Source organism: Pseudomonas sp. HMSC067G02 (genome assembly GCF_001813485.1).
Taxonomy (GTDB): Bacteria; Pseudomonadota; Gammaproteobacteria; order Pseudomonadales; family Pseudomonadaceae; genus Pseudomonas; species Pseudomonas aeruginosa.
In genome coordinates this window covers 22,986-77,414 of sequence record NZ_KV812720.1, presented here as the reverse complement: position 1 = coordinate 77,414, position 54,429 = coordinate 22,986, and the positions used below count along the sequence as shown (strand labels likewise).

Annotated in this window: 57 protein-coding genes and 5 pseudogenes (1 of these 62 cut by a window edge); 43 read left to right on the top strand and 19 right to left on the bottom strand. The window is 65.1% G+C overall.

The annotated features are described in order from the left end of the window. The 23 genes and pseudogenes from HMPREF2914_RS25970 to HMPREF2914_RS25860 form a co-directional block, all read left to right on the top strand. Positions 1-123: the 3' end of a hypothetical protein gene (locus HMPREF2914_RS25970; RefSeq protein WP_003098949.1), read on the top strand. It extends 270 nt beyond the left edge of the window; the window shows 123 of its 393 coding nt (coding positions 271-393); the start codon falls outside the window, past its left edge; its stop codon occupies positions 121-123. Positions 124-336: 213 nt separating this feature from the next. Continuing rightward, the gene (locus HMPREF2914_RS25965) at positions 337-1,074 is read left to right on the top strand and encodes a DUF5983 family protein (protein ID WP_003098947.1); all 738 of its coding nucleotides are present in this window, start codon (positions 337-339) and stop codon (positions 1,072-1,074) included. A gap of 96 nt (positions 1,075-1,170) precedes the next feature. Further along, the gene (locus HMPREF2914_RS25960; RefSeq protein WP_003108989.1) at positions 1,171-1,449 is read left to right on the top strand and encodes a hypothetical protein; all 279 of its coding nucleotides are present in this window, start codon (positions 1,171-1,173) and stop codon (positions 1,447-1,449) included. 287 nt (positions 1,450-1,736) lie between these two features. Further along, complete coding sequence (locus HMPREF2914_RS25955) at positions 1,737-2,549, top strand: hypothetical protein (RefSeq protein WP_006226009.1); 813 nt, start codon at positions 1,737-1,739, stop codon at positions 2,547-2,549. Positions 2,550-2,690: 141 nt separating this feature from the next. Then, positions 2,691-3,044, top strand: coding sequence for a DUF3085 domain-containing protein (locus HMPREF2914_RS25950; protein ID WP_006226010.1), 354 nt, complete (start codon positions 2,691-2,693; stop codon positions 3,042-3,044). 366 nt (positions 3,045-3,410) lie between these two features. Beyond that, complete coding sequence (locus tag HMPREF2914_RS25945; protein WP_006226011.1) at positions 3,411-4,340, top strand: DUF3577 domain-containing protein; 930 nt, start codon at positions 3,411-3,413, stop codon at positions 4,338-4,340. Positions 4,341-4,398: 58 nt separating this feature from the next. After that, positions 4,399-5,088: a DUF3275 family protein gene (locus tag HMPREF2914_RS25940; RefSeq protein WP_006226012.1), complete on the top strand. Its 690-nt coding sequence runs from the start codon at positions 4,399-4,401 to the stop codon at positions 5,086-5,088. Between the two features lie 94 nt (positions 5,089-5,182). Beyond that, complete coding sequence (locus tag HMPREF2914_RS25935) at positions 5,183-5,509, top strand: hypothetical protein (protein ID WP_006226013.1); 327 nt, start codon at positions 5,183-5,185, stop codon at positions 5,507-5,509. A 102-nt stretch (positions 5,510-5,611) separates the two neighbouring features. Then, positions 5,612-5,953, top strand: a complete 342-nt coding sequence (locus HMPREF2914_RS25930) for a hypothetical protein (protein ID WP_006226014.1) — start codon at positions 5,612-5,614, stop codon at positions 5,951-5,953. Positions 5,954-6,057: 104 nt separating this feature from the next. Then, positions 6,058-6,708 carry a hypothetical protein gene (locus tag HMPREF2914_RS25925; RefSeq protein ID WP_008266552.1) on the top strand — a complete coding sequence of 217 codons (651 nt, stop codon included), beginning with the start codon at positions 6,058-6,060 and terminating at the stop codon, positions 6,706-6,708. Positions 6,709-6,748: 40 nt separating this feature from the next. Beyond that, positions 6,749-7,882: a DUF6094 domain-containing protein gene (locus tag HMPREF2914_RS25920; RefSeq protein WP_254916320.1), complete on the top strand. Its 1,134-nt coding sequence runs from the start codon at positions 6,749-6,751 to the stop codon at positions 7,880-7,882. A 50-nt stretch (positions 7,883-7,932) separates the two neighbouring features. Continuing rightward, entirely contained in the window at positions 7,933-8,253 is a 321-nt protein-coding gene (locus HMPREF2914_RS25915; protein WP_003098896.1) for a hypothetical protein, read from the top strand. A gap of 89 nt (positions 8,254-8,342) precedes the next feature. Continuing rightward, complete coding sequence (locus HMPREF2914_RS25910) at positions 8,343-8,648, top strand: hypothetical protein (protein ID WP_003098895.1); 306 nt, start codon at positions 8,343-8,345, stop codon at positions 8,646-8,648. Positions 8,649-8,784: 136 nt separating this feature from the next. Beyond that, positions 8,785-9,684: pseudogene (locus tag HMPREF2914_RS25905) on the top strand (DEAD/DEAH box helicase family protein); the annotation flags it as partial. Positions 9,685-10,304: 620 nt separating this feature from the next. Continuing rightward, positions 10,305-12,002, top strand: a complete 1,698-nt coding sequence (gene ltrA / locus HMPREF2914_RS25900; protein WP_023980180.1) for a group II intron reverse transcriptase/maturase — start codon at positions 10,305-10,307, stop codon at positions 12,000-12,002. A gap of 79 nt (positions 12,003-12,081) precedes the next feature. Then, positions 12,082-13,464, top strand: a pseudogene (locus HMPREF2914_RS25895) (helicase-related protein); the annotation flags it as partial. A 138-nt stretch (positions 13,465-13,602) separates the two neighbouring features. After that, positions 13,603-14,202 (top strand): PFGI-1 class ICE element type IV pilus protein PilL2, encoded by a 600-nt coding sequence (locus HMPREF2914_RS25890; RefSeq protein ID WP_003098890.1) that lies wholly within the window; start codon positions 13,603-13,605, stop codon positions 14,200-14,202. Further along, positions 14,199-14,843 (top strand): hypothetical protein, encoded by a 645-nt coding sequence (locus HMPREF2914_RS25885; protein ID WP_003098888.1) that lies wholly within the window; start codon positions 14,199-14,201, stop codon positions 14,841-14,843. Before HMPREF2914_RS25890 ends, HMPREF2914_RS25885 begins: the two co-directional genes overlap by 4 nt. A 12-nt stretch (positions 14,844-14,855) precedes the next feature. After that, positions 14,856-15,593 (top strand): TIGR03759 family integrating conjugative element protein, encoded by a 738-nt coding sequence (locus HMPREF2914_RS25880; protein WP_003098886.1) that lies wholly within the window; start codon positions 14,856-14,858, stop codon positions 15,591-15,593. After that, positions 15,575-16,165, top strand: a complete 591-nt coding sequence (locus HMPREF2914_RS25875) for a transglycosylase SLT domain-containing protein (protein ID WP_003109780.1) — start codon at positions 15,575-15,577, stop codon at positions 16,163-16,165. Before HMPREF2914_RS25880 ends, HMPREF2914_RS25875 begins: the two co-directional genes overlap by 19 nt. Further along, on the top strand, positions 16,162-16,710 hold the full coding sequence (locus tag HMPREF2914_RS25870; protein WP_003109779.1) for an integrating conjugative element protein: 549 nt from the start codon (positions 16,162-16,164) through the stop codon (positions 16,708-16,710). The genes HMPREF2914_RS25875 and HMPREF2914_RS25870 overlap by 4 nt, the downstream gene beginning before the upstream one ends. Positions 16,711-16,714: 4 nt before the next feature. Beyond that, complete coding sequence (gene traD / locus HMPREF2914_RS25865) at positions 16,715-18,907, top strand: type IV conjugative transfer system coupling protein TraD (protein WP_003116813.1); 2,193 nt, start codon at positions 16,715-16,717, stop codon at positions 18,905-18,907. Beyond that, entirely contained in the window at positions 18,904-19,653 is a 750-nt protein-coding gene (locus tag HMPREF2914_RS25860) for a TIGR03747 family integrating conjugative element membrane protein (protein WP_003109778.1), read from the top strand. Before traD ends, HMPREF2914_RS25860 begins: the two co-directional genes overlap by 4 nt. A 40-nt stretch (positions 19,654-19,693) precedes the next feature. On the opposite strand, the gene HMPREF2914_RS25855 is transcribed toward HMPREF2914_RS25860, so the two are convergent. From HMPREF2914_RS25855 to HMPREF2914_RS25820, 8 genes are read right to left on the bottom strand one after another with little or no spacing between them, the layout of a single operon-like run. Further along, positions 19,694-22,318, bottom strand: coding sequence for an AAA family ATPase (locus HMPREF2914_RS25855; RefSeq protein ID WP_003116812.1), 2,625 nt, complete (start codon positions 22,316-22,318; stop codon positions 19,694-19,696). 9 nt (positions 22,319-22,327) lie between these two features. Next, a complete protein-coding gene (gene nucC / locus HMPREF2914_RS25850) occupies positions 22,328-23,053 on the bottom strand; it encodes a CBASS effector endonuclease NucC (protein WP_003050273.1) in 726 nt (241 codons plus the stop codon). Positions 23,054-23,091: 38 nt separating this feature from the next. Then, positions 23,092-23,994, bottom strand: a complete 903-nt coding sequence (locus HMPREF2914_RS25845; RefSeq protein WP_003105624.1) for a CBASS oligonucleotide cyclase — start codon at positions 23,992-23,994, stop codon at positions 23,092-23,094. Continuing rightward, complete coding sequence (gene cap7 / locus HMPREF2914_RS25840; protein ID WP_003090159.1) at positions 23,994-24,494, bottom strand: type III CBASS phage resistance system CD-NTase-associated protein Cap7; 501 nt, start codon at positions 24,492-24,494, stop codon at positions 23,994-23,996. The genes HMPREF2914_RS25845 and cap7 overlap by 1 nt, the downstream gene beginning before the upstream one ends. After that, entirely contained in the window at positions 24,491-24,961 is a 471-nt protein-coding gene (gene cap8, locus HMPREF2914_RS25835) for a type III CBASS phage resistance system CD-NTase-associated protein Cap8 (protein WP_003105626.1), read from the bottom strand. The genes cap7 and cap8 overlap by 4 nt, the downstream gene beginning before the upstream one ends. Next, a complete protein-coding gene (locus tag HMPREF2914_RS25830; RefSeq protein WP_003105629.1) occupies positions 24,958-25,872 on the bottom strand; it encodes a CBASS system CD-NTase-associated protein Cap6 in 915 nt (304 codons plus the stop codon). The genes cap8 and HMPREF2914_RS25830 overlap by 4 nt, the downstream gene beginning before the upstream one ends. Positions 25,873-25,889: 17 nt before the next feature. Further along, positions 25,890-26,465, bottom strand: coding sequence for a PIN domain-containing protein (locus HMPREF2914_RS25825; RefSeq protein ID WP_003109777.1), 576 nt, complete (start codon positions 26,463-26,465; stop codon positions 25,890-25,892). Beyond that, complete coding sequence (locus HMPREF2914_RS25820; protein ID WP_003050245.1) at positions 26,462-26,932, bottom strand: helix-turn-helix domain-containing protein; 471 nt, start codon at positions 26,930-26,932, stop codon at positions 26,462-26,464. The genes HMPREF2914_RS25825 and HMPREF2914_RS25820 overlap by 4 nt, the downstream gene beginning before the upstream one ends. A 203-nt stretch (positions 26,933-27,135) precedes the next feature. Between HMPREF2914_RS25820 and HMPREF2914_RS25815 the strand changes: the two genes are divergently transcribed. The 16 genes from HMPREF2914_RS25815 to HMPREF2914_RS25740 all read left to right on the top strand — a co-directional run bounded on the left by HMPREF2914_RS25815 (position 27,136) and on the right by HMPREF2914_RS25740 (position 41,175). Next, a complete protein-coding gene (locus HMPREF2914_RS25815) occupies positions 27,136-27,519 on the top strand; it encodes an integrative conjugative element protein, RAQPRD family (RefSeq protein ID WP_003105635.1) in 384 nt (127 codons plus the stop codon). Beyond that, positions 27,516-27,749, top strand: a complete 234-nt coding sequence (locus HMPREF2914_RS25810) for a TIGR03758 family integrating conjugative element protein (protein WP_003050225.1) — start codon at positions 27,516-27,518, stop codon at positions 27,747-27,749. Before HMPREF2914_RS25815 ends, HMPREF2914_RS25810 begins: the two co-directional genes overlap by 4 nt. A gap of 16 nt (positions 27,750-27,765) precedes the next feature. Further along, positions 27,766-28,125, top strand: a complete 360-nt coding sequence (locus HMPREF2914_RS25805) for a TIGR03745 family integrating conjugative element membrane protein (RefSeq protein ID WP_023980178.1) — start codon at positions 27,766-27,768, stop codon at positions 28,123-28,125. 11 nt (positions 28,126-28,136) lie between these two features. Further along, entirely contained in the window at positions 28,137-28,535 is a 399-nt protein-coding gene (locus tag HMPREF2914_RS25800; protein ID WP_003105639.1) for a TIGR03750 family conjugal transfer protein, read from the top strand. Then, complete coding sequence (locus HMPREF2914_RS25795; RefSeq protein ID WP_003105641.1) at positions 28,532-29,224, top strand: PFL_4703 family integrating conjugative element protein; 693 nt, start codon at positions 28,532-28,534, stop codon at positions 29,222-29,224. Before HMPREF2914_RS25800 ends, HMPREF2914_RS25795 begins: the two co-directional genes overlap by 4 nt. After that, positions 29,221-30,132 (top strand): TIGR03749 family integrating conjugative element protein, encoded by a 912-nt coding sequence (locus tag HMPREF2914_RS25790; protein ID WP_003105643.1) that lies wholly within the window; start codon positions 29,221-29,223, stop codon positions 30,130-30,132. The genes HMPREF2914_RS25795 and HMPREF2914_RS25790 overlap by 4 nt, the downstream gene beginning before the upstream one ends. Continuing rightward, the gene (locus HMPREF2914_RS25785; protein WP_031691871.1) at positions 30,122-31,540 is read left to right on the top strand and encodes a TIGR03752 family integrating conjugative element protein; all 1,419 of its coding nucleotides are present in this window, start codon (positions 30,122-30,124) and stop codon (positions 31,538-31,540) included. The genes HMPREF2914_RS25790 and HMPREF2914_RS25785 overlap by 11 nt, the downstream gene beginning before the upstream one ends. Then, positions 31,521-31,970 (top strand): TIGR03751 family conjugal transfer lipoprotein, encoded by a 450-nt coding sequence (locus HMPREF2914_RS25780; protein WP_003109775.1) that lies wholly within the window; start codon positions 31,521-31,523, stop codon positions 31,968-31,970. Before HMPREF2914_RS25785 ends, HMPREF2914_RS25780 begins: the two co-directional genes overlap by 20 nt. After that, positions 31,970-34,861 carry a conjugative transfer ATPase gene (locus HMPREF2914_RS25775; RefSeq protein WP_003105079.1) on the top strand — a complete coding sequence of 964 codons (2,892 nt, stop codon included), beginning with the start codon at positions 31,970-31,972 and terminating at the stop codon, positions 34,859-34,861. The genes HMPREF2914_RS25780 and HMPREF2914_RS25775 overlap by 1 nt, the downstream gene beginning before the upstream one ends. Before the next feature lie 24 nt (positions 34,862-34,885). After that, positions 34,886-35,653, top strand: a complete 768-nt coding sequence (locus HMPREF2914_RS25770; RefSeq protein ID WP_003090202.1) for a DsbA family protein — start codon at positions 34,886-34,888, stop codon at positions 35,651-35,653. Positions 35,654-35,828: 175 nt separating this feature from the next. Beyond that, positions 35,829-36,323 (top strand): JAB domain-containing protein, encoded by a 495-nt coding sequence (locus tag HMPREF2914_RS25765; RefSeq protein WP_003090203.1) that lies wholly within the window; start codon positions 35,829-35,831, stop codon positions 36,321-36,323. A gap of 164 nt (positions 36,324-36,487) precedes the next feature. After that, a complete protein-coding gene (locus HMPREF2914_RS25760) occupies positions 36,488-36,934 on the top strand; it encodes a TIGR03757 family integrating conjugative element protein (RefSeq protein WP_003109772.1) in 447 nt (148 codons plus the stop codon). After that, entirely contained in the window at positions 36,931-37,881 is a 951-nt protein-coding gene (locus HMPREF2914_RS25755; protein ID WP_003090208.1) for a TIGR03756 family integrating conjugative element protein, read from the top strand. The genes HMPREF2914_RS25760 and HMPREF2914_RS25755 overlap by 4 nt, the downstream gene beginning before the upstream one ends. 9 nt (positions 37,882-37,890) lie before the next feature. Continuing rightward, positions 37,891-39,285: an integrating conjugative element protein gene (locus tag HMPREF2914_RS25750; RefSeq protein ID WP_003109770.1), complete on the top strand. Its 1,395-nt coding sequence runs from the start codon at positions 37,891-37,893 to the stop codon at positions 39,283-39,285. Further along, entirely contained in the window at positions 39,282-39,641 is a 360-nt protein-coding gene (locus tag HMPREF2914_RS25745) for a hypothetical protein (RefSeq protein WP_003090212.1), read from the top strand. The genes HMPREF2914_RS25750 and HMPREF2914_RS25745 overlap by 4 nt, the downstream gene beginning before the upstream one ends. Before the next feature lie 13 nt (positions 39,642-39,654). Next, positions 39,655-41,175, top strand: a complete 1,521-nt coding sequence (locus HMPREF2914_RS25740) for a conjugal transfer protein TraG N-terminal domain-containing protein (protein WP_023980162.1) — start codon at positions 39,655-39,657, stop codon at positions 41,173-41,175. Positions 41,176-41,186: 11 nt separating this feature from the next. Here the strand turns inward: HMPREF2914_RS25740 and HMPREF2914_RS25735 are convergent, their stop codons facing one another. The 3 genes from HMPREF2914_RS25735 to HMPREF2914_RS25725 form a co-directional block, all read right to left on the bottom strand. After that, a complete protein-coding gene (locus tag HMPREF2914_RS25735; protein WP_003090216.1) occupies positions 41,187-41,552 on the bottom strand; it encodes a DUF3742 family protein in 366 nt (121 codons plus the stop codon). A gap of 84 nt (positions 41,553-41,636) precedes the next feature. Beyond that, entirely contained in the window at positions 41,637-42,269 is a 633-nt protein-coding gene (locus tag HMPREF2914_RS25730) for an RES family NAD+ phosphorylase (protein WP_003090219.1), read from the bottom strand. A 12-nt stretch (positions 42,270-42,281) separates the two neighbouring features. Then, on the bottom strand, positions 42,282-42,908 hold the full coding sequence (locus HMPREF2914_RS25725) for a hypothetical protein (protein ID WP_003109769.1): 627 nt from the start codon (positions 42,906-42,908) through the stop codon (positions 42,282-42,284). A 315-nt stretch (positions 42,909-43,223) separates the two neighbouring features. Here HMPREF2914_RS25725 and mobH point away from each other — a divergent pair, with 315 nt between their 5' ends. The 4 genes and pseudogenes from mobH to HMPREF2914_RS25705 all read left to right on the top strand — a co-directional run. Continuing rightward, the gene (gene mobH, locus HMPREF2914_RS25720; protein WP_070702872.1) at positions 43,224-45,071 is read left to right on the top strand and encodes a MobH family relaxase; all 1,848 of its coding nucleotides are present in this window, start codon (positions 43,224-43,226) and stop codon (positions 45,069-45,071) included. Between the two features lie 293 nt (positions 45,072-45,364). After that, positions 45,365-46,561 (top strand): annotated as a pseudogene (locus HMPREF2914_RS25715) (efflux RND transporter periplasmic adaptor subunit). Between the two features lie 92 nt (positions 46,562-46,653). Next, a pseudogene (locus tag HMPREF2914_RS25710) lies at positions 46,654-47,135 on the top strand (efflux RND transporter permease subunit); the annotation flags it as partial. Positions 47,136-47,378: 243 nt separating this feature from the next. Beyond that, positions 47,379-48,845, top strand: a pseudogene (locus tag HMPREF2914_RS25705) (chromosome partitioning protein ParB); the annotation flags it as partial. Positions 48,846-49,052: 207 nt separating this feature from the next. Here the strand turns inward: HMPREF2914_RS25705 and HMPREF2914_RS25700 are convergent. The 8 genes from HMPREF2914_RS25700 to HMPREF2914_RS25665 form a co-directional block, all read right to left on the bottom strand. After that, complete coding sequence (locus tag HMPREF2914_RS25700; protein WP_003107230.1) at positions 49,053-49,583, bottom strand: GNAT family N-acetyltransferase; 531 nt, start codon at positions 49,581-49,583, stop codon at positions 49,053-49,055. 5 nt (positions 49,584-49,588) lie between these two features. Then, complete coding sequence (chrA, locus tag HMPREF2914_RS25695; RefSeq protein ID WP_003107233.1) at positions 49,589-50,818, bottom strand: chromate efflux transporter; 1,230 nt, start codon at positions 50,816-50,818, stop codon at positions 49,589-49,591. After that, positions 50,815-51,117: a PadR family transcriptional regulator gene (locus HMPREF2914_RS25690; protein ID WP_003107234.1), complete on the bottom strand. Its 303-nt coding sequence runs from the start codon at positions 51,115-51,117 to the stop codon at positions 50,815-50,817. The genes chrA and HMPREF2914_RS25690 overlap by 4 nt, the downstream gene beginning before the upstream one ends. Before the next feature lie 98 nt (positions 51,118-51,215). Further along, positions 51,216-51,638, bottom strand: a complete 423-nt coding sequence (gene arsC / locus HMPREF2914_RS25685; RefSeq protein WP_003107236.1) for an arsenate reductase (glutaredoxin) — start codon at positions 51,636-51,638, stop codon at positions 51,216-51,218. Positions 51,639-51,652: 14 nt separating this feature from the next. Next, positions 51,653-52,738 (bottom strand): ACR3 family arsenite efflux transporter, encoded by a 1,086-nt coding sequence (arsB, locus tag HMPREF2914_RS25680; protein WP_003109696.1) that lies wholly within the window; start codon positions 52,736-52,738, stop codon positions 51,653-51,655. 10 nt (positions 52,739-52,748) lie between these two features. Further along, positions 52,749-53,246: an arsenate reductase ArsC gene (locus tag HMPREF2914_RS25675; protein ID WP_003107241.1), complete on the bottom strand. Its 498-nt coding sequence runs from the start codon at positions 53,244-53,246 to the stop codon at positions 52,749-52,751. A 12-nt stretch (positions 53,247-53,258) separates the two neighbouring features. Beyond that, the gene (locus HMPREF2914_RS25670) at positions 53,259-53,729 is read right to left on the bottom strand and encodes an ArsI/CadI family heavy metal resistance metalloenzyme (RefSeq protein ID WP_003107243.1); all 471 of its coding nucleotides are present in this window, start codon (positions 53,727-53,729) and stop codon (positions 53,259-53,261) included. Between the two features lie 13 nt (positions 53,730-53,742). Next, positions 53,743-54,072, bottom strand: a complete 330-nt coding sequence (locus HMPREF2914_RS25665; protein ID WP_003116799.1) for an ArsR/SmtB family transcription factor — start codon at positions 54,070-54,072, stop codon at positions 53,743-53,745. Positions 54,073-54,429: the final 357 nt, after the last annotated feature.

Genomic DNA, 54,429 nt, shown 5'->3' with positions numbered 1-54,429 from the left:
GCGCGCGAGGGCGGTGCCATGCTCAAGCGCTGCCACTTCCAAGGACTGTCGGACTTCGATGGTCTCGATCTGCAACGCCGCAAGGTCATCGCCGATCTGTTGGTGAACTACAGCGGTTGGTGAGCCGGTCTGCGGCATACCACCGTCTTTTTGTTCACTGCCCATGAGGGACATGCGTCCACGCGGCCATGTCCCTCGATTTTTCTTCCGTCAGCCTGCGCCGATTGGCCCAAAGCCCTCGATCAGTGCCGCCTGACGCTTTTTCCACTTTCAACCCACCGGGGTTCAATTCCCGGTGGCGGGAATTGGCTCCATTATTCAATCTGGAGAAATTCCATGACCCAGAATCCCAATCCCTTTGTACGCGGCTACTGGAATCTGAGAGTCGTCCGAACGCTGTGCATCTGCTACGGGGACGGAAGCCCGCATGTCTGGCGATCCATCCACACGAGCCAAGCGCATCTTTCCGACAACGACCTGATCTCATCGCCTTGCATCGTCACCAGCGACTTCGCGTTGATCAAAAGCGGCACTGACGCCATCAGCGACGAGCTGATTGCTGAATGTGATGCTGTTGAAGGCATCAACGGCGAAGGCGTGGTGGGCGCCGTGGTCTATGCCATCCATGGCGACGACCTCGACGGCCGCCCGGTCCATGTCGGTGATACCTATTCGGCCGAAGCCGCGCGAGACGTGGTGCAGCGGTTGAGTTTCGAGACCGGCTATTACAGCCGGTGCTGGGAAGTCAGCAGCGCGCACATCTGCCAGGAAACCGGCCAGTACCTCGCCAACCTGGCAGACCTCGCCACGCCGGAGGCTTTTCTGTTCATCGCCTTTCGGGTTCCGTACAGCCCGGCGATTGGCGTCAAGCTGATCTCCACGCCCTGGACAGACAAGAACCTGGAATATGCCGAGGGCATCAGTGCTGAGCAGCTTCGACAGGAGCACCGCGACAAGGGCATGCCTGACGACCTGGCGAACATCCTTGAACTGGCCGGCCAGGCAGATGTGCGCATCCTCATCCTCGATGCCGACGCACCCGCGCTACTGGGCTTGCCACTGGCCGAGACCTAGCAGACACGCGACGCGCAAGCCTTCCCCTTTATCCCCCATATGCCAGCCCGCCTCCCACCAGGAGCCGGGCTGGTTCAATTCCATAGGAGCAATCTCATGTTCCCCGATCTCATCTTGCCCACGCCCGACTTCGAGAATCAGCTTGGAGCCTGCGTCAACGCCATGAGCCAGGACGACGCCATCGGCCAGATCCTGGTGTTCGAGCGCATGAGCGGTACGCTGCACATGCGCCATATCGACAGCGCCGATCTGGTGGACACCGACATTGACGACTACGAAATGGTCGTATTCGACGGTGGCAACACAAGCGGCGACACGTGGAAGCACGTGTTCTTCCCGCGTCAGCGAGAACACTACTTCGTGTACGAAGCCTGACCCCCAAGCCCCTTTCGAGGGGCTTTTTCTCGCCCGCAGCGCTGGAAAGCGGGTGCGATGGGGTGCCGTTTCCTGCAAGCGGGCCGCTTACTCCCGGGCCATTCTTGCCCCATGTTCGTCGGCGTTGCCGACACATGCCCAGGCAGCCAAGACCTTCAAGGCTGCAAGCACGGGAAGCCGTGCTGGTCGATGTTTTCCACGGACGTACCGCGTCCATCCACACCACCCACAAGGGACCTCTCCCTTGCGGGCGGGGAATCCCTTGTTTCTTCCTCAAGGAGATTCCCATGGACCGTTCCCTCATCAAATCCATGATGCCTTCGCTAGTCGCAGGCCACGTGCCCCGCAACGTGCGGTCGTTCAAGTACCGCGTGTTCGACGATCAGCCGCAATCTTCGACATTGGGCTTCGCCGTCGACCCCCAGCCCTTCGACGGGAAGGTAGTCGCCATCACCGACGATGCCATCGTCGTCAAGCTCAAGCCGAGCGAGTTCGCTGTGCTCGATTCCAAGCTGGTGACCACCGTCCCCGACGAAGGCGCCAAGGTGCATGTCCAACCCTACGCACGGCGCCGTTTCGATGGGCTGCGGGCGGACACGCCGGAAGAGCGCACCGAGATGACGTCCGACGGCATTCCCTACACCGTCAAGACGCACATCCTCGGCTCCGCGCCGGCCAAGCTGCCCATTCCCGAGCCGCAGTGCATGGAGCTGGGTCAGCTCATCCAGCAGTTGGAGGAAATGCCGGCGCCCGATGGCTTCCGGCGCATCACCCACATGCTGGTCGATGCGGGTGCCCGGGATTTCACCTGGGTCGATCCGACGCCGTCCAAGATCATCGAGACGCCTCCGGCGATCAGCTTCACGGTCTCGACCGCGAAGTTCGAGGGCCGGGTGACGGTGCTGTACGACCGAGGCGGCGACACCTACGTGGTGGAGCTGCATCGCGACGGCGAATTGGTCGATCGGCATGACGAGGTGTATTTCGACATGCTCGGCGAAGTGCTGGAGCGACTCATCGACGACGGACGTTGGCGCCTGATCGATGTGAGCGTGATCGACGCCAAGGCTACCCGGCAGCGCCAGGCGGTGCCGGCATGACGCCGGAAACTGAATCCTGCCGGTTCTACGGCTGACCCGTGGGTCCCGCCACGAAGTTTCGCCCATGGGCCATGTGCCCACAGGCCCTCCATCCATGCGGATGGAGGGCCTTTTCTCTATTCCACATAGGAGATTTCAACCATGTCACTGCGATTCAAAGGCTCCGACCTGCGCCCCGTGCTGACCGAGGCCATCGCCAGCCAATGCCGCGTCATCCTGGTCAAGGACCAGGGCGTGTACTTCCTCGCCGAGCAGGGAGAGCGCCGCCCGGATGGGCGTGTGAAGCTGCTGGCCTATGCCGTCGGCTGCAACCCGGATACCGACCCGTTCGACGACTGGTGGGAACTGGCGCGCGCCGAACTGGGCGGCGACGACTTCGGGGAGTACTTCGACCCGAAGGACGGCGTATTCACGCGCATCCTGCACACCGAAGACGACCTGATGCTGTCGGCCACCGCCACACATCTGTCGCTGGAGGTGGTGCCTCCCGCATAGCGCGGCAACCGCCACTCGACTCTCGCAGCCCCCCACACCGGGGGCTTTCTTTTGCGCTGAGCCGGGCTGCGTGGACAAAGGGAAACGCGCGGATGCCAATTGATTGCTGTCGCGCGCGCGAGGCCCGGCCATGCTGACCCCATGCCTGCTGACGCTGTCAGCGACATGCCAGGCAACCATCGGTCTTCGAGGTTGCGGCGCAGTTTCCACTGCGTGACCGAGCCAGCTCGCACCGCATCCATCCGCGAGCGGCCACCAGTCCCTGGTGGCGGATGCTTTCGCCTTATCAACCCACCGCGGGGTTACGCACCTTTCCCCGCATGCGTGGGCTCGGTGTGTCTCCGCTTTTCCCTATGGAGATTCACCATGAACACCACTTCCAACGAGAAATCGTATTTCGACCTCCACACCTCGGGCATCGGCTACCTCCAGCGTGTCCGTGAGGTGCCCGTCAGGGGCGGCCGCCGTGCGCAGCCCTTCCTGGCCTGCACCATCGCCGCGCTGGTCGGCCCCGCCAGGGACCCGAGCTACCGCTACTTCGACGTCAAGGTCTCGGGTGCCGAGGCCAAGAAGCTCGTTCAGCGCTACATCGGCGTTGACGATTCCAAGCAGCGACCGCTGGTGCGCTTTCGCCTCGGCGACCTCTGGGGCGATGCCTACATCCGCGACAAGGGCGAACAGAAAGGCCAGGCCGCCGCATCCCTCAAGGCGCGACTGCTCAAGGCCGAGCTGATCGAGCGGGCCGAACTGGCTTCGATCGAGCAGCACGAGTTGATCACCCGTGGCATCGGCTACCTCAACCGTCCGAAGGACGTCACCCCCAAGGATGGTGACCCGTTCCTGTCGTGCTCCATCGCCGCGCTGGCCGGACCTGTCGATGAACCGGAATATCGGTACTTCGACACGATCGTCGCCACCCCTGAAGCCGAGCATCTGGTTCGCCGATGCGTGCAGGCCATCGAAGGGGATCGCAAGGTGCTGATCGCCTTTCGTCTGAACGACATGAAGATCGATCCGTACATCCGCACCAAGGGCGAGCACGCTGGGGAACCGGCCGCAAGCCTGGAATCGACGCTGGTCCACATCGGTCTGATCAAGATCGACGGCACCCAGGTCTATCCGACGAGCCAGGCGCATGCCGAGGCAGCGCCAGCGGAGGACGCACCCGCGTCCGAAGCCGCCAACGCCATCGACACTGCCGCCGACGCCGTTTCCTACCAATCTGCCGAGCCCGCCGAGCGCGAGCCCGAATGTGCAGTCGAGGAGCAGGAGCCGGCATTGGCTGCTTCGTTCTGATCCGGCACGGCCCCTCACGGGGCCTTGCCTTTTTCCTATTCGTCCAAGGAGAACCATCATGGCAGCCACATCGGCACCTACGAGATCAGCCCTACCCATCGTCGTCCCGGGCCAGCTCACGTTGCGGACCATCCGGGGCAAGAACGGCCCGTTCACGGTTGGGCGCCTTTCTACCCCCATCGGCGAGTTCGCGGTTAAAGACGCGGAGTTGGAGCAGTACCCCGAAGGAAAGTACGACGGGGATTTCGTCATTCGCTACATCTTCGCGAAGTCCTATCCGGTCGCGGGCGGCGCGCGGTTTGAAGTGCGCGCAAACCTCGACGGCATGACGCTCAACGGCATCGACAAACTGAGTCGTGATGAGGCCCGCAGCTTCGCCACCCAGGAAGTCGATCCACTCGATGAAGAGCTGGGGACGCAGCCTGCGGAAACGCCGGCCAAGCCCGCCAAGGCCTCCAGACCCGCCAAGCCCGCACCCGTGCAGGCCTCGGCGGACCCGCTGGTCGATACCACGCCCTTCGGTGTGGATGCACCGACGCCCGCTGCGGCGGCTGCCCCTGGCAGCACCGAAGAGGGCGACGTTGCTTTGTTCGGCTTGCTCTGGCCGCTGGGCGATTCCGTGAAATTGGATTCGACCATCGACCGCCGCGCCCTGCGCGCGCAGATCGCCCGCCTGGGCGATCTGGGCTACGCGCTGGACTTCAAAACGCAGGAGTGGAGCCGCCAGGCCGAACTGCAACCTGCGTGATCGCAGACACCGCATGCGCGGTGTTCTTCATCCACCCGCCGGGGCTCTTTCCCTATGCGGGGAGGCCCCCGGCTTTCTTCTGGAGGTCTCCATCATGTCCACCATCGATTGCGATACACCCCGTTCTTCGCTGGGTGAACCCGCGTGGCGAGCTGTTTGCAAGACAGCCGCCGAGCACGCCCAGCGTGGTTGTGGCCTGTCCTGGGACCACTGGGTCACGCTTTTCAGTTCGGAGATCGACGCGCAAGCCAGTCGATTGCCGGAAGAGCAACGCGCACAGGCGCTGCAGATCGCACAGGAATGGGGCTACGCCACACCGGCCGAAAGGCAGGAAACCCAGGACTGGAACGCCGAAAACGGCTACTGCTCGCACGGAATCGAACTGGGTTATTGCCCGTCCGGTTGCGATTCGGACTATTGAGGTCCGGCACACGTCATCGCCGCTTGCGCGGCTTTTCTCCACCCCTTGGGGCAGCACCTGCCTCAGGGGCGGTGCTGTTTCCGATTCACCGAGGACATCACCATGAGTCGGCACTACTTCGACACCGTTCACAAGGGCTTTCCCATCACCGTCGTACTGGGCTGGGACCGGCCGGCAAATTACTTCTTCCTATTCATCGAAAAGCCGGCCGAGCTGATCGACGATACCGCGAAGGTCGAGAGCGACGACTTCTTGTACAGCAACCTGCACGAGAGCGACCCGTTCAACCACTACCTGGACTACTACCGAGTGGTCCTGCGCCATTTCCACATCGACGTGCCCGAAAGCATGTTCACCGAAGTCCAACAGGACTGCGAGGGCAACGTTGGCAACCGTGTAGTCAAGCATCAGGCCGACGGCTCGTTCACCGAACAGACGTTCTGAACGCCCAAGCGGATCGAACACCTTATCCGCATTCCTTCATGCCTAACGGGGCATTCGCTGCCCCTGCGGGCGGTGCTGCCCCTCATTTCATCGAGGACACCACCATGCACGCACACACTTCATCCACCACGCTGTTCCACATCGACGAATGCCCGGACGTTATGGCCGACGCTTGCGTCGGCGATGACCAGGGCAACCTGATCTTCCTGTCCATCTGGGCGCGCGACACCGCCGTCCAGCAGTTCCTTGCACGCCTGACCCTCGGGCGCGACGAGCAGGGACTGGACCAGTTCCACGTCATCACCGACCAGGGCGGCAGCGTCCCGGTATTCATCGGCAACGTCGATCGCCTGGAAAAGCGCATCACGCGCGCCTACCGGCGAACGCTGTTCGGTTCGCTGTCCAACGTGTGGCTGTTCGACCGGCGCTGCGTCAAGCCCGACAAGGCCAACGCCAGCGCATTGGCACTGCTGCCACGTGACAGCGCCCACCGGCTTGACCGCCTGTGGATGCTGGTGCGGGACACCTGCCCGTTGCCGCTGCTCGACCACTGGCGCGAGACCGTGCTGGAACTGCTGCAAAGCCGCGAGATGCTGGCCCGCCTTCCGTCCGCCCTCGGGCCGCTGGAAGGCCATCGGCTCGCCATCGACGTGCCGGCGCTGAGCTTGGCGCTGGGCTCCCTGATCCGCAGTGACGCGCTCACCGCCTATCCCTATCCGGCCAAGATTTGGACGCCGGAAGCGGTGGCGGCTTGACCCACCCTCGGAGGCACGCCTTGGCGTGCTTCCGTCATTCATCCCCGCCAACCAGGAGACTTCCATGGCTCTCATGTTCCCGCGGCTCGCCCGCAATTTCGCCAAAAATGGGTACTACCCGACCGACGAACCCACGCTCGAAAGAGCCCTCAACGCACTGATGCCCAGCGACGGGCCGATGTGCATCCTCGATCCCTGCGCCGGTGAAGGCGTGGCAATCGCCGAAGCCTCTCATGCCCTCGGGCGCGAACAGGCCAAGGCGTTCGCCGTCGAATTCGACGCCGAGCGGGCGCGCCATGCCCGCGGCCTGGTCGATCACTGCCTGCACGCGGACCTGATGGACACGATGATCTCCAAGCAGTCCTTCGGACTACTGTGGCTGAATCCACCGTATGGCGACCTGTCCAAGGACGTCAACGGCAACATCGGCTATCAGGGCCAGGGCCGTGCCCGCCTCGAAAAGCTGTTCTATCAGCGTTCGCTGTCGCTGTTGCAATACAGCGGCGTGCTGGTCTTCATCGTCCCCGGCTACGTGCTCGACGCGGAGCTGGTCGGCTGGTTGACGCGCCACTACACCGATCTGCGTATCTACCGAGCGGTGGAAACGCAGTTCAAGCAGGTGGTGATCTTCGGCCGCCGGGTCCGTCAGCGGGAGCTGGCACCCGATGGCGTCAAGGCCGTGCGCAATCTGCTGCTGCAGGTTGGGCTTGGCGAAGTCGAAGCCGAGGAACTGCCGAGCGAATGGCCGTTCCTGCCGTACATCGTCCCCGCCAGTCCGGCCGAGCCGGAGCATTTCTTCCGCGTGACGATGGAGCCCGAACAGTTCGCCGACGAGGTTGGCCGGCTGCAAGGCCTTTGGCCGTCGCTGGACACGCACTTGGGGACCGCGCAGCAGTCGCTGCGTCCACCGGCGCGGGCCTTGTCCCACTGGCATCTCGCCCTGGCTCTGGCCGCGGGCGCGATCTCCGGCGTCGTGCGCTCCCAGACGGGGCGCGTGCTCGTCGTCAAAGGTGACACCCACAAGGACAAGACGCTCCAGCGGGAATTCACCGAACGCGAAGACGGCTCCATCGCCGAGACACGCATCCTCACCGACAAGTTTGTGCCCGTTATCCGCGCGTGGGACATGACGCCTGGCTCCCCGACAAGGGGCGAGGTGCTGACCATTCGCTGATCCACCGGACGCGCTGCCGTCCTGCTGTACCACATCGAAGGAGAAACACCATGTTCCCCAATCCGTTCAAGCGGCCTGCGCCGCGCAAGCAACCCTTGTTCGCACCGAGTACGTTGAAGTTGAGCGAGAAGGTGCATTGGCTGGCTCGGCGAGGCCTGATCGACCCCTTGGCCTATGTCCAGCGCCATGTGCGCGGGGACTGGGGCGAGATCGATGAGGCCACCCGCCAAGCCAACGACGTCGCAATCCAACAGGACAACCTGATGATCTCCCAGTACCGGATCACGCCGGAACTGGTGTTGCTCGTGAAGACCAGCGAAGACCACCAGACCACGGTGGTCCAGCTTCCCGAAGAGCGCGACCTGATCTGAAGGCGCCGCCTCGTCATCCCATCCACTTGACGGAGCCACTTCACTCCGCCAGGGGTGTCGTGGCTCAATAGCCTTTCAAGGAGGAGCCCATGGCATCGCATCGCATCGAAACCTACTGCCAGAGGCTGGCGTTCCCCATCGGGGCGCTCATCTTCAGCCGAGGCATTGATCGCCTTGTCCGCGCGGGTCGCCTGGACCCGATTCCGTACTTCAGGCGCCACACCCGTGGCGACTGGGGTGACGTCAACGTCTGCCAATGGCACGCCAACGGCGTTGCACTTCAATCGGGCGCGTCGCTGGAATCGCACTATGTGATCCACCCGGGACTCGCCATTCGCATCATCACCGATGCGGGGCGCAGCGTCACTGCCATCGTGCTGCCGTCCGAAGACTGAGCACGGTTCACCCGCAGGCCACTCAGGCCAGCATCTTCAACCACCTTCGGCCGCGCGCCGATTTCCTTCCCACCACGGGGCATGCCATTGCCCCGCTGGGGGTGGTGCATGCCCCATTTTTCATTGGAGCATCACAATGTCCTTCGATCTCGAAACCACTGCCGCTGACGCCGCGCCCGTACAGGGCGAACTGCTCGACGCGGAATCATCCCCTCTGACCCTGAGCCTTCAGGATTTCGTCGGCGAGTTCGGCGACGAACTGCTCGACGCCCTCAACAGCGCCAACCCGCCTGTCTATACCGGCCAACCGCAGGCGCACCGGCAGCTCATCGTCGCCAGCCTCAAACGCAAGCTGTTCCCGGCCCAGGCCGAAGTCGTCCACGCCGCCGCCGAGCTGCTGATCGACCGTGGCGAACGCGCCGCGATCGTCAATGGCGAGATGGGCTGTGGTAAGACGACCGTTGGCATCGCCGCGGCCGCCGTGCTCAACGCCGAAGGCTACCGCCGCACTCTGGTCCTGTCGCCACCGCACTTGGTTTACAAGTGGCGGCGGGAGATCCAGGAGACGGTGGCCGGCGCCAAGGTATGGGTGCTCAATGGGCCGGATACGCTCGTCAAGCTCCTCAAGCTGCGTGAGCAGTTGGGCGTGCAGCCCACGGGCCAGGAGTTCTTCGTCCTGGGGCGCGTCAGGATGCGGATGGGTTTCCACTGGAAGCCCGTCTTCACCCAGCGGCGCACCCGCCACGGCGACGTGGCGGCCTGCCCGGACTGCGGCACGGTCATCACCGACCTCGACGGCGAGCCGGTCAACCCGGTCGCGCTCGAAGCCGAGGAGTACCGCAGGAAGTGCAGCCATTGCGCTGCGCCCCTGTGGACGCTGATCCGCCCGCGCAGCCTGTCCGGCAGCGACCAGTCCTCGGCCGTCCTCAAAGCCCTGAAGCGCATCCCGACCATCGGGGAAGTCACTGCGCAGAAGCTGATGCAGAAGTTCGGTGACGGCTTCCTGGCCTCGATGCTGGGCGACAACATCCACGAGGTGCGACCTGAAGTCGCGTAATTGATTGTCTCAACTACCGCAAGGTAGTCAGGAGACCTGATGTTCCGTCATCAGTAGCCTACCGGCACATGCAGGACTGGCAACAGTCTTGTGTGAAGCTGCCGGGACAATGTACCTGCCCGAAAGGGAAAGTCGGAACGCGAGAACCGACCACGCCTGCGAGCATCAATGCGGGTGCGGGGCTAGGCTGGGTGGTATGACCAACAAATGTGAACCGCTATCTAAACACCGTTATGTTGAACAAGCCAAAGATGCTGACAGGCTTGAGCCAAAAGGCACGCAACTGGACTGCTTCTTTTCGTGTGGAGCAGCACGGACATTCAAGTTGCCGGTGGAAAGGCGGGGGTCTAACCCACTCTTGTCAATTACTCGAAACAGGGTAAGCCCGTATCTCTGCCTCTCGGGGCAGGCGAACCGTAAGGAACGCTGTTAGGGATGCGGGTAAAGGAACGTGGAAAAAGCGAACGCCGGCCTGTAACGGGTCGGATAGGGATTGAGCCGTAAGGCGACATCATCCCGCGCGAAAGCGAGCAGACTTCCACATGGTCTTTCTCTACGAGATTGCTTGATCAACCTTATTTTCTAAGAGGGAATTGCAGATGACTACGCAAGAAATTTGCGCGGGTGCGCCCTCACATGAATCGGTCACATGGCACAGCATCGACTGGGCTCAATGTCATCGTGAAGTGCGAAGGCTCCAAGCGCGTATCGTAAAGGCAACACGGGAAGGTCGCTGGGGCAAGGTGAAAGCCTTGCAATGGCTGCTGACCCACTCGTTTAGCGGCAAAGCTATGGCCGTGAAGCGGGTGACCGAAAATCGTGGAAAGGCAACGCCGGGGGTGGACAAGGTGACTTGGTCAACCCCGGAGGCCAAAGGTAGGGCCGTCGAAACACTTGGCCGGCACGGCTACAAGCCGCAGCCGCTCAGGAGGTTGATGATCCCCAAGGCGAACGGGAAGATGCGCCCGTTGGGAATCCCGACTATGAGGGACCGTGCCATGCAGGCGTTATACCTGCTGGCATTGGAACCGATTAGCGAGACGACCGGCGACCGCAACTCCTATGGCTTTAGGCCTGGACGCGCTACGGCAGATGCCGTCGAGTACTGCTTCAAGGTACTCGCCCGAAAGGATTGCGCGGAATGGGTTCTGGACGCCGATATTTCCGGTTGCTTTGACAACATCGACCACTCTTGGCTCCTTGCATCCATCCCCATGGATCGCAAGGTTCTATCCAAGTGGTTGAAGTCTGGCTTCATCGAAAATGGCAGCTTCTTTCCGACAGAAGCTGGAACGCCGCAAGGCGGCATCATCTCCCCGGTGCTTGCGAACATGGCATTGGATGGTCTTCAACGCGAGTTGGAGAAGGCGTTTCCGCGCTCAACAGTGCAGGGGCGTCGAGCGAAGCTCAATCTGGTTCGATACGCGGACGACTTTGTGATTACCGGAGCCACGCAAGAGTTCTTGCGTGACGAAGTAATGCCGGTAGTCATCGAGTTTCTGGCTAAGCGGGGTCTCTCGCTCTCGCCGGAAAAGACGCGGATCGTCAATATCAGTGAAGGCTTTGACTTCCTCGGCCAAAACATTCGCAAGTACAGCGGAAAGCTGATCATCAAACCCTCAACCAAGAGCGTTGTCACGCTTTTGGCCAAGGTGAAAGAGGCAGTCACCGCTCATCGGGCATCAAAGCAGGCGGATCTGATACGGACACTCAATCCTGTCATCAAGGGTTGGGCGATGTACCACAGGCACGCATGTTCGAGCGAGGTGTTCCAGAAGGTGGACAACCAGATATGGCGTTATCTCTGGCATTGGGCCAAGCGCAGGCATCCGAAGCGGGGCGTAAGGTGGGTGAAGGAGAGATACTTTCACCAATTGAAGTTCCGTAGCTGGGTGTTTGCCGACAGGACGAATGTGCCGACATCAGGCGTAGTACCGACACTGGCATTAGCCAGCAAGGTAAAGATTGCTCGCCACAGCATGATCAAAGGCGATGCCAATCCTTTCGATCCCGAATGGGAAACCTATTTTGAGGCTCGTCTGGGCTTCAAGATGGTAGGTCAACTGAAGGGCCGTCAACGTCTGTTGAGACTATGGTTGGATCAGGAAGGGTTCTGCCCTATCTGTCAAACAAAGATCACGAGTGAGACGGGATGGCATGTCCATCACATCACGCGAAGGGTCGATGGGGGTTCTGACAACCCCTCCAATCTGGTCTTGGTACATCAGAACTGTCACAACCTGATCCATGTCCGCGGTATTGAGGTAGTGAAACCGGTTCCCGCAAGGGGACTTTGAAAGGCTTGAGCCGCATACCGGGAAACTGGTACGTGCGGTTCTTAGGGGGGGATGGGCCAGCAATGGCTTGTCCCTACCCGACTTCATCAACCTCATGGATGGCAACGGCGAGCTGGTGTTTTCCGACCGTCAAGCCACGCGCATGGAACGTGCGATGGCCAACATGGAGTTCGGCTTTGGCGAGGGCGGTTATCAACCCTCGGAGTTCATCAAGAGGTACTTGCCGCAAGGTACGTTCGACCTGCTCATCGCTGATGAAGCGCATGAGTACAAGAACGGGGGCAGTGCCCAGGGCCAGGCCATGGGCGTGCTGGCGGCGAAGGCTCGCAAGACCTTGCTGCTGACTGGCACGCTGATGGGCGGCTACGGTGATGATCTTTTTCACCTGCTGTTCCGAGCCCTTCCGGGGCGGATGATCGAAGACGGCTACCGCCCGACCACGAGCGGCAGCATGACCTCGGCTGCGATGGCGTTCATGCGCGATCACGGGGTGTTGAAGGACATCTACTCCGAGAGCACCGGCACGGCGCACAAGACGGCCAAGGGCACCAAGGTATCGGTGCGCACGGTCAAGGCCCCGGGCTTCGGCCCCAAGGGCGTCTTGCGCTGCATCCTGCCATTCACGATCTTCCTCAAGCTCAAGGACATCGGCGGCAACGTCCTGCCGCCGTATGACGAGGAGTTCCGTGAAGTCGCGATGGACACGGCGCAAGCCGCGGCCTACCGCGATCTGGCGGGTCGGCTGACCGCCGAGCTGAAACAGGCTCTGGCGCGACGCGATACGACCTTGCTGGGTGTGGTCCTCAACGTGCTGCTGGCCTGGCCGGATTGCTGCTTCCGGTCGGAGACCGTGGTGCATCCGCGCACGCGCAACACCTTGGCGTTTGTCCCGGCTCAGTTCAACGAGTTCGAGATCAGCCCCAAGGAGCGTGAGCTGATCGACATCTGCAAAGAGGAGAAGGCGCAGGGCCGCAAGGTCCTGGCCTACACGGTCTATACCGGCACGCGCGACACCACGTCGCGCCTGAAGGTGTTGCTGGAGCAGGAAGGCTTCAAGGTGGCGGTGCTGCGCGCGAGCGTGGATGCCAGCCGCCGCGAAGACTGGATCGCCGAGCAACTGGACCGTGGCATCGACGTGCTCATCACCAACCCCGAGTTGGTCAAGACGGGGCTGGACCTGTTGGAGTTCCCGACGATCGTGTTCATGCAGTCGGGCTACAACGTGTACTCGCTCCAGCAGGCGGCACGCCGCTCCTGGCGCATCGGGCAGAAGCAGCCCGTGCGTGTGATCTACCTCGGCTACGCCGGTTCCTCGCAGATGACCTGCCTGGAGCTGATGGCCAAGAAGATCATGGTCTCGCAGTCCACCTCGGGCGACGTGCCCGAATCCGGGCTCGATGTCCTGAACCAGGACGGTGATTCCGTCGAGGTCGCACTGGCCCGGCAGCTTGTCGCCGCATGACACGTTCCACTTACGGCCCTTCGGGGCCGTTTTTTTTGCCGCTCCCGGTAAATCGGACGCTGCCTGGTTCGCATTGTTTGCTGCCGCTCGCGGCCTGAGCGGCGATGGTGAGGGCTGGATGTTTCAGGACGCCGAGTTATGTGCCCCTCTCCACCGTGGTTTCACTATCCCGAACGCCGCCTTCTGGCGGGATTTCTCGGCCTGCTGTGGTCGGTGCTGGCCGGTGGCTGCGCGACGACGACTGCGCCGGTCGCGCCCGACACCATCGCGGAAGTCTTGGCCGCGCCTGAACCCGAGGCTTCCGAGTACATCCCGGTCGTGCGCTACGCCCGCTACACACTGGTCGAACTGGCACCCATGGCGGCGCAGCGCGACCTGTTGTTGCAGACCATCGACGTGTCCATGCCCGAGGATGCCCGCGCCACGGTCGGGGATGGGCTTCGGCACGTGCTCAAACGCAGCGGCTATGGCCTGTGCCAGACCGCGCATGCCGTGATCGAGCTGTACGCGCTGCCGTTGCCGGCGGTACACCTGCACCTCGGCCCCATGACCTTGCGCGATGCGCTGCTCACGCTGGCTGGCCCGGCCTGGGAACTGCACGCGGATGACCGCGCACGGCAAATCTGCTTCGAGCGGCCCGGCGATCGCGCGGTCGCCGAGTCCCCATCCGAGCCACCCGCCACCGAGGCGGTGCAGACGTTCCCGCTGGCACCCATGGTTTCGGGAGGCCAGCCATGAACGCCCCGCAACCTGCCCAGCGATCGACCGCCGCCGTGGTGGTGCAGAGCCTGATGTGGCTCTGGTTGATCTTCCTCAGCGTCTTGGCGGCCCTGGGCTACCAGGCCCTCAGCGACCAGGCCGACCAGGAGCGGCTGGATTCCCGCCTGCAACGCCTGGAAGCGCAGGCAACTGGCTTGGCCGAGACGATCGAGGCCATCCAGCAGCGCCCGGCCGTCGCGACGGACGCTGACCTCAAAGACACCCGCCAGATTCTGGAAGCACGCGCGGCCCAGGTCGAGAAATCTCTCAGTGGCTACGCAGCGGCCGACGACCTCCAGGCGCTGCGCGCGGAGGTCGAGCAGATCAAGGCGCGCCAAGCCGCCGCGCGTGCCACCGCACCCGCCCAGCGGCGCGCATCGCGCACGTCCGCCGCCTCCAAGACCGAGCTGCCGCCGCTGCCATTCCGCGTCGTCGGCGCCGAACTGCGCGCCGGCCAGCGCAGCGTGTCCGTCGCGCCGAGCATCGGGGACTTCACGCCCGCCCAACTTCAGGTGCTGCTGCCCGGGGATGCGGTCGGCCCGTGGCGCCTGCAGGCGATCGAGGGCAACACCGCAGTGTTCCAGGCCGGCAACCAGACCCGCCGCGTGGCGATTCCCTGACCGGAGCACCCCATGAAGCCGTCGATCCTCCTTTTCGCGGTCCTGGTGGCGTCGTCGCAATGGCCCGCCTGGGCGCAGCAGCCCGCAACGACCTCGGCGCGCAACGCACAGAGCCAGGAGCGCCCGCTGGCCGCCCGCGTGCTGGACGACCGGGTGGCAACCGAATGGGGCTTGCAGCCACAAGAATGGGCACGCTACCGCGAGCTGATGGATGGGCCGCTGGGTATCTACTCGCCCAACCTGGACCCGCTGTCCGCCCTGGGCATCGAAGCTCGCACGGACGAAGAACGGCGCCGCTATGCGGAACTGCAGGTGCAGGTGGAAGCGCGCCGCGTCGAGAAGCTGCTCGCCTACCAGCGCGCCTACGACGAGGCCTGGCAGCGCCTGAATCCGGGGATGCAGCGCGTGAACCTGCCCGACGACAAGCCGGGCGCCGGCCCATCCAGCAGTCCCTTGCGCGGCAGCGGCCGCATGGCGGTGTTCGTCAAGGACGGCTGCGCAGCCTGCGGACAGCTCGTGCAGCGCCTGCAATCCTCGGGCGCGGAGTTCGACCTGTACATGGTGGGCAGCCGCCAGGATGACGCGCGCATCCGCGACTGGGCCAAGCGCGCGCAGATCGACCCGGCGCGCGTGCGCGCCGGCAGCATCACGCTCAACCACGACGGCGGCCGCTGGCTGTCACTGGGCCTGCCCGGCGATCTGCCCGCCGCCGTGCGCGAAGTGAACGGCCAATGGCAGCGCCAGCCGTAGCCATGCCCCTGCGCGCACTGGTGCTCACTGCCGGCCTGTATGCCGTTGCCGCCCTGGCCCAGGAGGTTCCGCCACCGGCTTACCAGCTTGCCGCCCAGCGCGCAGGCATCCCCTCGACCGTGCTCTACGCCGTGGCCTTGCAGGAGAGCGGCATCCGGCGCAACGGGCGCCTGGTGCCGTGGCCGTGGTCCCTCAACGTCGCCGGCCAGTCGCGCCGCTTCGCCACGCGCGCCGACGCCTGCGCTGGCCTGCAGCAGGCGATGCGCGCCACGCCGCACACGCGCATTGATGCGGGCCTGGGCCAGATCAACCTCGGCTACCACAAGCACCGCTTTACCGGCGCGTGCGACCTGCTGGATCCGTATCGCAACCTGGCCGTTGCCGCCGAGATCCTGAAGGAGCAGCACACCCCCGGCGAGGACTGGCTGCTGGCGATCGGCCGCTACCACCGCCCCGCAGGCGGCGAGCCCGCCGCCCGCTATCGGCGCAGCGTGTCGCGCCACCTTGCCCGCGTGCAGGGCACGCGACCAGCCGCCGCGGTCCTCGCGGCGCGCCAGGAGACCTCCCCATGACGAAACCCCATCCCGCCCATCTCGCGTTCACGGGCCTACTCATGCTGCTGTCAGGCCTGCCGCTGGCCTCGCGTGCCGGCGAGCCACTGATCGTTGTCGAGGACCGTGGCGGCACGTCGGCATTGCCGTACTACGAAGCCCTGAATCTCCAGCCGCGCGCCAACGCACCGGCGCGGCCGTCCATCCCGACGCCCCAGGTTCCTGCCACACGGGCGGACGAAGCCGCGATGCTGCCGGTGCGCAGCGCCAAGCTCACGCCCGGCACCGTCGCGCGACGGGTGATCGAAGCGCCCGGCCTGCGGCCGTTCGTGGTCATCGGCGACGACGAGGCTTCCCGGGCCTGGTTGCAGCGCCGCGCCGCCGCTTTGCGCGAACGTGGCGCGGTCGGCCTGGTCGTCAACGTCGAGACCGCGCAGGGCCTGGCGCGGCTGCGCGCCCTGGTGCCGGGCGTGCCGCTCGCGCCCGTGGCCGGCGACGACCTGGCCGATCGCCTGGGCCTGCGGCACTACCCGGCGCTGATCACGGCCACCGGCATCGAGCAATGAAGCCATGTCGGGCAAACAGCCGGTCGAGGTTCTGCTACGCCCAGCGGTGGAGCTATACACCGTCGCGGCGTGTGCAGGCGCCGCGTTTCTGTGCCTGGTGGCCCCATGGTCGCTCGCGCTGAGCCCGGCCATGGGCATCGGCAGCGCCTTGGCGTTCGGCGCCTACGGCGCGATCCGCTACCGCGATGCCCGCATCATCCTGCGCTACCGGCGCAACATCCGCCGTCTGCCGCGTTACGTGATGACCAGCAAGGACGTGCCGGTCAGCCAGCAGCGCCTATTCGTGGGGCGCGGCTTTCTCTGGGAGCAGAAGCACACGCATCGGCTGATGCAGACGTACCGGCCCGAGTTCCGCCGCTACGTCGAGCCGACGCCGGCCTACCGGCTGACCAGGCGCCTGGAGGAACGGCTGGAGTTCGCGCCATTGCCGCTCTCGCGCCTGCCGAAGCTCACCGGCTGGGACGCGCCTTTCAACCCCGTGCGCCCGTTGCCGCCTGTCGGCGGCCTGCCAAGGCTGCACGGCATCGAGCCCGACGAAGTGGACGTCAGCCTGCCGCTGGGCGAGCGCGTCGGGCACTCGCTGGTGCTGGGCACCACGCGGGTGGGCAAGACGCGCCTGGCCGAGTTGTTCGTCACGCAGGACATCCGCCGCAGGAATGCTGCCGGCGAGCATGAGGTCGTCATCGTCATCGACCCCAAGGGGGATGCCGATCTCTTGAAACGGATGTACGTCGAAGCCCAGCGCGCTGGCCGCGAAGGCGAGTTCTACATCTTCCACTTGGGCTGGCCGGAAATCAGCGCCCGCTACAACGCCGTGGGCCGCTTCGGTCGGATCTCGGAAGTGGCGACACGCATCGCGGGGCAGCTCTCCGGCGAAGGCAACAGCGCGGCGTTCCGCGAGTTCGCATGGCGCTTCGTGAACATCATCGCCCGCGCCCTGGTGGAACTGGGGCAGCGCCCGGACTACATGCTGATCCAGCGCCACGTCATCAACATCGACGCGCTGTTCATTGAGTACGCCCAGCACTACTTTGCCAAGACGGAGCCCAAGGCCTGGGAGGTGATCGTCCAGATCGAGGCCAAGCTCAACGAGAAGAACATCCCAAGGAACATGATCGGGCGCGAGAAGCGTGTGGTGGCGCTGGAGCAATACCTCTCCCAGGCGCGCAACTACGACCCTGTGCTCGATGGCCTGCGCTCGGCGGTGCGCTACGACAAGACCTACTTCGACAAGATCGTTGCATCGCTGCTGCCGCTGCTGGAAAAGCTCACGAGCGGCAAGATCGCCCAGCTCCTGGCGCCGAACTACTCCGACCTGGCCGACCCGCGCCCGATCTTCGACTGGATGCAGGTCATCCGAAAGCGGGCCATCGTCTATGTGGGTCTGGATGCGTTGTCTGACGCCGAGGTCGCCGCAGCGGTCGGCAATTCGATGTTCTCTGACCTGGTTTCGGTGGCCGGACACATCTACAAGCACGGAATCGACGATGGCCTGCCCGGCGCAGTGGCTGGCGCTCGCGTGCCGATCAACGTGCACGCGGACGAATTCAATGAACTGATGGGCGATGAATTCATCCCGCTCATCAACAAGGGCGGCGGTGCCGGCCTGCAAGTCACGGCGTACACGCAGACGCTCTCGGACATCGAGGCCCGCATCGGAAATCGCGCGAAGGCCGGCCAAGTGATCGGGAATTTCAACAATTTATTCATGTTGCGCGTGCGCGAGACGGCCACCGCGGAACTGCTGACGAGGCAGTTGCCGAAGGTCGAGGTCTATACAACCACCATCGTCTCGGGCGCGACGGACAGCTCAGACATCCGCGGCGCGACGGATTTCACGTCGAACACCCAGGACCGCATCAGCATGGCCAGCGTGCCGATGATCGAGCCGTCACACGTCGTCGGCCTGCCCAAGGGCCAGTGCTTCGCGCTGCTGCAGGGCGGCCAGCTCTGGAAGGTGCGTATGCCGCTGCCGGCGCCGGACCCGGATGAAGTGATGCCGGCGGACCTGCAGCAACTGGCCGGGTACATGCGCCAGAGCTACAGCGAGGCCACGCAGTGGTGGGAGTTCACCAGCTCGTCGGCCTTGCAGGATGCGGCCTTGCCCGACGACCTGCTGGACGATGCCGCTGCGGCCGAGCCCGGCGCGGTGGCCACCGGCGCCGACGATGGCGCGGGCAACGAGGCCGTGCCATGAAGGATGCCGCCTCGACCGCGCAGCGGGAGCAGAACCATCGCCAAGGCTTGATCGTCGGCACCATCACCTTACCGTTCCGGCTGCTCGGGGTGCTCATTGGCTCGCTGCTGTTCTCGATCGTGGTGGAGTGCGCCGGCATGCACCTGTTCTGGAAGGACCAGGGCTGGCGCCACTCCCAGCAGATGCTGCGGTACGAACTCGGGCACCTGTCCAACCACTTCACGCGCAGCGTGGTGGTACAGGAGCCCGGGCGCACGGCGCACGAGTTGGTGGATACCGGGTACGAGTGGGTGTTCGTGCGCTCGGGGTTGCTGGAGCGCATGAGCCAGACCGCCGAGCGCGTCCGCGCGCCCAGCCACGGGCAGAGCCGCAACTTCCGCTACTACATCAGCCAAGTCTATGTCTGGGCCGAAAGCTACCTGATCGCTGCGGCCTTCACGACGCTCACCTTCCTGGTGCGCCTGCTGGTCCTGGTGCTCACGCTGCCGCTGATCCTCACGGCGGCATTCGTCGGCCTGATTGACGGCCTGGTGCGACGGGATGTGCGCCGGTTCGGCGCGGGCCGCGAATCCGGCTTCATCTACCACCGCGCGAAGGCCAGCCTGATGCCGTTGGCCGTGCTGCCTTGGGTCACCTATCTCGCTCTGCCCATATCGGTGCATCCTCTGGTCATCCTGCTGCCCAGCGCGGCGTTGCTGGGGATGGCAGTCAGCCTGACCGCAGGCAGCTTCAAGAAGTACTTATGAGGTGACACGGGCGGCACGGCTCTGCAAAGCCGTGTGCCGTTCATCGGTTCTGCAGGGTATCAAGAGCAGCATCCAACGCCGTAACCGCCTCGACGACCGTTCTTACCGTCGCCCGATCAAACTCATGATCGCGCTGAGCGTCGTGCACACCGCTATTGAGGTAACCCCATTCAATACTCGTACCGCTGACATTGAGCAGCCGGACCAACGCCCCTACGGCATCCGGCGCACCCGCATGTTGCGCCGCGATACGCTCGACGGCCGACCGCAACTTGGTGCATTTATTGTTCAGCTCCCAAGGCGCGCGGGGCCCGCTCAGCTTGATGTCGATCCGGCCGTCCGCCCGCCGACCCAGCCACGTCCACAGGCGGTCCGTCAGACTCTCCAGCGCCGGCCGGGCCTGACGCAGTGCCTCGCGTTTCTCGTCAGCCGCCAACGCCTGCTGGGCCAGAAGAACATAGTTCTTCGCTGGCGGGTCGCTGTCGACCCGCAGTTCGTGCTCTCCCTGATGCGGGAGAAACTTGTAGCGCTTAATGGCCGCGGCGCGGCGCACGCCCAACTCCTGCTGGATGCGGTGCAGGAACTCCTCTGCGTGCGAGGTGAGGATAACCTGCTTGCCGTGGAGCAAACCGTCCTCGAAGAAGGTACGCCAGATGCCATCGCGATGGTCGTCGTCGATCGCGTTGACGACGTCATCGAATATGACCACGGGGCAGCCCTGCGCGAGGTTCTTGGCAAGCAGAATCGCCAGGCCCAGGCATTTGATGTGCCCTTCGCTGAAGACGATCAACGCGTCGTAGCGCGCGCCCGGCTCGCCGGCGAACTCCACCTCGATCTTGCCGTTCTCGGCCACGGGCAACCACAGCGCGTGCAGCAGATCGCCGGGCGGATCGGCCCGGTTGAATGCGTTGTAGAGATGGCGGGCTTGGTCTCCCAGCCCCTGTAGCAGAACCCCCGGCAGAGCGGTCAGGTATGCCTGAATCTCGGGCAGGAAGCCGTCGTAGGCGGCCTTGACCCGCTGATGGTGCACCACCACCGGCATTTCGTCCGTGGCCGCCTGGATCAGGCCGCGGTTCGCGTCGTCGAATTGGGCCACGGTTTGGCGGGCGGCCGCCAGCTCCTGATCCGCAGTCGTGCGCATGGTCCGCAGCCGTTCGATCTCCAGCTGATGCTGTTGCAGGCGGTCCCGCTCCTGGGCCATCGCGCCGCGCTGGGCATTCACGTCGCGCGCCTGCGCGTCGAAGCCTTCGATGATCTGTGCGATCCGTAAGAGGGCTTGCCAGGCGCGCTGGTCCCCATTCACCCCGCCGCCGAGCCAATTGCCCGCCGACGTGGGAGGCAGCAGTGGCAGGCCCGCGGCCTGCGATTCGGCAGGACAAGCGACCCCAGCCGCCGCCACCACGCGGCGCATTTCGTCACACAGCGCTCGGACCGCCTCGCTCAACTGTGTCCGATGCCCGGCCTCCTGCTGCTGCAGGACGGCCAGTTGCGCGAGCTGCTCCAGGCCCATTCGCGCCCTGGCGAACGGGTCCTGCGCCACGGCGGCCAGTTCGGTTCCACATGCCGGACACGCGGTCGCCCCGTCCGCCAACGCTTGCACGGCCTCGTAGAGCTTCGCGTACGACACCTCGCCGGCGCGGGCCGCGAGTTGCGCGGAAGACGCTTGCCACAGTCCCTGGACGCGGTAGGCCTCTGCCAGCAACGCTTGCAGGCGGGCCTGGGTCACCTCGTGAATGGCAGGCGGGTTGGCGTCCAGCTGAGCCTGGACATACGGTAGCCGTCCTTGCTGCTGCGGCGTACCCAGCAGCCAGTCCACGCAGGTTTGATAGGTCGCGCCAGGTGACATGCGCTGCGCCAAAGCTTGTTCCAGGCCCTCGACCGCTGCGATCTTCTGCGGGTAGGCGGCGATGGTCTGTTCGGAGTTCGCCAACTGCAGGCGACGCTGCGCCAGCTGCGCCGCCTGCACGCCGGCAAGCATCAGGTCCTGATCGAGCGAGGGGTTGAAGCCGCGCACGAACTCGCTGAACTGGTCCACGCCGAACAGGGTGGCGATGAGCTGGCGCTGATCGCTCGGGGTCCGCGCGGCGATTCGGGCGAAATCGTCGAGGCGGTTCTTCTCGATGAAGCAGAAGCGATACTCAGCTTCGTCGGGCTGGACGGCCTGCGCCTCGCCCGCCGCCGTAGACGACAGGACTGGCGCGATGTGGCGGCGCAGGCGAGCGTTGTTGCAGTACGTCCGCTGGTCGACCCGCTTGGCCTGCGCTTCGCTGATCGAACCGAGCATCGCCACTTCCAAGGCTTCGCAGAAGCTGCTCTTGCCGGTGCCGTTGGCACCGTAGACCAAGGTGATGTCATGGCTGAGGTCGAACGTCTCCTGCCGCATGAATCCTCGAAACGGCCCGACTTCGAGCTGGTGCAGTCGCCCGAGCGCCGGTCCGTTTTCGGGGCCGCGCGCGTCCCCGTCGTAGGCGACAGGCATCTGCGCCAGATGCGCGATGGCCAGCGGCGCCAAGCGCGTGGAGCGCCCCCGGCGTGCAGCACCGACCTCGGCCAGTGGCTGCAGGTGATCGAGCACCAGGTGCGCCAGCCGGCGCACGTCGTCGTGCACGTGCCGCTGCGTCAAGTGCGCCAGGAACCGGTGGTACTCCGAACGTATGCTTGCCACAGCGACCCCTCACTTGGTCAACCACTGACCGTAAGCCTCCACATCGATCATGGGGACCGTTCCACTGAACTGAAGCTGCGCGATCAGCTTGAAAAGAAACGCGGTCGCCGGCTTGTTTTCGTTGGTGTAGCTGTACGCGCCGCTGGCTTGGTCATAGAAAAAGTGCCCGTGGGCGGCAACGCATCCGATGTCCAGACGCCCCTCGGTGAGGTTTGCGTTCAGCGCCTTGTCCATGGATGGGCCCAATGCAGGACTCCATTCGCTCTCGAAGGTGAGCAAGCCACCCAGAATCGGAATCAACGGCTTCGCTGGGTAGGTCCCGCCAGCGTGCGGGATCGGCAGGCTCGTGCGGTGCAGCCTGCGCACACTGGCGACCTTCTCCTGGGCATAGGCCACAAGCCCCGCGTCAGCCGTCTGCTTGGCCTCGAACACGGCGTACACGCTTTCGGCTGGAATGATCGTCTCGTTCTCGTAGGTGAAGATAAAAGGCGAATATTGCCGATCAAACACCACCACATCGATCTGCTGGCTGAAGTTCCCCAGGCTGTCCACCACATGCGCCTTCGCCGCCTGGTACCGTTTGGGCAGATAGGTATCCAGCATGTCGATCCAGACGTTCTCGCTCGCATCCCCCTTCGTACCCGGGTGACCGAAGGTCTTGCGTACTACGGACAAGCGCTGCTGGATGTCTTCATGCAGGGACGACAGGAGCTGGGAAAGCGACCACTGGGACATGCTGTACCTCGATGGGACGTGTATGGAAGCCGATGGAATCAGGACAGTGGGAACTTGGGGCCAAACAGTGCGCGCCAGGCGCGAAGCGCTTCGATATTGCGACCACGACGCGCGTGGTCGATGGCGATGCTTGCGTCCTGGCTCGCCTGGAACAGCAGCTGCTGCGCGCGCTGCTTGCGCGCGGCATCCATATCGTTGCTGATCGCCGGGCCAAGTCCGGCGGGATCCGGCCACTCGTCATGAACACGATCGGCAAGCGTGGCAAAGAACGACTGGATCTCGCGATCGAACGATCCTCCCCAGCCGCCGTAAAGACACTCAAGGGCCATTACCTCGATCAGGAACGAGGGCTTCACCGGCTTCTGATCGCCGTGCTTGGGATTGTTGTTCCAGTACTTCACCATGCGCACGAGACCTTTCCACTCATTGCCATAGGCTTGGTGCGCTGCGGTCGCCTTGTCCTTATGGATCTCCGGGTCCGTCTTGATCCACTTTCCGGACGCCGTATCGGGGATCTCATACTGGTCGCCGGTGTCGAATGCGGGCACCGCATCCACGCTGACCACCCGGTAGTCCGTGTTGTCCTCCGCGTCGATGTGAACACCGAAATCCACGTTGATCGAGCGCGCCTGTTTGCGCACGGCCGCCGAACCGTATTTCTCCACCAATGCAGAGTGGAAATCATCCAGCACTACCGATGCGGCCTTGCCGTGGTAATGCTTCTCCGAGTCCTTCAGCACGAAGAAGATGTCGATATCCTTGAGCGGCTTCGTCTTCGTGTATCGAGCATAGGACCCGGTCAGGAAGCTGCGCGCAATGCCGAACTTGGTCTGCAGGTAGTCCCGCACTTCGTTCTGGCGTTGCGAGGCATTCTTCTGTTCGCGTTCGTTGAGTTCCAGACGCGACTTGAACTTGCGAAAAGCTTCATCGATCGACAGCATCAGCGTTGCCTCCAATATCCGGCCTGACCCGCCAGGCCGCTGTGTTCGACAGTCGAGCCTAGGCTCTGCTTGACCATTCCATCCGTCGAGCGATAACTTCCTTTGCTCCACCCCTCCACATCAGGCCGCCCTGGCTTTGTATCGAGCATTAACTTGTACTTGGCCTGCGATGGCAGCAGCCCAGCTTTCTTGATCGCGTACTTCAACTGCTCGGTATCTGTCCAGAAGCTGCCGTCGCCATCGGACCACCCATACACGATGTCGATATCCCATCGGGTCACGAGTTTGTCGGTTGCCGGGTTGTAGATCTCCAGAATCACCTTGCGCAGATCACCGGTCCCGAGCCACGTCTTGATGGCTCGGGTATTGCTCTCCCAGCGATCCGCGAAGTGCTCGGGGTCCAGCCCACTGAGCAGGATGATGTCTTTCAAGCTCTTGAGGATGTTGTCGGTCACATAGGTAACCGAGTGCGTGTACGAGTAGGTGGCGACGGTGCTCATGACTTGAGGAAACCTCCGAGGTCGAGCGACAGCGCTTGTCCAGCATCGGCCTGCGCCTGCGTGGCAATTCCTTGGCTCAAGTCCCGTGCAATGATGCGAGAACTGTGCTTTTTGAGCGCGGTTTGCACCCAGCCGAGCTGCTCCTTCGGACACGGCAGCGAGACTCCCCAGTCTCCCTTCAACGGCTCGAACCCCAAGACTTCTTCGTTGGCATCATCACCATCGATCGCGTCTTCGTCGAAGAGGCAGTAGATCCTGGTCCGTGGTCCATCGCATGTCGCAACGATGGGCGCGCTCTTGGGTGCCTGGTCGGCGATCAAGCTGGCGGCCACGCCCGCCACGGCCCTGAGTTCAGAGCGAGCCGTGCCGTCCTTGCCCTGAGTGAGCAGTTCGACAATGGCATCCCACGTCTGCAACGCATCGCGGTGCGGCGAGCTGCGAAACGTCCGGCTGACAACGGTGGTCATTTTTGCTTCCCTCCTTGAAGGCGCATTTGCGTTGCCTGTCGTATCGCACTGCGCAGGTGCTCTACGGAAAGCTTGTTCGGATCGATAGCCACTTGCGGGTCGGCCGCGAGGGCGTTGGCTACGACCTTGCGAATGGCCCGACCATCCAATCCGACGCACTCGCCAGCGCACGCGTCGAACTGGTGAGCCGAGGAAAGCTTGCCAATCCCCGGAAATGTCTTTGCCAGGCCATTCAGGCAGTCCACCAGGATCTGCTTGCAGGCATCCTTGCCGGGCAGTGGCACCTCCATCACCATGTCGCAACGAGATAGGAAGGCACTGTCGACGGCCTGTGGGAAGTTGCTGGTGGCCACGAACAGCAGATGCGGGTTGCGTTCGGCCAACATGTCCAACTGCACCAACACCGCGTCGGTGGCCCGGTGCACATCAACCGGGTTGGCTTCCAGGCTGAGCTTGGCTCGATCAGCCGCAAGCGTTTCGACCTCGTCCAGAAGGACGATCGTCGGGCCCGCCGCTGCGGATTCTGCGATCGATTGCGAGAACAGGTCTGCCACGGCGCGTTGAGTCTTTCCCATTGCAGAGCTCGTCAGCGTGTGAGGCTCTACTTCCAGCAATCGAAACTTCGCAGAAGAAAAAGATTCGGCCACACGATGCGCCAAGCCCCGTGCCAAGGAGGTCTTCCCAGTCCCCGGCGGGCCGACCAACAAGATCACGCCGTGCAGGGGGAGTACCGTGCGCTCCACCTTGGGGCGCACCGTGAAGTTGACGATCGCCTGTGACAGCAACTGCTTCTTGAGAGCTTCGTCCATGACGATGGAATCCCACAGGGCGCCCAGCGACGTGTCCGGCAGCTTCCAGCTTCGATGGATGCCTTTCGGCAAAGTGGCGTCTGATGAAGGATTCTTGGTCATCCGTGGCTCTCGGCGGGTCAGAGAATGGTGCGATAGGTCGCCAGCACCTTGGTCGTTTGCACAAGGCCCTGGCGCAGCAGGATTTCGAGATAGCGGTCCACCTCGATCGGCGGATGCTTGAGTTGGGCACGCTGGCGCTGCGCAGCCGACACCACGGCGGCCGCGTCCAGATCCAGTAGGTTGTCCACAAACTCATCGGGGTGCTGCGATTCGATGCCGTACGGAGCCAGCAGATCGTTCGGGAAATCCCGTTCGTTGAACGTCACAATCACGCTCGCACCGCAGCGAATCGCCGCAGCCAGGACGTGCCGGTCGTCCGGATCGGGCAATGTCAGGCCTGCCACGAGCGCTTCGTAGCCCTCCACCAAGCCGTCCGGAATTGCCCGGTCCATGAGATCCGACGTCCTGTCGACCTGAACCCGGGTGAGATCGGGGCGGTTGATCAACAGGTTGCGTTTCCACTCCTCATGAATGGCTTGGCTCCACCGCGCCCGGAAGCGGCCAGACAGGCCGAGCCACATCAGGAAATCCCGCAGTGGCGCGGGATATAGAACGCACGCGTCGTAGACGGCGGTGAATGGGGAATGCCTCATTCGTATCCCATTCCCAACTCTTGCGACTGCTGAGCGAGTTCGGCCATCGCCTGCTCACTGGCGCGCTCGCGCGCTTCCTTGTACTGCATCAGATCGGCGAACCTCACCCTGCGGTGCTTGCCGGTGCGATGAAATGCCAACACCCCATCTTCGAGCAGCTTGACGAAATGGGGACGGGACACGTTGAGCAAGTCCGCCGCCTCTTGGGTCGTCAGCTCTGCATGGACGGGCACCACCTTTACTGCATTGCCATCGGCCAACTCGGCCAGGATGTCGACCAGCAGGCGTAAAGCCGAGGTAGGCAGTTCCACCTGATGAGCCTGTTTGTGGTCATCAAAGATCTGGATGTGCTGCGTCTCGAACTGGGTTGCGAGGTAAGCCGCCAAGGCACGTTGACCCTGGACGGCTGCCTTCACCTCTCCCGCGGCGGGAAGGGTCATCTTGGATTGGGCAGTGGCGGTGGTCATGGGTAGCTCCTAAGCGAAAACGGTTGCAGAGCCGATCATATTCGAAATACTCGAAAAACGCAATAATCGAAGCGCGACCCGTGCTTTTGTAGGTTCGCTCGCAGCATGCCCAATCCGGTCGTCCGCCAGTTCCTATTGTTTGCGGCCTGAAACAGCCCTGATCTCCACGATCAACCCATTGCTGATCACACAGGAATGGCGCGATGGTGGCTTCGATCTGGCTGCGCGCCGCGCATCGCGGCGTGCCCACTTGTTTCGTGACGGCCCTCGTGCTGGGCCAGTCCCCGATGGCATTGGCCGAGTCCCCGGCGCAGCGCCAGGAGTTGGTCGCCGCGCTGCGCCAGCTCGACGCGCTGGAACGCACCGTCGCGGACAGCGCCGCGCATGCCCCCATCCAGCCGGGCGAGCGCTACCACTTCGATTACCCACGGCTGCTGGCTGACCTGGCGCGCGTGCGCGCCGGCATCCAGTTCCACCTGACGCCATCACGCGCTCAGCCGCGCGACCCCTCCGAACTGGCCGGCGACTACCGCACCGAGCGGGCCGCTTCGCCATCGCCGAAGACGACTGCGGAGGGCGAGCAATGAACGGCGCCCAGGTCTCGGCATTTCAAGCCAACAGCGGTATCGCGCCTTCCGCGATGGCGACCGTCCTGGTCGGCGTCGTGTTCGCGGTCCTGCTCGTGTGGGGCGTCTGGGCCATCCGAACGGCCTATGTGGGGTGGTCCGAGAGCCGCCTCAACCAGCGCCAGTTCCTCGGCGTCTGCATCCGCTTCGTCGCGATGTACCTCGTCCTGAGTTTCTTCCTCCTGTCCTGACATGAAAGGCCCGACCATGCACAACCGCAACCTCACTTCCCGTTTTGCCCAGCGCGCCGCCGTGGCCCTGGGCGCCGCCGCGCTGCCCGCACTGTCGTTCGCGCAAGGTCTGCCGCAGTTGGAGAACCCGACGCGCGGCACCGGCAACGGCATCATGGAGACCATCCGCAACTACGGCTACGACATCATCATGCTCGTGGCCCTGCTGGTGGTGGCGTCGATGTTCATCGGCGTCTGCTACCACGCCTACGGCACCTACGCGGAGATCCACACCGGCCGCAAGACGTGGGGCCAATTCGGCCTCACGGTCGCCATCGGCGCCGTGCTGCTCGTGATCGGCATCTGGCTGCTCACCGAAGCCACCGACATCCTGTAAGCGAGGCCGGTATGTCCGAGCAGCAGCACGTCCGTGCGGACGGGACGGTCACGTTCCTTCCGCACCGGCTCAACCGCCATCCCGTGGTCGTGCGCGGCCTCACCGCCGACGAGCTGTGGATCTGCTGCGGCCTGTCCGGCGCGGCCGGCCTGCTGGTCGGCGCGCCGCTTTCGTGGGTGTTCCGCACGATCGCCATCGCACCGACGTTCGTTGTCCTGGGCGTGGCCTTGGGCGTGTTCATCGGCGGCGGCATCCTGCGCCGCCTCAAGCGTGGGCGCCCCGACACCTGGCTGTATCGACAGTTGCAGTGGCGCATCGCAACGCGCCATCCGCTGATGGCCGGCTGGGTGGGCGGCCACGTGCTGATCTCGCGCTCGGGCTTCTGGTCCACCCGCAGGAGCATGCGATGAGCCGCTTCAAGAACGAGATCGCCCACCTGCAGGCGCACATCAAGACCTTGCGCCTGGGCGCGGGCGCGCTGGTCATTGTCGCCCTGGTCATGGGCGGCGGCTGGTGGAGCGCGCCGCGCGACCTGACCATCCACGTCCCGCCCGACCTGCGCTCTGGCAGTACCCGCAAGTGGTGGGAAGTGCCGCCCGAATCGGTCTATGCGTTCACGTTCTACGTGTTCCAGACGCTGAACCGCTGGCCGACCAATGGCGAAGAAGACTACTCGCGCAACCTCCATACGCTCTCGCCGTACCTCACCCCGTCCTGCCAGGCCTTCCTGCGGGCGGACTATGACTACCGCCGCTCCACGGGCGAGCTGCGTCAGCGCGTGCGCGGCATCTACGAGATTCCCGGCCGCGGCTATGGCGACGACCCCACGGCGCGCGTGCGCACCGTATCCGATCGCGACTGGGTGGTGACGCTGGACATCACGGCGGACGAGTACTACGGCGCCGAGCAGGTCAAACGCGCCCTGGTGCGCTATCCGATCAAGGTCACGCGGGTGGACGTCGATCCCGCCCGCAACCCGTTCGGCCTGGCGCTGGACTGCTACGAAGGCGCGCCCCAGCGCATCAGTGCACCGGAGCCGGCGCGCCCGGCGCCGAGTGACCTGAATCCGCAAGCGCCTCAAGGAGGAAACACCCCATGAAGCATCCTGTACTCGCGCTGCTGGGGCTACTGGCCGTGGCCGCGGCACCCGTCGCCCAGGCGGTGGAGATCCTGCGTTGGGAACGCATGCCACTGGCAGTGCCGCTGAAGGTCGGTCAGGAACGCATCGTATTCATCGACCGGAACGTGCGCGTGGGCGTGCCCGCAGGCGTGGGCAAACGCCTGCGCGTGCAGAGTGCGGGCGGCGCGGTGTACCTGCGTGCCAGCGAGCCGATCGAGCCCACGCGGTTGCAACTGCAGGACGCCGACACGGGCGCGCTGATCCTGCTGGACATCGCAGCCGAACCGCCCAAGGACGGGGAAGCCGAGCTGGAGCCGGTGCGCATCGTCGAGGGTGACAGCGCACCGGGACGCTATGGCGAGCAGGCCGACAGTGCCGAGGCCCCGGCACGCGCCCAGGGCCAGGCAGGTGCGCGGACCGCGCGGCGCGAAACTCCGGTCCCTGTCGTGCTGACGCGCTTCGCCGCGCAGAACCTCTACGCACCGCTGCGCACCGTCGAGCCGCTTCCGGGCGTCATGCGGGTCAACCTTCCCCGCGACCTCGACCTGGACACACTGATGCCAACGCTGCCGGTGCGCGCGGCCGTGCTCGCGTCGTGGCGCCTGGAAGACCAATGGGTGACTGCCGTGCGCCTCACCAACACCGGCGCCGACTGGGTCGCGCTCGACCCGCGCGTGCTGCAAGGCGATTTCCTCACCGCCACCTTCCAGCACGAGGCGCTGGGCCCGCGCGGCACGACCGAGGACACGACCGTGCTGTACCTGGTCACGCGCGGCCGCGGCCTCGCGCAGTCGCTGCTGCCGGCGATTCACCGCTTCGACCCTGCCGTGCATCTGCCGCAGCCGGACGGCGACGAGAACGCCAAGGAGGCCCGCCATGCGCAGTAACGGCCTGCTCAAGTGGCTGATGATCCCTGTCGCCATCCTGGTGCTGTTCGCCGGTATCCGGCTGTTCTCGGGTGGAGGCGGCACGGCGCCACCCGCGGCGGACAACGGCGCCCAGCTCACGCCCGAGGAAATGAAGGCGCTGGGCATCGAAGGCGACACCCCGCGCGACACCGTGGCGACGCTCGTTGCCCAAGTGAAGCAGTTGCGCACCGAGCTTCAGACCGCGCTCTCGGACAACAAGTCGCAGCGTGAAGAGAACCAGCGGCTGCGCCAGCGCGAGAACTCCATCGACCAGCGCATCAACTCGGCGCTCGAATCCGAGCGGTCCAACCTGCGCCGCGACCAAGAGCAGGCGGCCAGCGCGCGCCAGCAGACCGAAGGGCTGCTCGCCGACCTGCAGCGGCGCCTGGACAGCATCGGCGGGCGCGGCGGCGGCCATGCGGACCTGCCCGTGGGCCTGGGGCTGCAGGGCGGCGACGAGGCCGGCATGGAGGGCGGCGTGCGGTGGGTCGAGCCGGACGACGCAAAGCCCGCCGAGGGGCGCAACGGGGGGCGTGGCGCGAGCGGCGGCATGAGCTTCCCCACGAGCTTCGGCCCGGCGCAGAGCACGCTCGAAACCACCGCTGAAACCGTGGCCAACGCGGGCGCCCGCGCCGCCGGGGTCAAGAATGCCAAGCCGGTCTATACCGTGCCGACCAACTCGACGCTAATGGGATCGGTGGCGATGACGGCCCTGATCGGCCGCGTGCCGATCGACGGCACGGTCAACGATCCCTATCCGTTCAAAGTTCTGGTCGGGCCGGACAACCTGACCGCCAATGGCATCGACATTCCCGACGTGGCCGGCGCCGTGTTCAGCGGCACCGCCTCGGGCGACTGGACGCTCTCGTGCGTGCGAGGTCAGGTGCGCAGCATCACGTTCGTCTTCAACGACGGCACGATTCGCACGATCCCCGAAGACCGCGAGGGCAACCAGCAGAACAACCAACAGCGCGACGGCTTGGGCTGGATCAGCGATCCCCACGGCATTCCTTGCGTCAGCGGCGAGCGGCGCAGCAACGCCCAGCAATACCTCGGCTCGCAGGCCCTAATCACCGCGGCCGGTGCCGGTGTGGCCTCGCTCATCGAGAGTGGCAGCGGCCGCATGTCCTATGTCGGCTCGGACGGCTCCATCGGCACCGTGGGCATCACCGGCCAAGAAGCGGTCGGCCAGATTCTCGCGGGCGGTGTCCGGGACATGTCGGCCTGGGTCAACAAGCTCTACGGCCAAGCCTTCGCCGCCGTCTATGTCCAACCCGGCGCCAAGGTTGCCGTCCACCTCGAAAAGCCGTTCGCCATCGACTTCGATCCCGAAGGCCGCAAGGTCGATCACCGCGCAGGAGAAAGCCATGCCCTTGAACTTGACTAACCTGGCCCGTGGCCTAGCACTGGCCCTCGCCGTCGCGGTGCTCGCCGGCTGCGCCACCAGCAAGGAAAAGCTGTTGACCCACGGTGACCGCACGATGATGGACATCTGGCAGCAGGAGGCCGGCGACGGCGGTGGCGCAGCCGGACGGAACGCCGGCCGCCAGTTGCTCGATGCGCGCCAGAGCCTGCGTCGGCCCCTGACCGACGCCGACGTGCAGGCCGCACCTGTCGAGCAGATGCGCTACACGCGCACCGCGCGCAATGAGGTTCACCGCCAGTTCCAGCGTCTGCCCAATCCCGATCTCGTGATGTACGTGTACCCGCACCTGGCCGGCACCGACCCCGTTCCCGTGCCGGGCTACACGACGGTTTTCCCCTTGTACCAGCGCGTGCAGTACGCGATGCCTGGCGAGAGGACGGAGGACTACTGATGCGGTGGAAACTTCCATGGCCGAAGCTGGCTGCCGTCAGCGCCGAAGACACCGCCGCCGACGAGCAGCCGGACGGCTGGCAGCGCCACGTCGAGGCCTTGCAGCAAGCCGGCATCCCCGAACCCGGCGCCGCGGTCCAGGGCCGCAAGCCGGCGACCGTGGCCGACGAGCAGGCGCTGTACGACGTCGCACCGTCCTTCGTGGAACTGCTGCCCTGGGTGGAGTTCTTGCCCGAGTCGAAATCGATGCTCCTGGAGGACGGCCAATCGGTGGCCGCCTTCTACGAGCTGGTGCCGCTGGGCACCGAAGGCCGGGAACCCGGCTGGCTCGCGCATGCCCGCGACGCCCTGGAAAACGCGCTTCAGGACAGCTTCGATGAACTGGACGAGAACCCGTGGGTGCTCCAGCTCTATGCCCAGGACGAACCGAGCTTCGACCAGTACATGCAGACCTTGCGCGATTACGTGCAGCCACGTGCGCGCGGCTCGGCGTTCACCGAGTTCTACCTGCGCTTCTTCGGCCACCACCTGCGCGCTGTGGCCAAGCCCGGCGGCCTGTTCGAGGACACGGTGGTCACGCGGCTGCGCTGGCGCGGCCAGACGCGGCGCGTGCGCATGGTGGTGTACCGCCGCGCGAGCGGACAGGGACAGGCAAACCGCCGCGGCCAGACACCCGAGCAGATGCTGGGCATCGTCTGCGACCGCCTGTGCGGCGGCCTGGCGAACGCCGGCATCCAGGCCCGGCGCATGGTCGCGGCCGACGTCCACGACTGGCTGCTGCGGTGGTTCAACCCGCGCCCCACGCTGCTCGGGCCTGGGGTGGAGGACCGGGAGCGCTTCTACGCGTTGGCGCGCTATCCGGACAGTACCGAGGAAAGCGAGGCCGGCGAGATCGAGCTGGCGAGCGGGCGGGATTTCAGCCAGCGGCTGTTCTTTGGGCAGCCGCGCTCGGACGTGGCGCAAGGGGCCTGGTACTTCGACGGCATGCCGCACCGCGTGCTGATCACCGACCGGCTGCGCATGCCGCCCGGCACCGGGCACCTGACCGGCGAGACCCGCAAGGGGGACGCGATCAACACGCTGTTCGACCAGATGCCCGAGGACACCTTGATGTGTCTCACCATGGTGGCCACGCCGCAGGACGTCCTCGAATCGGACCTCAACCATCTGGCGAAGAAAGCTGTGGGCGAGACGCTGGCGTCGGAGCAGACGCTCAAGGACGTGCATGAAGCCCGCTCCCTGATCGGCAGCGCGCACAAGCTCTACCGGGGCACTCTGGCGTTCTACCTACGCGGGCGCGACGAGGCGGAACTGGATCGGCGCGGCCTGGACCTCGCGAACGTGATGCTCAACGCCGGCCTGCAGCCGGTGCGCGAGGACGACGAGGTGGCGCCGCTCAACAGCTACCTGCGCTGGCTGCCGTGCTGCTACAACCCCGGCAAGGACCGGCGCCGGTGGTACACGCAACTGATGTTCGCCCAGCACGCGGCGAACCTGTCGCCAGTATGGGGCCGCGCCCAGGGCACGGGGCATCCCGGCATCACGATGTTCAATCGCGGCGGCGGCCCGATTACGTTCGACCCCTTGAACAGGTTGGATCGGCAGATGAATGCCCATCTGTTTCTATTTGGCCCCACCGGCTCGGGGAAGTCCGCCACGCTCAACAACCTGCTGAACCAGGTGACGGCCATCTACCGGCCGCGGCTTTTCATCGTGGAAGCCGGCAACAGCTTCGGCCTGTTCAGCGACTTCGCCAGGCGCCTGGGCCTGACCGTGAACCGGGTCAAGCTGGCCCCCGGATCGGGCATCAGCCTGGCGCCGTTCGCCGACGCACGCCGGCTGATCGAAACGCCCAGCGACGTACAGACGCTCGATGCCGACGCGCTGGACGAAGACCTGCCCCCCGATGCCTCGGCCATGGAAGCGGACGAGCAGCGCGACGTGCTGGGCGAACTGGAGATCACAGCGCGGCTGATGATCACGGGCGGCGAAGACAAGGAAGAAGCGCGGATGACGCGGGCCGACCGCTCGCTGATCCGCCAGTGCATCCTCGACGCCGCCGAACATTGCGTGGCCGAAAAGCGCACCGTGCTCACGCGCGACGTGCGCAACGCGCTGCGCGCCCGTGGCCAGGACCCGACGCTGCCCGAGATGCGGCGCGTGCGGCTGCTGGAGATGGCGGACGCGATGGACATGTTCTGCCAAGGCACGGACGGCGAGATGTTCGACCGTGACGGCACGCCGTGGCCCGAGGCCGACATCACGCTGGTCGATCTGGCGACCTATGCCCGCGAGGGCTACAACGCGCAGCTCTCCATCGCCTACATCAGCCTGATCAGCACGGTGAACAACATCGCCGAGCGCGACCAGTACCTGGGCCGGCCGATCGTCAACGTGACCGACGAAGGTCACATCATCACCAAGAACCCGCTGCTCGCGCCCTATGTCGTGAAAATTACAAAAATGTGGCGCAAGTTGGGCGCCTGGTTCTGGCTGGCGACGCAAAACATCGACGATCTGCCGCGCGCCGCAGAGCCCATGCTCAACATGATCGAGTGGTGGGTGTGCCTGTCGATGCCGCCGGACGAAGTGGAGAAGATCGCCAGGTTCCGCGAACTCTCGCCGGCGCAGAAGGCGCTGATGCTCTCCGCACGCAAGGAAGCGGGCAAGTTCACCGAGGGCGTCATCCTCTCCAAGAGCATGGAAGTGCTGTTCCGCGCCGTGCCGCCAAGTCTCTACCTCGCGCTCGCGCAAACCGAGCCCGAGGAGAAGGCAGAACGCTACCAGCTCATGCAGCAGCACGGCGTCAGCGAGCTGGATGCCGCCTTCAAGGTGGCTGAGAAGATCGACCGGGCACGTGGCATCGAGTCGCCGACCCTGGACCTGCCCTGAATCTGCCGTACACCGGAGAACGCCATGGAACAGAAACGCCCATCCATTCCGATGCAGGTACAGGCGTTCCGCCGTCGGCGCTGGAGGCTCAGCTGGCCCTGGGTGTTGGCCGCCGTGCTGGTAGCGCTGCTGCTGATCTGGCTCGTGTCCCGCTATTCTGGCAAGTCCACTCCCCAGACTTCAACGCCGGTCAGCGTGACGCAGGTGGCCGGGCCTCCGTGGCAGATGGGAAATCCGGAAGGGCGTTTCACGCTGACGCTCTACGCGGACCTCGAATGCCCGTTCTGCCGATCCTATTTCCCAGTGCTCAAGCGTTGGGTGGCCGGCAACGCGGACGTGGCCTTGCAATGGCACCACCTCCCGTTGGCCGCGCATGAGCCGGCCGCGTCTGCCGAAGCGAGCCTGGCGGAGTGCGCCGGCGAATCTGGCGGCCATGCCGCCTTCTGGCAGGCTGTCGAGTGGGTCTATGCCCACACGCGCAGCGACGGCCAGGGCTTGCCCGAGGACCTGCGGTACCCCGACCTTACGCCAGCCATCGAGCAGTGTCTGGCGAGCGAACGGCCCGAGGCGCCGATCCGCACCCAGACGGCGGAAGCCACGAGCAGCGGCGTGACCGCCACGCCGTCGCTGCGGCTGCACGATCGCGAAACCGGCAAGGCGATCCTACTGCAGGGTCCGATCGAGGGCGATGCCTTGCTGTCGGCCATGGACATGCTCGCGGCCGGCGATCCCGCCGCCACACCTACTACATCGGAAATGCCTGCCGACGTCGTCGGCGACATGCCCAGGTAGCCCCGGTCTTCAAGGCTACGGCGCAGTCCACTGCGCTGACCGAAACCCGTTCGCCTCGCATCCTGGCCGCGAACGATCACCGCTGCCGCGGTGATGGATGCACCTTGTTCGTTCCCCAGGAGGGCTTGCCCTCCCAGGGCGCGCGCCCTCCGATCTCACCGTCTGGAGGTTCGCCATGTCTTTCGTCGTCAATGACTCCTGCCTGGAGTCGCTTTCCGCCATCGCTGCCCAACACGAGGACTGGATCATCCAGCAAGCCATTGCACTGCTGGAGAAGCGGGTTTTCAAAGCGGGTGCGAAACTCCTCGACCCCACGGCCGTGCGCGACTACCTGCGCGTGAAGCTGGTCGCCGAGCCCAATGAGATATTCGCCGCGGTGTTCCTGGACAGCATGCACCAGGTGCTGGCCTACGAGCCGTTGTTCAGGGGCACGATCAACTCGACTTCGGTCTATCCGCGTGTCGTCGTGCAGCGTGTGCTGGAGTTGAAGGCCGCCGCGGTGGTCTTCGCGCACCAGCACCCCTCGGGCATTTCCGAGCCGTCGAGCGCGGATCGCATGCTGACCCAGCAACTGCAGGCCGCGCTGGCGCTCATCGATGTGCGGGTACTGGACCACATCATCGTCGGCCAGGGTGCCCCGTTCTCCTTTGCGGAGTCCGGCCTGCTGTAAGGGTTGCACTGCTTCGTTGATCAGCGCGGAGGCTTCGGCCTCCGCTTTTTTCTTTGCGGCGACGCAAGCAGGTATGCGGGGTGGCCGCGATGCGCATTGTTTGTTGGGGCCGCCTGGGGTTCGGCGTTTGACTATGGCCCTGATCAACTTCCGGGGCACATGACATGCCAGCAGCTTTTACCCGGTTCGCACCAGGCTGGCGAACCCTTGGCCTGGCCGTGGCGCTGCCGACGTCTCTGGCGGTGTTCAGCCCGGCCACCTTCGCCGCCGACGTGGTGGTCGTCACCGACAGCCGCCACCCGGTCAAGACCATGGGCGGCGAGCGACTGATCGAGTTGGGCGAAACGCCCCGGATCGAGGCCGAGCTTTCCGCGAATCTTCCAGCCGACCCTGAGCGGGCAGCAGCCATCGTCCGGCAACGCCTGAAGCAAGGCGGCACCGATCTTCAGCGCCGCATCGGCACCGCCTACCAGGGCGTCACCGACGCATGGAGTTTGGGTGTCACGACCATCCCGGCCGTCGTGGTGGATCAACGCTTTGTGGTCTATGGCGAGCCGGACGTGGCCCGGGCCGTCGCGCGCATCGAGCAACACCGGAGGACGCAGCCGTGACCCATCGCCCATTCGACCTGCTGCGCCGCCTGCGCGTCGCCGTGGCCTCGCTGCTGCTGATCAGCGCCACGGGCAGCTACGCCTTGAACACCGCCACCATCGTGTCCTCCGTCATGTCGCCGGACTGCCTGGAGTACCGGGTGGTGGGCATCTGCTACTGGCTCTACTGCACCTGGACGGGCTGCACGGTGCGCACATCCACCAAGGTCCGGCACTACGTGCCCGATGCGGTCGTCTCCAGCTACAGCAACACCGGAGAGAACCCCTGGGTCGAGGTGCAGGCGATGAGCACGCCCAACCCATCCGCACAGGCAGGTGGGGATGGGACCACGAACGAAGACCACGAAAACAACCTCGCCAAATTCAAGAACAGCGATGTCATCGGCCATCCTGGCGGCGAGGTATTCAACCAGTTCGCATCGTCGTCGGGCTATTTCTGCCAAGGCGCGGGCACGGCCTTCATGCCGTATCTACTCAGCACCCTGGACACGCTGGCTTGGCGCTACAACGTGCCTGAAATGGCCTACCCGGAGGCGTTGATTCCGGGCATGCGCGAGGTCGGTGCGCGCACCACGATGAACCTCTGGGGCAATGTCTATCCGCGCGGCGGCTTCCTGCATCAGACCGATGACTACAAATCCGGGGCCGTCGTGGCCCAGCGCGCCGGTGATGTCGTCACGCGCCGCGGGCAGATCCACGTGTACCAGCCGCTGCTTGCCAACGCCCGCGACGGCTACTGGCCGGCCGGCGCGCTGATGGAGGGTGATGCCTCTACGGGCAAGTGGCAGGAGCTGACGCCGCGCCTGTCCAACACCTGCGTGGTGTTCCCGCACAGCGGCACGCTGACCCAGGCCCAACAAGGCGACTACGCCTGGGCGCTGTGGCGTCCCTATGCGTGCTGCGAACGCCGCGGGCAGGTGTTCCTGGGCAGCGTCGATTTCCTCTGAGGTGCCACGATGAAGCGTCCTGAATCGATGAACCTTTCCGCCAAGGCGTGCCGCCTGCTGCGCCCGAAGGCGCTGGCCGGCCCGCTCGCTCTGGTCTGCGGCCTGGCGTGGGCGCAGGTCGGATACCAGAACAGCGGCCCCGTCCTCGGCGATGACGTCATGTACTCGATCGGCGGTGGCAGTGCGGTGTCCATGGGCCGCGCGGCCGGCATGCGCTCCATCGGGGTCGGCGTGGGGTGGAACAGCAACCTGATCTGCGGCGACATGAGCATCCAGACCACGCTGCGCAATCAGCTCAACGGCATCACGAACGGCTTTCAGCAGATCATGAGCAACGTGATCCAGAGCGCGACCAGCGCGGTTGCATCGCTGCCGGCGCTGATCATTCAGCGCGCCGATCCGGGCCTGTACAACCTGCTGACCAACGGCGTGCTGCAGGCGCGGCTGGACTTCGACCGCTCCAAGCTGACGTGCCGCGCCATGGCGGAGAAGATGGCCGAGACTGCGGGTGGCCAGCTTGGCTGGAGCCAGATGGCCGAAGGCATGGCCTTGCGTGACGCGGTTGGCAGCAACGATGCCGTGTCGGCCGTCGAGCAGGCCGAGACGCGCCGCGGCAACGACGGCCTTCCCTGGGTGGGCGGCAGCAATGCCGGTGGCGCAGGCCAGTCCGCCATCCGCGTGGTCGGCGACGTCACCCGCGCGGGCTACAACCTGGTCAACGGGCGCGGCGTGACGGACACATCCTCCATCGCGTCCACCAGTTGCGCGAGCCTGTCCTGCCAGACCTGGACGTCGCCGCAGCAGGCGACCGAATGGGCCACCCGGGTCCTCGGGGAACAGGTGCAGCGCACGTGCGATTCCTGCACCAAGACCGAGACGGTGCCCGGCGTCGGGCTGACGCCGCTGATCCAGGAGGAGTACGAAGCCAAGCTGGAAGTCTTGCAGGAACTGGTTTCCGGCGTGCGCAACACCACCTTCGAGAACTTGCGCGAGGCCGGCAGCACGTCGCTGCCGATCACGCGCGGCGTCATCGAGGCGCTGCGCGACGAGCCGGACCAGGACCTGCTGGCGCGGCGCCTCGCGTCCGAGGTGGCGCTTTCGTCGGTGCTGGAGAAGGCACTGCTGCTCCAGCGCACGCTGCTCACCGGCAAGAAAGAGCCCAACGTGGCAGCCAACGAGTTGGCAGTCGAGGCCGTGAACCACGAGAGCGACACGCTCGACCGGGAGATCCGCAACCTCAAGACCGAACTTGAACTGCGGCGCGAGCTGGCGAACAACTCGCCGATGGCCATCATCCAGCGCCATGGCACGCGCGCGGCAGGCTCGCGCGGCATCTATGAGGGCGATCCGGTGCCCGACCGCCTCGACCAGTTGCAGAAGGGCAATCCGGGAGGCCGGCCATGAGCGCGGAGCGCATGGCCTGGCGCCCCTTGCGCTGGCTCATCAGCCGGCGTGCGGCGAAAGCACTGCTGTGGGCGGCCGTGATCGTCGCCGCTGCGGTGGGCGCCAACATCGCCGGCATCTATCTCGTTGGCAGCGTGGCCGGCTGGGAGCGGTGGCTCGCGGCCGCATCGGGCTACTTCTTCGTGTGGCGGTTGTTCCTGTACGGGGCGACGGCCTGCGGCTGGGTCTGGATGCGGCGGCGGCTGCTGGCGCGCGAGGACAGCACGCTGGCCCGACGCCGGCTGATTCGCGCTGAGGTCGCCGGCATTGTTGCCATCGTGGCGCTGGAAGCCAGCCTGTTGATGCAGGCCGCTTGAGGGGATCGAGGCCATGACGCTTTTCACGACCGACTACCTGGAGTACTACCTAACCCTCGTGTCCTGGATCGTCAACAACGGCATCTGGGCGGTCCTCGTATCCAGCGGGGTATTCGCGCTGCCTTTCGTCGCCATCATCGTGCAGGAGTGGTTGAAGGCCCGTGCGGAAGGCGCCGACGAGGGCAACAAAGGCGTGCTGAGCGCCGCCCGCATCGAGAACCGGGTCTTCGTCGCCATCGTGGTGGTGATGTTCGCCGGCATTCCGTTCATCGACGTGGACCTGAACACCATCCAGTACGACAGCTCGCGCTCGGCCCAGTGCCAGGTCAGCGTGGCGCAGCCCGGGGATACCGGCTGGTCGCAGTCCTTCAGCACCATCAACAACCAGTCGGCGAAGGTGCCGGTGTGGTGGGCGTTCATGCACGCGCTCTCGCGCGCCGTCACGGGCGCTTCGGTGGCAGCGATCCCGTGCGGCACGGACCTGCGGCAGATGCGCATGGAGATCGACGCTACGCGCATCGATGACCCGGTGCTGGCTCAGGAAGTAGCGGATTTCTCGCGGGATTGCTATGGGCCTGCACGGGCCAAATTGTTCATGCAGCGCCCTCAGCTCGATGAGCAGCAGATGCACGACGTGACCTGGATCGGATCGCGGTTCTTCACCGACACGAACGGCTACTACGACACATACCGTTCCAGCACCCCACGCGAGGACTGGCCCTATGACAGCACCCGCGACGCAGGGCTTGCGCAGGTGGCCAGCGGTGGCGGCTACCCGACCTGCCGCCAGTGGTGGAGCGATGGAAGTAACGGCCTGCGGGCACGCCTGCTGGGTCAGGTGGACCCGAGCCTGTTGAGTCGCCTGGCGGGCTGGGCCGGGTTCCTGAGCCGGGCCGAGGTGGACGACTCGGTGATCCGAGCCATCGCGTCACCGCGGCAGCAGAAGTTGAACCAGGGCAGCGTCTATACGGACTACGGAGGCCAGATCGACAAGACCTTGCCGAACATCGTGACACGGGCCACGGGAGACGTTGGGATGGCCGTCGGCGCGATTGCCGCGTTTCCCGCCATGGACGTCGTGAGACAGTCTCTACCCATGGTCCTCGCCTTGCTCAAGATGGCGCTGGTCATCTGCATCCCGCTCGTGCTGGTCGTGGGCACCTATGACCTGAAGACGGTCGTCACGGTCAGCGTCGTGCAATTCGCGCTGTTCTTCGTGGATTTCTGGTTCCAGCTCGCTCGCTGGATCGACAGCACTATCCTCGATGCGCTCTATGGCTGGGGCTTTGGCTGGAACCGGCCACACACGAACTTCGACCCGCTGGTGGGGCTGAACAATGCGTTCGGCGACATGCTCTTGATGTTCGTCGCGGGCACGATGTTCCTGGTGCTGCCAGGATTCTGGCTGGCAAGCCTGACCTGGGTTGGAATTCGGGCGGGACATGCCATTCAGGGGTTGTCGGACGGCAGCAAGACCGCCGGCCAAGCCGGGGGCAAGGGGGCTGGGGCACTCACGGGAGGCAAGCTGAAGTAGCCCGGAGTCCGTCAGTCGTCGGTGTACAACTCGTGCGACGTATCGTTGTACAGATTGGGATCGTAGCCCGGTGTCTTGCGCAGTTCTGTGAGATCGGTGAAAGGCCACTCGTCCTCGTCAGAGGTATTGGCAGCAGCAGCCCACGCCGCCGCCACGACGCCCAACAACACGAGTGCGAACCAAAAAGCAACGTAGAGCAGCAATCCCACCACAGACAGCTTGACCACCCACACGAGCGCGGTGGCAACGGCCGCCGGCACCCCCTTGGACACCAACCAGTTCGACGCCCGACGTTCGCCGCGCGCGTAGGCGCGCCATCCGCGGCCAAAGGTGCGGCCGAGGCGTTCTGCGGTGCTGATGCGGGTCGTGGTGTTCATGGTCGTCTCCTGCTACAGAGGGATGCCTATTCCAGTTTGGTCCATTTCATTCTGTTTGGGGCTTCAATGTGCTCTCTTGCCGCTTCAGGACGCTTCGTCATCCGGTTCCACCGGCCCGGGATCAGGCTCCACGCCGACGCGATACGTGGCAACGAAGCGCGGCCAGTCCACATGGTCCACCAGGTCGATGTCATCGACAACGCCGACTCTTGCTGCCGCACGCTCGAACAGGGCGATGCTCTTGGCGGGATAGTTGTTGCGCGACGGATAGAGCACCCCGTCGAACAGCGGCTGGCCATCATCGCCGAGCATCGCATGCACCTGGGCGGACACCTGCTGCGTGTGCGTGTAGTCGCGGCTGGCCAACTGTTCCAGGTTCAGGCCGAAGTAACCCGCCATGACACCCTCGGCCGTGAGATCGGCCAAGCGCACGTCGTCCAGGACCCCCACGGCCCGCACGAGCCGGCTCTCGACTTCCTTCAGCGCAATCGAGCGCTTCTCGTCCGCCAGCCACTGGTGCTTGTGAAACACCGACTCCATCAGCGCCGTGGACAGGTCGCGGCCCAGGTAGAGCACGCCGTAGGTCCGCGCCGGGTCGTCGTAGCGATTGGTGCCGCTGCGGCCATAGTACAGCGGGCTGCCCCGATAGACGACGCGGCTCACATGCTGGAGCAGTTCACCCGCATCGATCAAGAACAAGGGCAGTTCGCGGCTCATGGCGGTCTTGCCTCAATGCACCTGGACGCCCAGCACGTTGAACACCGCTTCGGCCACGTCATCGATTGTGCCATGCGTCACCGCATCCACCGGCGAGCGTCCGCCCAAGCCTTCGAGCGGTTCGGATAGTGCGCGGTAGATCGTCCAGTGGTCGATGCCCTCGACCTCTTGAAGCACGGTTTGGGTCAACTGCTGCTTCACCGGGTCGAGCTGCCAGTCGGGCAGCTTCTGGCCGCGCGGCCCCACATTCAGCGCCAGCAGCCGGCGCGCGAGGATGTCCTTGTAGATCTGCTGGCGCGACTTGTCCGCCAGCTTGGCGTACTCGGGGATCGGCAGGTTGTGCGGCTGGTTGAAGGATTCCAGCAACACGGCGCGGCCTCGCTGGACGTCGGTTTCAGTCGGGGTCCAGCGCGTTTCGGTGCGCAGCGCGGCCGCCTTGCGCGCCAGGGCCTGCTCCACCGTTTCGCCTTCGAGGTTGGCTGGCAGTTTTACCGCCTCCACGCGCTCGTGAATGAACGCCTGCAACTCGGCCGCGAAAGCCGGCGCATCCCGGATTTCAACGGTATCCGCGAAACGGCGCACGTCCTCCACGGTGACGCGCGGCAGACGATCGGCAATGAATTCAATGGCGGTGGGCATGGTCATCTCCCAAGCAGGTTTGAGACAGGATTCACTCTAGTCGCCCTTGTCGCATTTGTCAACTTAGTCGCCTGAGCGAGAGCCTACCTGCCGGGGGTAGCGTCCCCGCAGCATAGGCAGGGGCCAGCGCCAGGTCTCCGTCCAATCCATTCGTGCGGGTTCCACATTGACGCTGGAGACGCAACCCAGGCCCGGCTATACCGAAACGGTTAAAGGCCAAAGGGCCGAAACGGCAAGGGAATGGGGTGCAAGGGGAAAGGCCCTACCTCGAAAAGGCGAAAAGGCCTCCCGGCCGGCCCCCCAGAGGACACCCGCATGCTCTCCCTGTTCCAGCGAAAACGGCCCCCGGTCGCTGCCCCGTCGCCAGCGCCCGCCACCGACCTCCCGAAAGGGTTGCTGCGGCCCGAATCGGCCGCATCGCTGCTGGCAACACCGCGCCGGCAGAAGCTGCTGGAACACATCTGGCAGCGCACGTCGCTGTCGCGGCGGCAGTTCGCCACCCTATACCGCACGCCGCTGGAGCACTACGCCGAGTTGGTCCAACAATTCCCCGCATCGGAAAGCCATCACCACGCTTACCCCGGCGGCATGCTGGATCACGGGTTGGAGATCGTCGCCTATGCGCTCAAGCTGCGGCAGTCCCATCTGCTGCCCATTGGCGGCAGTCCCGAAGACCAGGCGGCGCAGTCTGAAGCCTGGACTGCCGCAGTCGCTTATGCCGCGCTGCTGCACGACATCGGCAAGATCGCCGTCGATCTGCACGTCGAACTGTCCGACGGCTCGCTGTGGCACCCCTGGCACGGCCCGCTGCACCAGCCATACCGCTTCCGCTACCGCGACGATCGGGAATATCGGCTCCACAGCGCCGCGACAGGTTTACTCTACCGTCAACTGCTCGACCGTGATGCCCTGGACTGGCTCAGTGGCTATCCCGACCTGTGGGGACCGCTGCTCTACGTCCTGGCCGGCCAGTACGAGCGCGCCGGCGTGCTGGGCGAACTTGTCGTGCAGGCCGACCGGGCTTCGGTGGCCCAGGAACTGGGCGGCGATCCGGCCCGCGCCATGGCTGCACACAAGCATGCGCTGCAGCGCAAGTTGCTCGACGGGCTGCGCTACCTGCTCAAGGAACAGTTGAAGCTGAACCAGCCGGAAGCCTCCGATGGCTGGATCACCGAGGATGCCTTGTGGCTGGTAAGCAAGACGGTCTCGGACAAGCTGCGTGCGCACCTGCTGTCACTAGGCGTCGACGGCATCCCCGCGAGCAACACCGCCGTCTTCAACGTGCTGCAGGATCACGGCATGTTGCAACCGACGCCGGACGGCAAGGCGGTCTGGCGCGCGACCGTGACCAGCACGACTGGCTGGTCCCACTCATTCACCCTGCTGCGTCTCGCTCCCGCGCTGATTAGGGAGTCTGGAGAGCGGCCAGCGCCCTTCGCAGGGGCAGTGGCAATCGACGGGACACCGGCACCCAACAATGCCGATGCCTTGGTGCCCTCGCCGGCAATGACGGCAAAGCCAGCCACCGACGATCAAGAGTCCCTTCCATGGGAGGGCGTCGACGCCGCGACTCCGGTTCACTTGCCTGCCGCACAAGCCGCACCCGATGTCATGGAGGACCTGCTGGCGATGGTAGGAATCGGCGATTTGCTTGTTCCCCAACAGGATGCGGAAGCCGTCTCGGGCGACGCACCCGCCGCTGGCCCTCAAACGCCACCGCCAACCTCGATGGTGCCCGTGCCGTCATCAGCGCCGGTGCCCACGTCCTCGTCGGCGCAGCCATCGGGCGAGCACTTCATGGCGTGGCTGAAACAAGGTATCGCTACCCGCCGGCTGGTCATCAACGACGCGAAGGCGCTCGTGCATACGGTGGGCGACACGGCCTACCTGGTCAGCCCCGGGGTATTCCAACGCTACGCACAAGAACACCCCCAGGTCGGGACTCTCGCCAAGCAGGAGAACCAGCAGGATTGGCAATGGGTACAAAAGCGCTTCGAGCGCCTGCAACTGCATCGCAAAAAGCCCAGGGGCCTGAACATCTGGACGTGCGATGTCACAGGCCCCAGGAAGTCCCGCCGCCTGTATGGCTATCTATTGCACGATGTTCGGCTCCTGTTCGCAGAGCCACCACCGAACAATCCTTACTTGTCACTTCTCGCGTAACCGGCGGCTCAAGAGCCGTCCAAAAATGCGACGCGGCGGACCAATCCGCAACGGCGCGAATCAGAACGTCGATATCGCTTGACCTCAAGTTTTGAGGCTTTGTAATGCCGCCGAGGTCGGTTTGCGCGCGCGTTCTGCGACGAGACGAGAAGCCGACAACCAACGGGATTCGATCTCTGCCGCATCTGTCGCTCATGGTCTTGCGCTGCCAAGAAAGCAGCGTCAGGGGACAGCGTGCAGCGCGATCGCGCTCGCTTCATTCGCTTTACGACCTGACCACGGAACCTGTTCAGATGACGACTTCCAGCTCCGACCCTCGCGGCGTGCGCCTGCTTTGGATACTGATCTCCCTCAGCGCGATGGCGCTCGCAGGTTGTAAAGAGAACGCCGGAGCTGGCGCCGGAGGCCATCCACCGCCGCCGCAAGTCAGCGTCGCGCAGGTCGAGATCAAGCCCATCACGTAATGGGACGAATACAACGGACGCATCGAAGCCATCGAGAGCGTCGAGCTGCGCCCACGGGTGTCTGGCTACGTCGAGCGGGTCGCCTATCGCGAAGGAGACGAGGTCAAGAAGGGCGATGTGCTCTTCATGATCGATGCCCGAAGCTACCGCGCGGAACTGGCCCGGGCCCAGGCGCAATTGACCCGGGCGCGCAGCGAAGCCGGCCGCAGCAGAAGCGAGGCGCAACGTGCCAAGGTGCTGGTCGAGCAGCAGGCTGTCTCCACCGAGGCCTGGGAGCAGCGCCGCGCCGCTGACGAGTCCGCGCAGGCTGAGGTGCAGGCCGCGCAGGCTGCGGTGGAGACGGCGCAGTTGAACCTGGAGAGGACCCAAGTGCGCTCGCCCATCAACGGGCGCGCCAGCCGTGCCCGCTTTACCGCAGGCAACCTGGTGGCCGCCAGCGATGCAGCCAGTGTGCTAACCACCATCGTGTTCCAGGACAGGGTCTATACCTACTTTGAGGCCGATGAGAAGGCGTTCCTGCGCTACTCGCGCATGGCGCGCAAGGGAGAGCGCCCCAGCGAGCGAGGCGGCCAGCTGCCGGTCCAGATCGCCCTGGCGGACAAGGCGGACTTCTCTCACACCGGCACGGTGGACTTCCTCGACAACCAGGTGGACCGGGGCAGCGGCACGATCGCCGTGCGCGCGGTGCTGGACAACAAGGATCGCGTTTTCACGCCGGGCCTCTATACCCGCGTGCGACTGGTCGGCAGCGGCGAATTCTCGGCCGTGTTGATCGACGACAAGGCGGTGCTGACCGACCACGACCGTAACTACGTCTACATCGTAGACAAGGATGGACTGGCGCAGCGACGTGATGTGAAACTGGGTGGCAGTTCCCATTGGCTGCGCATCGTGCGAGGGGGGCTGGCGGCGGGCGACCGCGTGATCGTCAACGGCGCGCAGAAGGTGTTCTTGCCGGGCATGCCTGTGCAGGCCACGGCGGTGCCCATGGTGGCTGCTGCGGCGCCCGCGTCCGCCACCAAATGAAGCACCACGCCGGAGCGCGCCACCGATCGGACGTATCACACAACGAGCGGCGCGGCGCGCTTCCCCCTGGACTCCTTTCAAGGTATTAGCCCATGGACCTCTCCAAGTTCTTCATGGACAGGCCGATCTTCGCGGCTGTGCTGTCGATCGTCATCTTCGTCTCGGGCCTGCTCGCGATCCCGGCGCTGCCGATCAGCGAATATCCCAAGGTCGTGGTGCGCGCCGTGTATCCGGGCGCCAACCCCAAGGTGATTGCCGAGACCGTGGCGACACCCCTGGAGGAGCAGATCAACGGCGTCGAAGGCATGATGTACATCAAGTCTGTCGCCGGCTCCGACGGCGTGCTGGTGACCACGGTCACCTTCCGTTCTGGCATCAACGCCGATGACGCGACGGTGCGGGTACAAAACCGCGTCGCCCAGGCTCAGGCCCGGCTGCCCGCGATGTGGTGCGCCAGGGCATCACCGTCCAAAAGCAGTCCCCCGCCTTCCTGATGGTGGTGCACCTGACATCGCCCGATAAGCAGTACGACACGCTGTACCTTCGCAACTACGCCCGGCTGCACGTCAAGGACAGTTGCACATCGAGCCGCGCAAGACCGACAACGAGTAGTCCTGTCCCAAGCAGTCGGGCGTCCCGGCGTGCCGCCGTCGCGCTGTCGTGCTGCGCATTGAGCCTCGCTGCGCGAGTCTCGCCCCTGTCGGGCTTCCATCGCTGGCGCCTCCGGCCCGGCTCGCTGATCCGTGCCTGCGCGCTCCGCTTGCCGAAAACCGGCGTGCGTGGGTGGCGTGAGGGGGCGGTCTTGCTGTGTCCCTTCGCCGACGACCACGCCGCGCAGGAAGCCACGTTCTATGGTGCGCCGGAATGGCAGCGCAGCCCATCCAAGCTGCGCGAGCGCCTGACCGAGCGCGAAATCGACGCCGCGCACGCGCTGGTGCGCTTCGTCGGGCTGGACGCCTACCGGCAGGCAGGCGGCGGCATCCGCCGCGACCTGTTCGCGGAAGGCGATGCCGGAACCTACCTCACCGATACCGCAGTGCTGGAAACGCTCGTGCGCGACAAGCTGGCAACGCTGGCCGAGGACGTGCGCGCCGAGGGCTGGGCATGGGTGGAGGCCGTGCCGCATCTGGCCTACGAGGAACGGCAGGCGTTCCAGAACGCCCCGCGCCACCGCCGCGAGCCAACCACCCGCGAGGCCCGCCGCATCGCCTCGCTGGAAACCCGCCTCGAAAAGATCGACGCCGAACTGGAAGAAGCCTGCGACGCCGAGGACGAGGCCAAGGCCGAGAAGCTGGAACAGCGGCGCGATCAGGTGGTCGGAGAACTGCAAGACGCGGAGAATGCCTTGCAAGGCTACGCCCCCGAAGTGCGCGAGGTGGCCGGTGCCATCGTCACCATCGACCGCAACGGCGAGGCTGTTATTCATCGCGGCCTGCTGCGCGAAGCCGAGGCCAAGGCGCTGCGCACGCTGGAAAAGCTGCGGCGCGGCTTCGGCAGCACCGAAGGCGAAGCCGCCAACGAGGAGCACGAGGACGCCGACGACCCGCCCAAGGCCGCGAGCCTGTCCGACCAGCTGGCGCAGCGGTTGAGCGCCCACCGCACGGCGGCGCTGCAAATCGAAGTGGCCCGGCATCCGCACGTCGCGCTGGCCGCGCTGGTGCATGGCATGGTGCAGAAGGTTTTGCAGGACAGCTACCACGGCCACGACCTGCCGCTGGGCGTGAGCCTGAAAGTGCAAGACCGGCTGGAAGGCATGGCCCCGGACTGGCCGGAGTCGCCCGCCGCTGTGGCGCTGCGCGAACTGCAACAGGTAGCCGGGGAAGCCTTGCCGGAGGACAGCGCCGAACTGTTCGCCGCGCTGCTGGCGAAGTCGCAAGACGAACTGGTGCGGCTGCTGGCCGTGTGCGTGGCTTCCACGGTGGACGTGGTGACGCCCCGTGCCACGCCGCACCAGCCCGGCGCAGAACTGGCGCAGGCCGTGGGCCTCGACATGGCCGCATGGTGGAAGCCGACCGCAGAAGGCTACTTCAAGCACGTTTCCAAGGCCGTGATTCTGGATGCCGTGGGCGCGTTTGCACCGGAATTCGTCACCCGGCTGGCGAAGCTCAAGAAGGCCGACATTGCCAGCGAGGCCGAGCGGCTGGCCGATGGCACCGGCTGGATGCCCGCCATCTTCAAGGCCGAAGGCCCGCAGGAGGCCGCGCAGGAAGAAGGCCCGGAGCAGGACGCCCCGGAGGATACCGAGGCAATGGCGGATGAACCCGCCGAGGCACTGGCCGCTTGACCCGCGCCGAAGGCAAGCGCCCCGGCCTCGACCGGGGCGCTTCGCTTTGTGTGGTGGCGCATCGAGACGAAGGAATAACCGCGATCAGCACCGCGCCCAGGCCGTTCCGCCCTGGGCGCGGTGGACGCGAAATCCGGGTGCGACAGTGGCCGCGCCCGGTGTTCAAGGCCAATAGCCGAATTAAAACGCCGCCGCCTTCGCGCTGGCTCAGGCGGCGGCGTTGAAGGCATCGCTGTAGTGCGCGATGCCTTCCGGCACTGTCCCATGCAGGGCCAGCGCCATGAAATAGCCGGGCGGCACGCCCGGCAGTTGCAAGCCCGCATGGGCCTGGAAGCCAAAGCGCGTGTAGTACGTTGGATCTCCCAGCAGCACGCAGCCTGCGGCCTGCATAGCCCGCAGTTCAGACAGCGCCTGTTCCATCAGGCGCGAACCGATGCCTCGCCCCTGCCTTGGCGGCAGGACGGAGATCGGCCCCAACCCATACCAGCCCTCGGTCTTTCGCCTGTGCTCATGGGTGATCGTTACTGGCGACAGCGCGACGTGACCGACGACGCGCCCATGTTCTTCGGCCACGATGGAAAGCGTCAGTTCGTTGGCGGCACGCAAGGCGCGCACGATGAATTGCTCGGTGTGGCTGGTGTGTGGTGCATCAGCGAAGGCGGCGGTCGTGACCGCTTCGATGGCGGCAATGTCGTCGGCGGTTTCGTGTCGGAGCTGGATGGTCAGGGTGTGCCACATGAGATTCAGACGCCCATCGCCATGACCCAGCCCACCAGCCCGGCTAACAGCACCACGAGCGCCGGCGGCACGCGCCCCACCGTCAGCAGTCCGAACGAGAGCAGCGCCAGCCCAAAATCCGCCTTGCTGTGGATGGCACTCGTCCATACCGGGTCATAGAGGGCGGACACCAGAATACCGACCACGCCGGCGTTGATGCCGGCCATGGCCGTCTGGATGCCCGCGCGGTGGCGCAGCCCTTCCCAGAACGGCAGTGCACCGACCAGCATGAAAAAAGCGGGGAGGAAGATCGTGCCCAGGAGTGCCAGCCCGCCGATCCAGCCATGCAGCGGTCCGTGGGCGACCGCGCCGAGGTAGGCCGAGAAAGTGAACAGCGGCCCCGGCACGGCCTGCGCCGCACCGTAGCCGGCCAGGAAGTCGGCATTGCTCACGACGCCGCTGGGCACCACCGAGGCCTGCAGCAGCGGCAGCACAACGTGTCCACCGCCGAAGACCAGTGCACCGGAGCGGTACACCCCTTCCAGCAGGGCTATCGTGGACGAGTCCGTGGCTGCCGCCCACAGGGGCAGCCCGACGAGCGGTGCGGCAAACAGCAGCAGCGCCACGATGCCCAGCTTGCGCGAGACGGGGTAGCTGTGGGCGTGGCCGCCGCCGGGTTGCGCGATCTTCAATGTCCACCAGCCCAGCAGCCCTGCCACCGCGATGGCGGCAAGCTGTCCCGCGGCCGAGGGCAGGACCATGGTCAGCAGCGCCGCCAGAATGGCCAGCGCGGCGCGCGGCCGGTCCGGGCACAACGACTTGGCCATCCCCCAGACCGCTTGCGCCACGATGGCCACGGCGACGACCTTGAGCCCGTGCACCCAGCCGGACTGGGCCAGCCCCTGGTACTCGGCGATGCCAAAGGCGAACAGGATCAGCGCAATCGCCGATGGCAAGGTGAATCCGGCCCAGGCCGCCAGCAGCCCCAGCCAGCCCGCGCGGCCCAACCCCAGCGCCATACCGACCTGGCTGCTGGCCGGCCCCGGCAGGAACTGGCACAGGGCGACCAGATCGGAGTAGCTGCGGTCATCCAGCCAGCGGCGACGCTCGACGAACTCCGAGCGGAAATAGCCCAGATGCGCGATCGGCCCGCCGAAGGAGGTCAGCCCCAGCTTGAGGAAGGCGCCGAAGACTTCGACGGGTGAGCCGCGCGCGGCAGCGGCCTCATGCTGCAAGGTGTTGGTGGAATCTGTCATTTGTGCATCGCCTCCCCGGTGAACTCCCGGATGCGGTCCTTGGCCAGCGCCAAGCCTTCCTTGCCCTTGGGCGTGATCGTGTAGAGCTTGCGCACGGTGCGCCCTTCACGCTCCTGGCGGGAGACGAGGTAGCCGTCGCGCTCCATCTTGTGCAGCATCGGGTACAGCGTTCCGGGGGAGAGGCGGTAGCCGTGGTGGGCCAGCTCGTCGATCATCCATTGCCCGTAGATCTCCTGCTCGGCTGCGTGGTGCAGCACATGCAGGCGGATCAGCCCCGACAGCAGGTCGTGGTGCTCCATGGCACGTGGAGTAGGTTTCTCTTTCATATCGAATATCGATAACGAAATTCGATAATACCAGCCTCACTTCAGATTGCCTGCCGCTTGTGCGGGAGGTCTCAGACCCTGCGACCCTCCGCATCCACCACGGCTTCGCCGTCTTCCTTGCGGAACGCGCCGCGCTGCGGCTGCGGCAGGATGTCCAGCACGGCCTCCGAAGGCCGGCACAGGCGCGTGCCCAGCGGGGTCACCACGATGGGCCGGTTGATGAGGATGGGGTGCTGGAGCATGAAGCCAATCAACTGCTCGTCACCCCACTTCGGGTCATCGAGGCCCAATTCCGCATAGGGCGTACCCTTCTCACGCAGCACGGCGCGCATTGGCGCGCCCATGTCCGTGATCAGGCGTTGCAGCGTTTCGCGGTCAGGCGGTGTCTTCAGGTATTCGATAACGTTCGGCTCTTCGCCGCTGTTGCGGATCAGAGCCAGCACGTTGCGCGACGTGCCGCAGGTGGGGTTGTGGTAAATGGTGATGTTGCTCATGAGTCGTGTCTTGGTTATCCGCGGGCAGGGTTCGGGCCGCACTCATACCAGCCCTTGCTTTGGTTGACGATCCGAACGACCAGTAGCATGACTGGCACCTCGATCAGCACGCCGACCACGGTGGCCAGCGCGGCGCCGGACTGGAAGCCGAACAGGCTGATGGCGGCGGCTACGGCAAGCTCGAAGAAGTTGCTGGCGCCGATCAGCGCCGAAGGACAAGCGATGCTGTGCTGCTCGCCCGCCTTGCGGTTGAGCCAGTAGGCCAGGCCGGAGTTGAAGAACACCTGGATCAGGATCGGAACGGCCAGCATGGCGATGACCAGTGGCTGGCGGATGATGGCCTCGCCCTGGAAGGCGAACAGCAGCACCAGCGTGAGCAGCAGCGCCGCGATGGACAGCGGCCCGATGCGCTCCAGCGCCCGGTCGAAGGCGGCTTGGCCCTTGCTCAGCAGGGCGCGGCGCCAGAACTGGGCCAGGATGACGGGAATCACGATGTACAGGCCGACCGATACCAGCAGCGTGGCCCACGGCACCGTGATGGACGATAGGCCCAGCAGCAGGCCGACGATGGGCGCGAAGGCGAACACCATGATGGTGTCGTTCAGCGCGACCTGCGACAGCGTGAACACAGGATCGCCCCCGGTCAGCCGGCTCCAGACGAACACCATGGCTGTGCAAGGTGCGGCGGCCAGCAAGATCAGGCCCGCGACATAGCTGTCGAGCTGGTCGGCGGGGAGCCACTGCGCGAAGACCTGGCGGATGAAGATCCACGCCAGCAACGCCATCGAGAATGGTTTGACGGCCCAGTTGATGAACAGCGTCACGCCGATGCCGCGCCAGTGCTGCTTGACCTGGCCGAGAGCGCCGAAGTCCACCTTGAGCAGCATGGGAATGATCATCACCCAGATCAGCAGGCCCACGGGCAGGTTGACCTGAGCCACTTCCGTGCGGCCGATGGCCTGGAACACGCCCGGCGCGAACTGGCCGAGCGCGATACCGGCGACGATGCACAGCAGCACCCACACGCTCAGGTAGCGCTCGAAGACGCTCATGGTGGGGGCGGCCGGCACGCGGCCGGCCGTTTGGGTTCCAACACTCATCGCGCCAACCTCACTTCGTACCAATGCTGCGCAGCTCGTGCTGCAGCGACATGGCATCCAGGCGCTGAATCGGCAGCGACAGGAACAATTCGATGCGTCGGCGCAGCGTCAGCGCCGCATCCGTGAACGCCTTGCGCTTCTGCTCGTCGGTGCCTTCAACGGCTGCAGGATCAGGCACACCCCAATGCGCCGACATCGGGCGCCCCGGCCACACGGGGCAGACCTCGCCGGCGGCGTTGTCGCAGACCGTGAAGATGAAATCCAGCTCCGGCGCACCGGGCGCCGCGAACTCGTCCCAGTTCTTGCTGCGGTAGCCGGCGGTCGGCATGTGCAGCCGCTCCAGCGTGGCGAGCGCCAGTGGGTGGACTTCGCCCTTGGGGTGGCTGCCCGCCGAGTAGGCGCGAAAGCGCCCCTGGCCCAATTCATTGAGGATGCCTTCGGCCAGGATGGAGCGGGCCGAGTTACCCGTGCAGATGAACAGGGCGTTGTAGGTCTTGTCGGTGGTCATGGGTATCTCACATCAGCAGCAGGAGGAAGCCGGCTTCACCGCAACGCCCACCGGCTTGCCGCGCACCGGGGTACAGCACGCTGCGGCGGAAGTCGCTGCAGGCGCCGCTTCGTTAAAGACCGGAATGTTGCCCAGCGTGTGGAAGTGCTCCCAGGCCACGCCCTGCGGATCGGTGATCCAGTGCTTCTCGCTGCGCGCGTAGCAGCAGGTCGTGGTGCCCTCGTCCAGCAGCGTCATGTCGGCCGCCTCGGCGCGGGCCTTCAGCACCGCCAATTCCTCGGCATCGTCGGTCTGGATACCCAGGTGGTCGATGCCCGGCTTGTTGCCACGTGTGGAGATGGCGAAGTTGACCGGCGGGTCTTCGAGCATCCATTTGGCGTAGTCGCCTTCGACGCGCGCGGGCTGCGCGGCGAACAGTTGGGAATAGAAGCCGATGCTGCGGTTCAGGTCATCGACGTGCAGGTGGACGTGAAAGCGCTTCATGGGGGTGATCCTTTCAGCAGGAAGTACAGGCAGAGGAGGATTCGGTGACCTCGCACGCGCCGCCCTGGCAGCAGTGCTCGGTCAGATAGCCGAGCAGCCCATTCATCTGGGTGAAGTCGGCGCGGTAGATCAGGTTGCGGCCCTGCTGCTCGATGGTGACCAGGCCGGCATGGGCCAGTTCTTTCAGGTGGAAGGACAGGGAGTTGCGGGCCACGTCGAGCTGGTCGGCGAGGACGCTGGGTGTCAGCCCTTCGGGGCCGGCGACCACCAGGGCGCGGAACACGCGCAGCCGCTGGGTATGGGCCAGGGCGCCGAGGGCGGAAATGGCTTGGGTCTCGTTCATGATTCGATAATACAGCATTTATTGAATCATTGGCAAAACGCTTCAATTGAATGGAGCCTGCGCGCTTGCGAGGCTTGACTTTCAAGACAGTTGCTCACGCCTTCGCGCCTGCGGCGCTGCGCGCTTCGCTTGCCTCCAGGGGAAAGCCCTGCGGGCTATCCCCGCCGCGCGATGCTTGGCGCCCCTCGATGCCGCCGAACCGGCTGCGCCGGATCGGCCCGGCCAGCGCCCCGCCGCGATGGACGGGACGCTGGCGAACACGCTGGCGCTTGCTGCGGCAGGTTGTGCAGGTGCGTGCCGTCCTCAACGCGGTTCAGGGACAACCCGCCCGGCATCGCTATGGAGCTTCCACGCCAC

What these genes read in the sequence shown, in the direction of transcription:
- HMPREF2914_RS25965 (WP_003098947.1), top strand. Translation starts at nt 337, where the DNA reads ATGACCCAGAATCCCAATCCCTTTGTACGCGGCTACTGGAATCTGAGA.
- HMPREF2914_RS25960 (WP_003108989.1), top strand. Translation starts at nt 1,171, where the DNA reads ATGTTCCCCGATCTCATCTTGCCCACGCCCGACTTCGAGAATCAGCTT.
- HMPREF2914_RS25955 (WP_006226009.1), top strand. Translation starts at nt 1,737, where the DNA reads ATGGACCGTTCCCTCATCAAATCCATGATGCCTTCGCTAGTCGCAGGC.
- HMPREF2914_RS25950 (WP_006226010.1), top strand. Translation starts at nt 2,691, where the DNA reads ATGTCACTGCGATTCAAAGGCTCCGACCTGCGCCCCGTGCTGACCGAG.
- HMPREF2914_RS25945 (WP_006226011.1), top strand. Translation starts at nt 3,411, where the DNA reads ATGAACACCACTTCCAACGAGAAATCGTATTTCGACCTCCACACCTCG.
- HMPREF2914_RS25940 (WP_006226012.1), top strand. Translation starts at nt 4,399, where the DNA reads ATGGCAGCCACATCGGCACCTACGAGATCAGCCCTACCCATCGTCGTC.
- HMPREF2914_RS25935 (WP_006226013.1), top strand. Translation starts at nt 5,183, where the DNA reads ATGTCCACCATCGATTGCGATACACCCCGTTCTTCGCTGGGTGAACCC.
- HMPREF2914_RS25930 (WP_006226014.1), top strand. Translation starts at nt 5,612, where the DNA reads ATGAGTCGGCACTACTTCGACACCGTTCACAAGGGCTTTCCCATCACC.
- HMPREF2914_RS25925 (WP_008266552.1), top strand. Translation starts at nt 6,058, where the DNA reads ATGCACGCACACACTTCATCCACCACGCTGTTCCACATCGACGAATGC.
- HMPREF2914_RS25915 (WP_003098896.1), top strand. Translation starts at nt 7,933, where the DNA reads ATGTTCCCCAATCCGTTCAAGCGGCCTGCGCCGCGCAAGCAACCCTTG.
- HMPREF2914_RS25910 (WP_003098895.1), top strand. Translation starts at nt 8,343, where the DNA reads ATGGCATCGCATCGCATCGAAACCTACTGCCAGAGGCTGGCGTTCCCC.
- ltrA (WP_023980180.1), top strand. Translation starts at nt 10,305, where the DNA reads ATGACTACGCAAGAAATTTGCGCGGGTGCGCCCTCACATGAATCGGTC.
- HMPREF2914_RS25890 (WP_003098890.1), top strand. Translation starts at nt 13,603, where the DNA reads ATGTGCCCCTCTCCACCGTGGTTTCACTATCCCGAACGCCGCCTTCTG.
- HMPREF2914_RS25885 (WP_003098888.1), top strand. Translation starts at nt 14,199, where the DNA reads ATGAACGCCCCGCAACCTGCCCAGCGATCGACCGCCGCCGTGGTGGTG.
- HMPREF2914_RS25880 (WP_003098886.1), top strand. Translation starts at nt 14,856, where the DNA reads ATGAAGCCGTCGATCCTCCTTTTCGCGGTCCTGGTGGCGTCGTCGCAA.
- HMPREF2914_RS25875 (WP_003109780.1), top strand. Translation starts at nt 15,575, where the DNA reads ATGGCAGCGCCAGCCGTAGCCATGCCCCTGCGCGCACTGGTGCTCACT.
- HMPREF2914_RS25870 (WP_003109779.1), top strand. Translation starts at nt 16,162, where the DNA reads ATGACGAAACCCCATCCCGCCCATCTCGCGTTCACGGGCCTACTCATG.
- traD (WP_003116813.1), top strand. Translation starts at nt 16,715, where the DNA reads ATGTCGGGCAAACAGCCGGTCGAGGTTCTGCTACGCCCAGCGGTGGAG.
- HMPREF2914_RS25860 (WP_003109778.1), top strand. Translation starts at nt 18,904, where the DNA reads ATGAAGGATGCCGCCTCGACCGCGCAGCGGGAGCAGAACCATCGCCAA.
- nucC (WP_003050273.1), bottom strand. Translation starts at nt 23,053, where the DNA reads ATGTCCCAGTGGTCGCTTTCCCAGCTCCTGTCGTCCCTGCATGAAGAC.
- HMPREF2914_RS25845 (WP_003105624.1), bottom strand. Translation starts at nt 23,994, where the DNA reads ATGCTGTCGATCGATGAAGCTTTTCGCAAGTTCAAGTCGCGTCTGGAA.
- cap7 (WP_003090159.1), bottom strand. Translation starts at nt 24,494, where the DNA reads ATGAGCACCGTCGCCACCTACTCGTACACGCACTCGGTTACCTATGTG.
- cap8 (WP_003105626.1), bottom strand. Translation starts at nt 24,961, where the DNA reads ATGACCACCGTTGTCAGCCGGACGTTTCGCAGCTCGCCGCACCGCGAT.
- HMPREF2914_RS25830 (WP_003105629.1), bottom strand. Translation starts at nt 25,872, where the DNA reads ATGACCAAGAATCCTTCATCAGACGCCACTTTGCCGAAAGGCATCCAT.
- HMPREF2914_RS25825 (WP_003109777.1), bottom strand. Translation starts at nt 26,465, where the DNA reads ATGAGGCATTCCCCATTCACCGCCGTCTACGACGCGTGCGTTCTATAT.
- HMPREF2914_RS25820 (WP_003050245.1), bottom strand. Translation starts at nt 26,932, where the DNA reads ATGACCACCGCCACTGCCCAATCCAAGATGACCCTTCCCGCCGCGGGA.
- HMPREF2914_RS25815 (WP_003105635.1), top strand. Translation starts at nt 27,136, where the DNA reads ATGGTGGCTTCGATCTGGCTGCGCGCCGCGCATCGCGGCGTGCCCACT.
- HMPREF2914_RS25810 (WP_003050225.1), top strand. Translation starts at nt 27,516, where the DNA reads ATGAACGGCGCCCAGGTCTCGGCATTTCAAGCCAACAGCGGTATCGCG.
- HMPREF2914_RS25805 (WP_023980178.1), top strand. Translation starts at nt 27,766, where the DNA reads ATGCACAACCGCAACCTCACTTCCCGTTTTGCCCAGCGCGCCGCCGTG.
- HMPREF2914_RS25800 (WP_003105639.1), top strand. Translation starts at nt 28,137, where the DNA reads ATGTCCGAGCAGCAGCACGTCCGTGCGGACGGGACGGTCACGTTCCTT.
- HMPREF2914_RS25795 (WP_003105641.1), top strand. Translation starts at nt 28,532, where the DNA reads ATGAGCCGCTTCAAGAACGAGATCGCCCACCTGCAGGCGCACATCAAG.
- HMPREF2914_RS25790 (WP_003105643.1), top strand. Translation starts at nt 29,221, where the DNA reads ATGAAGCATCCTGTACTCGCGCTGCTGGGGCTACTGGCCGTGGCCGCG.
- HMPREF2914_RS25785 (WP_031691871.1), top strand. Translation starts at nt 30,122, where the DNA reads ATGCGCAGTAACGGCCTGCTCAAGTGGCTGATGATCCCTGTCGCCATC.
- HMPREF2914_RS25780 (WP_003109775.1), top strand. Translation starts at nt 31,521, where the DNA reads ATGCCCTTGAACTTGACTAACCTGGCCCGTGGCCTAGCACTGGCCCTC.
- HMPREF2914_RS25775 (WP_003105079.1), top strand. Translation starts at nt 31,970, where the DNA reads ATGCGGTGGAAACTTCCATGGCCGAAGCTGGCTGCCGTCAGCGCCGAA.
- HMPREF2914_RS25770 (WP_003090202.1), top strand. Translation starts at nt 34,886, where the DNA reads ATGGAACAGAAACGCCCATCCATTCCGATGCAGGTACAGGCGTTCCGC.
- HMPREF2914_RS25765 (WP_003090203.1), top strand. Translation starts at nt 35,829, where the DNA reads ATGTCTTTCGTCGTCAATGACTCCTGCCTGGAGTCGCTTTCCGCCATC.
- HMPREF2914_RS25760 (WP_003109772.1), top strand. Translation starts at nt 36,488, where the DNA reads ATGCCAGCAGCTTTTACCCGGTTCGCACCAGGCTGGCGAACCCTTGGC.
- HMPREF2914_RS25750 (WP_003109770.1), top strand. Translation starts at nt 37,891, where the DNA reads ATGAAGCGTCCTGAATCGATGAACCTTTCCGCCAAGGCGTGCCGCCTG.
- HMPREF2914_RS25745 (WP_003090212.1), top strand. Translation starts at nt 39,282, where the DNA reads ATGAGCGCGGAGCGCATGGCCTGGCGCCCCTTGCGCTGGCTCATCAGC.
- HMPREF2914_RS25740 (WP_023980162.1), top strand. Translation starts at nt 39,655, where the DNA reads ATGACGCTTTTCACGACCGACTACCTGGAGTACTACCTAACCCTCGTG.
- HMPREF2914_RS25735 (WP_003090216.1), bottom strand. Translation starts at nt 41,552, where the DNA reads ATGAACACCACGACCCGCATCAGCACCGCAGAACGCCTCGGCCGCACC.
- HMPREF2914_RS25730 (WP_003090219.1), bottom strand. Translation starts at nt 42,269, where the DNA reads ATGAGCCGCGAACTGCCCTTGTTCTTGATCGATGCGGGTGAACTGCTC.
- HMPREF2914_RS25725 (WP_003109769.1), bottom strand. Translation starts at nt 42,908, where the DNA reads ATGCCCACCGCCATTGAATTCATTGCCGATCGTCTGCCGCGCGTCACC.
- mobH (WP_070702872.1), top strand. Translation starts at nt 43,224, where the DNA reads ATGCTCTCCCTGTTCCAGCGAAAACGGCCCCCGGTCGCTGCCCCGTCG.
- HMPREF2914_RS25700 (WP_003107230.1), bottom strand. Translation starts at nt 49,583, where the DNA reads ATGTGGCACACCCTGACCATCCAGCTCCGACACGAAACCGCCGACGAC.
- chrA (WP_003107233.1), bottom strand. Translation starts at nt 50,818, where the DNA reads ATGACAGATTCCACCAACACCTTGCAGCATGAGGCCGCTGCCGCGCGC.
- HMPREF2914_RS25690 (WP_003107234.1), bottom strand. Translation starts at nt 51,117, where the DNA reads ATGGAGCACCACGACCTGCTGTCGGGGCTGATCCGCCTGCATGTGCTG.
- arsC (WP_003107236.1), bottom strand. Translation starts at nt 51,638, where the DNA reads ATGAGCAACATCACCATTTACCACAACCCCACCTGCGGCACGTCGCGC.
- arsB (WP_003109696.1), bottom strand. Translation starts at nt 52,738, where the DNA reads ATGAGTGTTGGAACCCAAACGGCCGGCCGCGTGCCGGCCGCCCCCACC.
- HMPREF2914_RS25675 (WP_003107241.1), bottom strand. Translation starts at nt 53,246, where the DNA reads ATGACCACCGACAAGACCTACAACGCCCTGTTCATCTGCACGGGTAAC.
- HMPREF2914_RS25670 (WP_003107243.1), bottom strand. Translation starts at nt 53,729, where the DNA reads ATGAAGCGCTTTCACGTCCACCTGCACGTCGATGACCTGAACCGCAGC.
- HMPREF2914_RS25665 (WP_003116799.1), bottom strand. Translation starts at nt 54,072, where the DNA reads ATGAACGAGACCCAAGCCATTTCCGCCCTCGGCGCCCTGGCCCATACC.